Source organism: Leptospira wolffii serovar Khorat str. Khorat-H2 (genome assembly GCF_000306115.2).
Classification (GTDB): domain Bacteria; phylum Spirochaetota; class Leptospiria; order Leptospirales; family Leptospiraceae; genus Leptospira_B; species Leptospira_B wolffii.
Map to the genome: position 1 here is coordinate 459,922 of NZ_AKWX02000007.1, position 57,202 is coordinate 517,123.

A 57,202-nucleotide genomic window follows, 5' to 3' on the forward strand; every position below is an offset into this window, starting at 1 on the left:
AGGACATGATTTTGATTCCTTCTCGGATGGAAGAAGCGGTACCGCTTACTTGGTAAGTTCCGTCGGATTCGATCTCCGCCTTGAGTCCGGAACGAACCAAGGCGTGATCGTCGATGAGGAATATTTTTTTGGAATTCCGAGGAGCCATCGTCGAACTAGACTCCCGCTTATCCGAGGATTCGGCAACCACAAATGGATTCCTAATCGGCTTGCTTTAAGTGCATTAAGCCTTTCTTATTAAGTCTTAATTGTCTTCGAAGATCGCGTCGGCATGGTTGTAAGAACCGAACCCCGGAACATAGCAGGTTTGCGCCGCGTAGTAGGTGCTATAGCCGAATGCATAGTAATTTCTGGTCGTTAGTCCTCCCTCGGAAGGATACGTGCAACGTCCTACTCTCGCACCACTCGGATTGGATGCATTCTGGATCGCACAACCGTTTCCGCTGGCCACGCTACCTCTTCCCTGAAAATCATAACAGAGTATCCAGGCAGGATCTGTGACATGGTTGTCGGTGCCGGAAGCGGTAATTTGTCCGTTGGAAATATTCATTTTGAAGTAAGTGATGATCCCTCCTACGTGTCTGACTCGGACGATGTATGTATTTCCCGAAGTTAGGGTGACCTTCTTGAATACGAAGGAAGTGCCCCCCGCGGCGGCGAAGGTATCCGATGCGTTGGCGGAAGTAAGGTAAGAAAGATTCAGATTAGCGCCGTTATATCCGAATGCGTTGATGATATGATTTCCCGAATCGTCGTTGGCCCCTGCTGCCGGGAAATCTGTTTGGACATTACCCAGCTGCGAGGAAACAGTGTGAGTGCCCGCGGTAAATTGGAAGAATACCGAATTGTCTCCTGCACTGATTCTTTCGTAATAGGCGTTGGGCTGCCCGAGAGTAATGCTTAATAGAGGACGATATCGAACCGTTTTGAATATGTAATCTACTCCTTGCTTCTGGATGATCATGGGAACCGTAGTATTTCCAGTGATTCCGGAAAGGCTAGGCATAGTAAATTGCAGGCTAGTAGAATCCGGCAAACTGATCCCTGTCGCGGATGTTCCGTTGATCGTAACCGTATAATCTCCGGAGACCCCCGGAAAATCGAAACCGGCAACTACGTTATTGGATCCTGGAAATCCTTTATCGAAGACGATATCGGCTACCGGCGGTTCATAGAATAAGTAGGCGAGAATTAAGCCTGTGCTATCATCCTTACCTCCTTTGTTGCAGGCGGAGAGAAAAAGAACGAGTGAGAATAGAAGGATTCTTGTGATTTTCGAATAATTTAACATATAAACGGACCTACCCATAATTGTCTCATTGGAAACGAATTACGGGTATCCGTACTTATACGTAGTTTTTTCTCCCTCTACGGAAGTATAAATAACGCTACAGAATTTCCTTATAGAGAGAGTTTATAGCTCGTTCGCATCCACTAATAAAAAATTAGGCGTTACGTTTTTCAGTTTTCTTAAAGAATACTTGCCTTTATCGGAGATCGCTTTCCTTTTCCAAACTTCTCCTAACGGAGAATTTTTAGTGGAGAGAACCGAATCGTAGAATTGTCTTGCGGAAGCTTTTTTTCCTAGAGCGGATTGGGTTCTTGCCAGCCAAAGACCCGCTTGTTGTTTGCGGAAAGGCGAACCTTCCAGTCGATACGTCTCTTCTAACAGCTCTTCCGCGGAACGTAGTCTTCCGCTTTCCATTTGGAGGACTGCTTGTAGGAAGAGTAGGGAAGGATCTCCTTTCTCGGATTCGCTTGCAAAACGAAGTTCTTTCAGGATATCTTCAGTTCCTCCCAGCGTGGGATCGTCGTTTATAAGCATTGCATTTTTATAATGCGATATGGAGCTGGAAGAGGAGGTCATATTCTTCTTTTGTTTGGATTTTTTCTTTTCGGTTTCCAGTATTTTGTATCCGGGAGGTCCCCAAGTCATAGGTATTTCCAAGTAGGGACCGCTTCCCGTAGGAGCCGTGCCCACCGAAACATAGATCTTTTTAGCTTCCGGACTCATTACCACCGATTTTACGGAAGTGATCTGGCGGATCGTGGATCCCATCGTTTTCTTCTGTCCGCCGTCCGCATCCGCAGTATCGTCCAGGATTTGTTGGAGGTCCTTCACATCGGTTCCTTTCTTTCTTTGGGAATCCAATAGACCTTGGGCTCTCTCGTATCTTGCCAAGCAATGGTGGTAAAAGACCGGCGCCGCTAGTATTTCCCCTTGTCTCAATCGATCGCTTTGGTAATGATTCGTGTTGATAATGGAGTCCTTCTCCGGACGGGAATACGTCACGTCTATGTCTCCGTAGTTGGTCTCTATGATCGCCGCTTTCGGTCCCTTCTCCTTATAGTTCGTTACGATTGCTCCCCAGGTGGAATTGATCTTGTAACGACGGGCTAGATCCACTGCATCCCGGATGCTCCTCGCCTCCGAGATGATCTTATGCCCGAAATCGATTACTCCTAGTCCGTCGAATCCCACTTTCTTATGGAAGCGCGTATGGAAAGCGAGGGTAAGACCGGCTTCGTTGAAGGACGTGATGCCGGGCACGTCGGCGCCTCTACAAGCCACATATCCGTACTTCATTCCTTTTTCCGGAGTACAGAAGACTACGATAGGCCGGACGTCCCATACTCCCACTCCAGGAAAATCGAAATTACGGGCATGGTATAATTTCCCGTCTCTACTCTGATTTCCCCAGACTCCTACGCTTGTGCAGGCCGCAATCTGAGGTAGGTTCTCTCTTCCTACAAATTTGCTTAGTTCGGGAAGTACATGTAGCATTCCCAAAATGCCGATCGAATTCTGAAAAGCGTCCATGGTGAATAGATCCTTCTCGATTTTTTCGGAACGTCCCGCTGCCTGCAAAGAGGCAAGGGTCCTTCGGGAGAATTCGTAAGGACGGGTCTTGCGCATCCGATTTTGAGCGGCTTTTACCAGAAAGGAAATGGTGGCCTTAGAAAGTGCGTTTCTTTTATTTCTGGGCAGACTACCCAAGAGTAAATTCTGCGCCATAACGGGATAGAAATCGAAGATAGGCTCGAATTGACCGATTTCCTGCATGATTTCTCCGAATTGGCGACCCATTTCTTCCTGGGTTCCTTTCAATTGAATGACTGCAAGCGGATGCGTTTTTGGATTCATGCACAGGATTCTAAACTAGAATCGCAACCGATCGACCTTTCCTATCGGGATAGACGTTCTATCTTATCGGATGGGAAGAATTATCGCCTAGAAGAGGGAAAAGGATTCCTAAAATTTGCAAAAAGAAATGGTAAAGAGGAAAAGATCGGGCTCTATGGACGGAACCTATGGATTGGATATTGGGTGGATTGGTGAGCTTCGTATTTTTCGGGGCCGGAATTTCCTTTTTATATTCTTTTCTGGAATCCATCCAGAAGCCTCCTAAAAATACCGTACTCGTTTTTATTCTGTTTCTCACCGGATCCATTCTACTCCGCTACGGATGGTATTTCGATCCAGGCAAATTCGATTTTCCTTATTTATTTTTGTTCCTACATACCAGCGTGACTCTTGTGGGGCCCTTGGTTTACGTCTATATCGGATCCAGATTGCAAAGAGAAGAGGAAGGGGGTGGAGGGATCCTAAAATTGATCCGGAGGTACTGGATCCATTTCATTCCCACTTTTTGTTTTGCAGTCGCAGAATTGGCCTATTTTTCGCAAAGCCCTTCCTCTTTGCGCGAGGCGATCCTGAAGGATTCCTCCGAATTTAGATGGGATTGGATCCATCTCGCCACTTTGGCCGCAACCGTGCAGGTCTCCGTCTATTCTCTTTTTTGCTTATATACCTATCATAAAGTGAGCCAAAAATACGAAATATACGAATTGAGATTAGTATGGGTACTTCTACTCTTACCCGTAATCGCCAACAGCCTGATCGGTCCCGCATACTTTCTGAAAAGCGATCTATTATTCGCTGTCGGAGCATGTTGCATCACAGGGATCGTGATCTTATTATTCGTATTAAAGGAAATACATCCCAATTTCTTTCATGAAATGTCGGAAGTGATCCAAAATGCAAAGTATCAGAATACGACTCTTTCCTCCGAGGAGATAAAAGCGGCTAACGCAAGGTTGAATCGTTTGATGGAGGAGGAGTCCTTTTTCAAGGATAGCGAATTGAGACTGGGAGATTTGGCCGTAGGATTGGGACTTACTTCCCACCAAACTTCCAGGTATCTGAACGAAATCCATGGAGAGACGTTTTACGAATTGGTAAACCGATATCGAATCGGAGAGGCGTGCAAACTTTTGCTTTCGGATCCTAAAAAACCGGTTTTGGAAATCGGATTCGAAGTGGGATTCAATTCCAAGTCCGCCTTCAACTCCCAATTCGTAAAGGTGACGGGATTCTCTCCCGCGCTATATAGAAAGAACGGAAAAACGGGAGAGTCCGAATCTAAGAATTAGGGATTTCGAATCGTTTCTAAAATTCTACGGATTTCTTTTTGGTCGTCTTTTTCCATAGCATCCTCGATCAGAAGGCTCTCCTTGTCTCTGTAGATGGTCGCGACCGCTAAAATCTTTCCCTCTAAAGTATAAGCTAATCCGCAATTTTTATCCTCTATACTTCCGAAGATTTCTATCTTGTCCCATTTTTCCGCGTGACCTACGTAAGAGATGGGCACCTCGTAATGGTCGCTCCAAAAAAACGGGACGTCCCGAAACTTTTCCTTTTTGCCGATGGCATTTCTTGCGGCCACTTGACCTTGTCTTTCGGCAACGGACCAATGCTCCACTCGGATAGGAAGGCCTGTATGAGGATCGGGCCAGCGAACTATATCTCCCGCCGCATAGATATTCTCGTCGGAAGTGCGAAGATATTCATCCACTAGAATTCCCTTATCCGTCTTCAATCCGATTTGTTCCGCAAGCGAAAGAATTGGCCTTACTCCTACGCCCGCAACCACTATATCTGCTTCTAAGACGGATCCGTCGTCCAATTGCACGGACCCTTCTTTTATAGAGGATAGAGTTCTGCCTAAATGGAAGATTGCTCCCTTCTTCTCATGAAGTTTACGTATGAAATCCCCTAGTTCGGGACCTAGGATTCTTTCTAAGGGACGACTTTCCGGAGCCACCAAATGCACTTCTATATTTCTTTGGATGAGAGAGGAGGCCACTTCTAGGGCGATAAAACTGGCTCCTACGAGAACCGCTTTTTTAGACGATTTAGTCTTTTCTAATATTGCATTGCTATCCCCAAGAGTTCTCATGTAGAATACGTGAGGCAAATCGGCGCCCGGCAAGGGAAGTCGGATCGGACTGGAACCCGTGGCAAGAATCAAGACGTCGTAGGATTCCTTTCTTCCGTCGGATAAAAGGACCGTTTTGCTTTTAGGATCTATTTCTTTGGCTTCGATACCTAGTCTGAGATCGATTTTATTTTCGGAATAGAAATCGAAAGAACGAAGAGGAATCCATTCGTCCGGGATCTTTCCTGCCAAGTAATCCTTGGAGAGATTGGGTCTGTCGGTGGGAAGAAATTTTTCCGCACCTAGGAGTATTACGGAACCTTGGTATCCTTCCTTGCGCAAGGTCTCTGCGGCCGCATTCCCTGCGGCTCCCGCTCCTACGATGACCACGGATTTGGGTTCGGTAATGACGGGTTTTTGGAGAGAAGGATTCGTTTTCTCCGAAACGAAAACGAGGTCTCCTCGAATCTCAGTGCGATAGCATGAGATAGGATTTAAGGCGGGAGGTCCGATCGCCTCTCCCGTTCTCAGATCGAAACGGGCATGGTGCCAGGGGCATCTGATTTCGGAACCGATTAGAATTCCGTCAGCTAAAGGAGCGGTATAGTGAGTGCAATTCGCGCCTACCGCAAAAAATGAATTATTACGTTTTATTAATAGAACGGATTCTCCGTCCACCTGACCTGGTATCGGCTCTCCTTCTTTGATTTGAGAGACCGGAAATCCTTTTTTAAAATCGGGTCCTGTCGGTTCCGTTCCTTCCTGTCCCATGGTTCACCTCTATTTTTAAGAATCGTAGGTTCCTTAGATCCGAAGAATGCTCTCCTTTTTTTTTAGTCCATCAATCAGAATTTGGAGGCGGTTCCTCGTTTTTGGGAAAAGGTTCTAAAATTTGGAATGTAGAAGATCCGGATGATGTCTTTCGGCGACGTCCGGATGGGAGCGTAGCCTACTTTTGAGTAAATTCTTACCGACCTGATAGAATAACGGATTGTCCGGATCTTGAGTGAGCCCTCGAATTCCTTTCCGTAAGTTCTCCGGCAATTCGAGTAAGGGAATATCCGCATCCAATCTTGCGCTATAGAAATAGCCGATGGAAATTCTATCCGTTCCTTCGGGAGGGACGATCGCCCTATGTACCGTGGCTCTTAAATAACCGTCCGAGGCCAGCTCCAATAATTCTCCGATATTGACCACGAAACTATCCCGAATCGGCGGGACTCGAATCCATTCCCCTCCGTGTTCCACTTCCAGCCCCTCTCTCTCATCCTGTAGAAGAATTGTGACGAATCCTCCGTCCTTATGGGCTCCCACTCCTTGGTGGCTTTCTGTTTTCTCCCTTCCGGGATAACGAATGACTTTCAGCAATTGGTGAGCGGATTCTCCTAAGATGGAATCGAAGACTTCCTCTTTCTGTCCTAATGCGGCGACGAAGGCTTTTATTAAGCGAACCGCTAAATCCGCGGCGGATTTTTGGTAGGAAGAAATGATTTTCCGAAATTCGGGAAAGGACTCGGGCCATTGGTTCGGACCTTGTAGTCTGGACCAGACCTCGGAGTTCCATTTTTCGGAATGAGAAGGACGCTCCGCACCGATATCCAACTGTTCTCGAAAATCAGGAAGGCCGAGGGTCCGCTCCGCACCTACACGATTATAACCTCGAAAATGGGGAGAATGTACCATTTCTATTTTCAGCTTCTCTTCGTCCGGAAGATCGAAGAATTTTCTGGATACATTAAGCGCTACTTGTATGCTTTCCGAAGGAATTCCATGTCCGATCAGATAGAAAAACCCTAGTTCATGTGCGATTTCCCTTAGATCTTCCTGAAACCTTTCTCTTTGTTGCGATGTTCCTCTTTCCCAAAGGGAAAGGTCTAAAATTGGAAGCGAATCCCATTTCTTCTCAAGATTTTCCACATACAAAGCCTGGCAAGATTTGGCATATCTGTCTATTGAAAATCTGCTATTGCAGATATTTATATCAAATTAGCAGAATTAAGCCGGAATCTACATTCCAGAGTGGGCATTTCTGCCCTTTTGGCTGGCAAGATACACATATTTTCTGGCACGCATCACGTCTCCCAAAGGACGATGCTCCCAGAGAGCTTCCCAAGGATCGAATACCGTCTCTTCGATTTTCCTTTGGAGAATTTTCCCTTCTTCCGAATCGGTATCCTGCATCGGAAGAATTAAATTCGCCAGAGTGATATAAGGGGCTTCCTTTTCGGGCCAATTCACGGAAGCGTCTTCGATCGGAGTGGTTTTCTCGTCCGTGAAGAATTGGAACTGCAAAAGATACGTTAGGCTTTCTTTTTTGAGCCTATCGGATATATCCTTTCCCCAATCCTGGGAGGCCTTTTGGTTTTGTATCTGTTCTTTCGGAGGCAATAGGCGGACCCGTCCCGCATAAGGACCGAAGGCAATCGGAGCCGCCGAGTGAAACGCTTCGGTTGCAAAACCGCTGAACGGCTTATTGAAGCTTGCGGAGGCTTTCTTGAGCCTTGCGAAAGCGCCTAAAAATCCGTACGTTCGTATTAGATATCCGAGGAGGGAAGCTCCTCCCTTGGAGGCTGCGGATACCAATCCCACGAATTCGTCGCTTTTCGGAGAGGAGAAAGCTTCCAGGTTGATGAGTAGAAAATCCTGATAGGAAGTGTTTCCGTTTTGTAGAGCGCTCGGACCTTTCACTCCTCCCACTTTCAATGCGAATCCTCGGATGTCTCCTATGGAATCGGATTGTAGCTTCATGCTTCCGCTGGAGAGTCGAATCCAGGTTTCCTTCTTTCCGGATTCGGAAAAGATACCTTGCCTTGCGTAATCCGGAAGATCCGACGGTATTTCTAACAAGGCTTTGCATCCTAAGAGTTGCTTTCTATGCAAGGTCCTTCCGTTTCCGAATTTTGAGGAGTTCTCTTTTTGTATGGCTTGAAATAGATTCGCGTACTCCGTGAATCTATTATCCTCGTCCGGACGTATGACTTCTTTCCAATCGGTTGCAATCGGTTTCATTTATGGTACCCTGTTAGAAAAATCTAAAATTCGACGGTTTAATAAAAACTATATTTCGAAGATCTAATTCTTCGCTTTTTTTAGCAAGCGATCCTGAGCGCCTCGTAATTCCGAATCGGTGATTCGGATGCTCCATTCGGGGAAATGTCGGAAAAGAAAATATTGGAGCCAGGAATCCCATCCGGTATATCCGATAAATTTCCGATTTGGGATCCATTTTAGGATTCCTTTTGCGACGCTTTCGACGGAATGCACCATGTTTAAGGCGGATCCCATTTCGATTTCCTTACTGATAAGAGGCTTATCCTCATTTTCCTTTGCGAGTCCCGGGGTGTCCGTGGTGGGAGGAAAGAATAATTTCACTTTTACGCCGTGGAGCATCATCTCTTGGCGGAAAGCTTGCGCGAATCCTGCGATCGCGAACTTGCTAGCCGAATACGCTCCATAGCCGTAAATGGAGAAGAAGGCGAGCGTAGAGGATAAAAATACGATATCTCCTGATCCCTGGCCGGTTAGATATTTATGAAATGCTAAAGCCGTATTCACATGTCCGAAATAATTCACATCCATCATTTTACGGTACTGCGATTCGCTCAGATCCTGGGCCTCCGCGGCCTGGGCGAAACCGCTATTGCATATTACGAGGTCCATTTTTCCTAAATTATCCAGCGCTTTTTGGGCCGCCTTCTCGATCTGTTCTTTATCGGAAACATCCGCCACTGCGTAACCGAATCTGGAATTAGGACCGATCGAGCGTAACTCTTCCGTTACGGACTTCAGGAGAGATTCGTTTCTGGCGCAGAGGAATACGTCGGCGCCTTCCTTCGCCAAAGCGATCGCGAGCCCTTTCCCTATACCGGACGAACCTCCAGTGATAAAAGCCTTCTTTCCTCGATAATAATTTTTGGACATTTGTTGGTTGTTCCCGATTTCCGAGTGGATTTAGTTCTCGGCAAGACTCTACGAACTCAAAAACGATACAATCGATTATTGTCGGCGACTCCCGAGATCGGCTCCCGAATCCGATTTTTTTGATAGTTCCAACGGATTAGAATGTTCTATTTGTTATGCGAATATAAGGGGAATCCAAGGGAAAAATACCCCCTATTCTTATGAATCCGTTCTTGTTAGGCGGAAAAACGAATTGAAACAAGAATATGATTGCGTTATTCTTTTTTTTCGAAACGAATCCATTTCGTTTCTCGATAAAGGCGGAAGGCGATCGTTATGCACACGTTTGCGCAGGAGCTTTATCCAATCAAGGACCGTAACGGAAGGCGTTCGGATATCGAGTCCGAAACGGAGGAACTTCTTCGTAAAATATCTCTTCTGAATCTTTTGCAACAGATCGCTACCGCCGCAAACGAAGCGGACGATACGGAAAATTTGTTGCGATTCGCTTTGGATCGGATTTGCGCCGTCGCGAAATGGGATTTGGGTAGGGTGTATCTTTGGTCGGATTCTGATAATAGATTGGAAGGAACTCCCATATGGTTCGTATCCGAAAAGGAGAATTTCAAGTCCCTCCGCGCCGAGTTGGAAAGGGGGGAGATTCCTAAGGAGTGGAATCCGGCTCTTCGCGTAGTCGAGGAAAGGACGGCGATCCGGCTTACGGATATTCCGCTTAACTTGCGGAAAAGCGCATGGAATGGGATATGTTCCGCCTACGCCACTCCTATTTGGGTAAAGGAAAGATTGGTGGGAGTGCTCGAATTTTTCTCCGACGCTACGGATTCGGACGCTTCTCTTTTGGAAGCGCTTTCCTATATAGGTTCCCAAATTTCTAGAGTCTTCGAAAGGAAAATCTCCGAGGAAAATCTGAAGAATTCCAGGGAAGAATTGAGGTCCTTATCCGCAAGATTGCAAAAAGCCAGGGAAGAAGAGAGATTATTGGTGGCTCGGGAAATACACGACGAACTCGGGCAACTTTTAACCGTTCTAAAGATAGATCTGACGCTTCTGCGTCAAAATCGAAATCTGATCCCGTCGACCCACACTCTTCTTCTCGAAGAATTGAATGAGATGTCACAACTAGCGGATACTGCGATCCAAGCGGTGCAAAGAATCGCTACGGAACTGAGGCCGTTGATTTTGGACGACCTGGGGCTTTTGGAGGGGATCGAATGGCATGCGAAGGATTTTCAGAAAAGGACCGGAATTTTTTGTAAAGTTACCCTACGGACCCAGTCCCTTTTTCCCGATCGGGATACTTCCATCGCTTTGTTTCGCATCTTCCAAGAAACCTTAACCAATGTGGCGCGTCATTCAAAGGCGGAAACGGTTTCCATTCGTATAGGAGAAAGGGACTCCTATTATTTCCTGTCCATAAGGGATAACGGAATCGGAATCCGTAAGGAAGAATTGTCCGATTCCCGGTCTTTGGGGCTGATCGGGATTCGCGAACGAGTCATAGAATTAGGAGGAAAGGCGAGAATAATCGGGCAAGAAGGAAAAGGAACATTAGTTTTAGTTAAAATACCGCGTAATAGCAAGGAGAACGTAAGCAAATGATCGATACGGTATTGGCGGACGACCATGTCCTGATCCGGGAAGGTTTGAAAAAGATCCTTTCCGTCGAGGAGGATATACGAATTATTCATGAGGCGGAAAACGGTCAGGAAGTATTGGACTTTTTGGAATCCAGATCGGCTTCCATTCTCATCTTAGATATCAATATGCCTTCCATGGGAGGGTTGGACGTACTCAAGCATATCCATAGGATTTCTCCGAACACAAGGGTCTTGGTGCTCAGTATGTATCCGGAGGACCGCTTCGCCGTAAGAGCCTTGAAAGCGGGAGCGGACGGTTATATCACGAAGGGAAGTGCGGCGGAAGAATTGATAGGCGCCATTCGAAAAGTAGTTTCGGGACAAAGATATGTGAGCCCCGACGCTACGGAAATTCTAGTAAGGGAATTGGCTAAACCCACGGATAGACTTCCCCATGAACTTCTTTCGGAAAGAGAATTTCAGATTATGCTTATGTTGGCCAAAGGCAAAAGCGTTCGATCCATCGCGGAGGAGCTGACGCTTAGCGTGAATACGGTGAATACATACCGAGCTAGAATTTTCGATAAAATGAATTTGAAGACTTCCCAGGAATTGGTCCGATACGCTTTCGACCAAAGACTCGTGGAATAAAAAGAATCCGTCGAAGTCCGTTCTTGCCTGTTGCGGTTCTCGAAGGTTCGGGAACTTGGGACCCCTTGTAGCATTTTTCACTACATATGAATATACCGTCTAACTAAAATAATACACCGAAAGAATATTCGATTTTTGTTGTGATTCTTTCAGTTTCATAGCATGATTACTCACTTAGGTGGTGCTTTTGGCCGATTGCACCTGGGTTGGTTCCGAATGGTGAGCACTAAGACAATAGCTTTCGTTGATAAGAACGAATTGGATTTGAGGGAGTTTGTGGAAGTTCTCTCTGCGTTGCGTAGAGGGGATCTTTCCAAAAGGATGTCTTTGGACAGAACCGGCCTCTCCGGTAAGATTGCGGATCTACTGAACGATATCATAGATCAGAACGATCGAATGGTAAAAGAATTCGAGAGGATCAGTAACGAAGTCGGCCAAGAAGGAAAGATTTCCCAAAGGATCAGCGCCCTTGCAACCAGCGGATCCTGGGCCGCCTGCATCAATTCGGTGAACTCCCTCATCGGAAATCTAGTACAACCGAATACCGAGGTCATGCGAGTAATCGGAGCCGTGGCGGGAGGAGACCTATCCCAGAACATGTCCTTGGAGATAGAAGGAAGGCCCTTGAAGGGAGAGTTCCTGCGAACTGCGAAGATCGTAAACACGATGGTGGACCAGTTAAACTCTTTCGCATCGGAGGTGACTCGTGTTGCCCGAGAGGTGGGAACGGAAGGAAAGCTTGGCGGTCAAGCGGATGTTCGGGGAGTAGCGGGAACCTGGAAGGACCTTACGGATAGTGTGAACTCCATGGCCTCGAACTTAACGGGCCAAGTGAGAGATATCGCCGAGGTCACGAAGGCGGTTGCAACAGGAGACCTTTCCAAGAAGATCACAGTGGATGTAAAGGGAGAGATCCTAGAACTGAAAGACACGATCAACACGATGGTGGACCAGTTGAACTCGTTTGCATCGGAGGTGACTCGTGTTGCCCGAGAGGTGGGAACGGAAGGAAAACTGGGAGGCCAGGCGGATGTTCGGGGAGTCGCTGGGACTTGGAAGGACCTTACGGATAGCGTGAATTTCATGGCGAACAACCTCACAACTCAGGTGAGGGGAATCGCTAAAGTGGTAACTTCCGTGGCGAACGGAGACTTAAAGAAAAAGTTATATTTGGAGGCCAAAGGAGAGATCGCAGAGCTTTCCGATACGATCAACGATATGATCGACACTCTGGGACTTTTCGGAGACCAGGTGACTACGGTCGCTAAGGAAGTGGGTATAGAAGGAAAACTGGGAGGCCAGGCGAGCGTCCCCGGTGCCGCTGGTCTCTGGAGAAACCTGACGGATAACGTGAACCAATTGGCGAGTAACTTGACGACTCAAGTAAGGGCGATCGCGGAAGTGGCAACGGGTGTGACCAAAGGGGATCTTTCCCGATCGGTGACGGTAAAGGCGGCGGGAGAAGTGGCGGCCCTGTCGGATAATATCAACGAGATGATCCGAAATTTAAGGGAGACGACCCGAATCAATACGGAACAGGACTGGCTAAAGACGAACCTTGCCAAGTTTACGAGGCTTTTGCAAGGACAGAGAAATTTGGTAAACGTAAGTAAGTTGATTCTTTCCGAATTGGCTCCTCTTGTTTCGGCTCAGAACGGTGCATTCTTCATTACGGAAAATAGCGAAGAAGAACCGAATCTCAAGTTGCTAATGAGCTACGCCTCCCAGAAACGCAATCAGGTTCAGGACCGCTTCCGGCCGGGAGAGGGCCTTGTAGGGCAATGTTATCTGGAAAAAGAGAGGATACTCGTCACACAGGTTCCTAAGGATTATATCAAGATCAACTCCGCATTGGGAGAGGCGACGCCTTTAAATATAGTCGTATTGCCTGTGTTATTCGAAGGAGAGGTGAAAGCAATCATAGAGCTCGCATCCTTCCAGAGTTTTACTCCCATCCATTTGAATTTCTTGGATCAATTGACGGAAAGTATCGGGATCGTTTTGAATACGATCGCCGCGAGTATGAGGACGGAAGAACTTCTAATACAGTCCCAAACCCTTACGGAAGAATTGCAAGGGCGCCAGGAAGAATTGACTAAAACCAACCAAAGATTGGAGGAACAGGCAAAATCCCTACAAGCCTCCGAGGAATTATTAAAAGAGCAAAGGGAAGAACTACAAGAGAAGAACGACGAATTGGAGGAAAAAGCCCGCCTTCTGGCAAGGAATAACGAGGAAGTGGAGAGAAAGAACATAGAGGTGGAGCAAGCCAGGCATTCCCTCGAAGAGAAGGCAAGGCAATTGGCGCTGACTTCCAGATATAAATCGGAGTTTCTTGCCAATATGTCCCACGAACTTAGGACTCCTCTCAATAATATGCTGATCCTTTCTAGGCTTCTATACGATGAGGAAAGCGCAAATCTTTCCTCTAAACAGATAGAATATGCGAGAACCATCCATAGTTCCGGTAACGACCTATTGCAGTTAATCAACGATATATTGGATCTTTCTAAAATAGAATCAGGTAAAATGAGCGTGGATTTGGATTCCGTTCTGTTCCGGGAACTTGCTGAATATTTGGATCGCTCCTTTAGAGAGACTGCCCGTAATAAGGAATTAGAGTTTCGGGTATTCTTGGGTGCAGAATTGCCTAGGAGTATGACCACCGACTTGCAAAGATTACAGCAGATTCTCAGGAATCTACTCTCGAATGCGTTCAAGTTCACGCATAAGGGAAGCGTTAGTCTGCAGATTCATAGGGCTAAGGGAGGATGGAGCGAGAACCATTTCATTCTGAATCATGCCAACTCGGTCGTTTCTTTTTCAGTGATCGATACCGGGATCGGAATTCCTCCGGAGAAACAGAGTCTGATCTTCGAGGCGTTCCGCCAAGCGGACGGAAGTACTAGCCGTAAATACGGAGGAACAGGACTCGGACTCTCTATCAGTAAGGAAATCACCCGATTATTGGGAGGGGAGCTGAAGCTCGAGAGCAAATCGGAGGAAGGAAGCATCTTCACTCTCTTTTTGCCCATGGAGTATGTTCCTACGGAAGAATTCGAATCCGAAGGATCGGTAATGGAATTCTCTCAGCCTCCTGTCATGGACGATAGAGGCGGGGCTTGGATACCCGGGGTGTTCTCATCTTATTCCGGAGGGAGCAGTCTCGCAGGCAATATTCTGGCGGAACCCTACGACCTAAGTTCTTCCGGTTCGGATGTGGAATTAGAAAATCATAAAGTTTTGATAGTGGACGACGATGTCAGAAACATATTCGCCCTTACGAGCGTATTGGAACTCCATAAAATGCGCGTATTCCATGCGGAAAGCGCATTGGAAGGAATCGAGATACTCAGGGGAACCCCGGACATGGAAATCGTTCTGATGGACGTGATGATGCCTAATATGGACGGATATGAAGCGATGCGAGCGATTCGGTCCATGGGAGGATTCGAGACCTTGCCGATAGTCGCACTGACCGCAAAGGCGATGAAAGGGGACCGGGAAAAATGTATAGATGCGGGGGCTACCGATTATATCGCGAAACCCGTGAGTGTGGATCAACTTCTTTCCCTTCTTAGGGTATTGTTGAGTAGATGAATATGGAACGGGATATCAAAGTCAAAGTCTTGGTAGTGGACGATAATCCGGACAATCTGAAAGTGATGGAGCATATTCTATCCGGTCCGGAGATCGAACTGGTTAAGGTAGGTTCCGGGCCGGAGGCCTTAAAAGCGTTACTCGAACCCGAGGATTTTGCGCTGATCTTCATGGATGTCAGAATGCCCGGGCTGGATGGATTCGATGTGGCTTCGATCATACGCCAAAGGGAAAAATGTGCCCAGATTCCTATCATCTTTTTAACCGCCTACGGAACGAACGAAACCGGGATGTTCAAAGGATACTCCTTGGGCGCCGTGGACTTTCTGGTAAAACCCGTCGCTCCCGAAATATTGAAGTCCAAGCTTTCCGTTTTCGTCGACCTATATAAGAAAAATAAGATATTGACTATCCAAGAGGAGATGCTTAGGAGAAGTCACGACGAGTTGGAGATAAGAGTCCAGGAGAGGACCTCCGAATTGCATCGGGTGAACCAGGAACTCATGGGGGAGATTGCGGAAAGATCCAGGGCCGAAGAAGCCTTGAAAGTGTCCCTCAGGGAAAAGGAAGTCTTATTGCGCGAGATCCATCACCGAGTGAAGAATAACCTTCAAATCGTATCCAGCATTCTCAATCTGCAGGGAAATTATATCACGGATCGCAAATCTTTGGAGATGTTCGCGGATTCCCAGTCCAGGATAAAATCCATAGCCTTGATTCACGAACTTCTCTACCAGAACGAGGACCTTGCCCAGACGAATTTTAGAGAATACTTATATAGCTTGGTTACGAATTTAATGCGTACATATAGAGTCAATTCCCAGATCAATTTCGATATCGATGCGGATCCGGTGCATCTTAGTTTGGATTCCGCGATCCATTGCGGTTTGATCGTAACTGAACTGGTAACGAATTCCCTGAAATACGGTTTTACAGGGCGGGAAGAAGGAACCATTTTTATATCCATAAAGGATCGAGGCGATCTATTCGTATTGAGCGTAGGAGACGACGGTGTTGGATTTCCGGAGGATTTCGATTATAGAAGATCTGAATCCTTAGGTTTGCAACTGGTCAATACTCTCTCCGAGCAGATAGGAGGAAAATTGGAATTGGAAGGAGGAGAAGGAACGAAATTCACTTTGGCCTTCAAGGAAAGGAGTAAGGTGAGAAAATGAGTTTCGAATCACCTAAGATTCTTATATTAGAAGACGAGAATATAGTCGCCCGGGACCTCTGCTTCCAGTTGGAAAGGATCGGCTACACCTCCGTTCGAGTCGTTAAAACCGGCGAGGAGGCATTGGTTCGCGTTTTGGAAGAAAGGCCGGACCTTCTGATTTTGGATATAACCCTTTCGAGGGGAGAATTGGACGGAATCGAAACCGGAGCGGAAATACATACTTTCTCGGATATTCCCATCATATATCTGACAGCTTACGCGAACGAATCCACTTGGACTCGCACCAAAGAGACCAAACCCTACGGATATATACTGAAGCCGTTCCAAATCCAGGAACTGAAGATAGCGATCGAGATGGCGTTGAATAAGAGCGCTTGGGAGAGAAAAAGGCACAAAGAAAGGGATATTCTTTCCTCCGTATTGGGAGATTCCGTTTTGTGGGAGGTCCAACACGATGCCGTACATCTAGGATCCGAAAAGGATAATGAGAATGAAGAAGATCGGAGTTCGAAAAATAGTCCGCTTTTCGGAAGGAAGCTTTTGAATGAGCTCGGCTAAAATACTCATCGTAGAGGACGAAGGCTTGGTGGCCCAGGATATCCGACATCGATTGGAACAAATGGGCTTTCCTTCTCCTGTGATCGCGTCTACGGGAGAGGACGCCGTGGATAAGGCGTCCCGACTTTCTCCGGATCTCATTCTTATGGACATCATTCTCTCAAGAGGTTATGTGGACGGTGTCGAGGCAGCGGAAAAGATACGGGCTTTCTTGGACGTTCCTATTATCTTTCTGACCGCTTCATCGGATGCGACCACCTTGGATCGTGCGAAACTTACGGAACCGGACGGATACATTCTGAAACCTTTTCAGACCAGGGAATTGCAGATCGCGATAGAGTTAACCCTTTATAAATACGAATTAGATCGGGAAATCTTAAGACAGGATCGACTGGTTTTAGCGACGCTAAGGGAAATGGAAGAAGGCGTCATTGCGACCGACGAGTCCAAACGAATATTCTTTCTGAACCCTGCCGCGGAGAAATTGACCGGTTGGATGGAGTCTGACGCAGTAGGTAAACCCGTTTCAGAGATAGTAAAGATTCATTCCTTGCAGACGGCCGGAAACGAGGAGTCGGAACATTTGCCTGCTTTCGATTCGGAGGTCCGAATACCTTCTCACGGAAATCTGGAATCTAAAAACGGTCTAAACACGGAGGTCATTACCGTGAATCGATCCGTGGTTCCTTCGGATAGGGAAGAATCTATCGGAAACGTATTGATTATTCGTAAATTCGGAAATCGTAAATAGAAATTTAATTTCTTTTTCCGGGCTTCTTTATCTTTTCGAAAAAAAGGAGCCTGACATCTTCCGGACGAAGATTTTTACCCGCCTGCGATTGGACCTGAATCGTCTTAATTTTCTTTCCGGATTTTTTCTCCACAAGCGCTTGGTCGATGGGGTCGTCTTGGAAAAGGAATTTCTCTCCCCATTGGCGAATGGCTACGAGTATGGGAAAGATTCCTTTTCCTTTTTCGGTTAAGGAATATTCCTGATATGCGCTTCCGTCCGATGCGGGGACGATTTCCAAAACGCCTTCCGAAACCAATTTTTGCAATCTAGAGCTAAGTACGTTCTTCGCTAAACCCAGACTTTTTTCTAATTCGGAGAATCTTCTTTTGCCTAAGAATACGTCCCTAAGGATGAGAAGGGACCACCATTCTCCTATAGTACTAAGGGACCGCGCGATAGGGCAAGAGTCTTGTTCTAGATTTTTGCGTTTCATACGGTCCCTCTATTGCTTGCGGAATTCCTAAGATAGGATTTTCTGCATTTAGTTATTTTCCAGCATAAATCGGAGCTCCGGCGGGCAGGCTTGTGGAGCCTCCATCCACGACGATCTCCGTTCCTTGAATGTAAGAAGAATCTTCCGAGGCCAGAAATAGCACCGCTTTCGCGATCTCTTCCGCTTCTCCTAATCTTCCCATGGGAATGGAGCGCGCGATCATGCTTAATCTGGCGTTGGTCGCATCTCCTTCCGGACCCCAGATAGGAGTGCGGGTGGCTCCCGGGACCACGACGTTTACACGAATTCCTTTCGGGCCCAATTCGTTCGCAAGCACCCTTGCCATAGCACGAACTCCGGCTTTACTTGCGGCGTAAGCCGAACTCCCCGCGGCTCCGAGCACGCTCATTATGGATCCGTTTAATACGATGGAGGACCCGTTCTTGAGAAAGGGAAGCGTCGATTGAATCGTGGAGAATACTCCTACCAGATTCACTTTCAGCACTTCTTCGAAATCCTTTTCGGAGCCAGAGCCTGCCGGAGTCTGTTTTACGATACCGGCGTTCGCGAACAATATATCCAATTCTCCGAATCGGTTTTGAATCGTATGTAAAAGATTTTTTCTTTCCTCCGGATCGGAAACGTCCGCTTTCACGACTATCGCCTTAGGCCCCAAGGACTCCTGCGCCGCTTCCAGGGTGGAGGAGTCTCTACCGGTAATGATGACTTCGGCTCCTTCTTCGATTAACATTCTTGCCGTAGTTAATCCGATTCCGCTATTTCCTCCCGTAACCAGGGCTTTTTTTCCTTCGAATCTCATAATATTTCTCCCAATAATCCAGTTTAATAGTAGGACTACTTTGGGTTAGACAATCTAGTTTAATAAAAAAACCAGAAAGTCTCAAAAAAAAAGACCCCGAAAGGAGTCTTTTTTGAAAATTATGGGATCGAAAGGAATCGGTAGGAACTTAAGTCGGATTCTCTTTTTTGCCGAGTAGTATCTCCGCCCTGGTTCGATTGCCGTTTTTCTGGTGAAGTTTTCCCAGATGTTCCCTGTTTTTGATATGATCCGGATCCCTGAGGAAAAGCACTTCTCCGAAGTTGATGGCCTGTTCATAATTTCCGAGTCTGGCTAAGGCATAGGAGACCCATAGATAAACCGAGCTGTCTTCGGGAAATTGTTCCAGATATCTTTGTCCTTCCGAGGCAACTAATAGATAATCCTTTTCTTCGATTCCGTTTCTAAGCGCCTTCTTTTGTTTGTTTCGGCCGGAATCTTCGGGGGATTTGGGTTCGGAATGGAAAGGATCATCCAGAATATCCTGGACGGACGGCAGATCCTCCTTATAACCGATTCGGATCAGACTTAAGTCGTCTATGATCTGTCCTCTTGCTCGAAGAAGAGACTCTACTTGCAATAATTCCGAATTCGCCTCTTCCACATCCTTTAAGAAGGCGTTTTCATCCTCGTTGATGATTTGGTTTCCGTCCTCGTTCGTCCCGAGTTGTAGATCGTCCCTTCCGTCCGAACCGATCAAAATCGCGTCGTTTGGCCTTAGGGAGAGAGTCTGTACTACGAATACTTCGGAAGGATCTTCCACTCCAACTTTGCGCAGCATTCCTCCCTCCGACACGAAGTCCGCCTTTCCGTCTCTATACAATACCACACGAGGATGTTCCGCGTTGATGAAATAAAGAAGTCCCGTGGCTTCGTCCACGATTCCCACCACCATGGAGATGAGCATTCTACCGTCGAAGGTTACGAACACGCTTTTGAGTTCCTGATAACATCTCTTCAGCCAATGCTCCGGAAATAGATCCTGCATTTCGCCGGTGCTTTGGGTGCGAGTGACTATGGTTTTGAATACGGTTCCCATGATCAAGGCGCCGCCGGCTCCCTGCATGGATTTTCCCATGGCGTCTCCATTAAAGAAAACTAAAACGGACCGACCCCTCAGCTTAAGAGAATATACGGCGCAGAGATCTCCTCCTAATTCGCCCTGCCAATTGCGAAACTGGAATCTTTTCTTCTGTCTGCATAGTATTTCCGCGCGAACCACGTCGCTATTCGCGTAGTTTCCCGCTAAAGGTTGCATAAGCTGGGAAGTCAGAAAATAATCCCCGTCCTGCTGGTGCTTGAGTTCCTTGATCTCGCTCAGACTTTTTTGGAGATCGTCGGTGCGTTTGCGTACTTTCTCTTCTAAGCTCGCGTTCAATTCCTCCACTTCGTTATGGACTCTTACGAATCGATTTGCGAGAATGAACGCTATTCCTAGGATGAACGCTAAGAACGTGTAGGGCATGATAAGAATGGAACGAATAACCCTTTGCTCGACCGCCAGATCGTGAATACCTCCGACTATGATAAGAGCCACTCCACCCAATAGTAATCTGGCGTCAGGATTGCCTCTCCACGCTTCTCTTCCCGTTACGAAAAGAATATACGGAAGGGTGAATAGCATCGAGATTTCCACGACCTGCAATAAGAATAGCCGAATATTATGACTCACGAATATATCCAGGAATGCGATTCCCAGATAGGCGGAAGCTACTCCTACGGCTAATTTGGAATGTTTGCCCAGGAAAAAACGCGATATGAATAGCAGAAGACTTCCGATGAACCCCATTAGGGAAACTTGATCCGCTACGGATTGTATGTTTTTATGGGAACCGTACAATATTTCCGCGGACGCGTTGTTGGTCATATGGAAGAAAGCGAAGAATAATGCGAAACATCCGAAATACAGATTGAATATATCGCTGGGACGACGAATGGAGAGGAGAAGGTGATATAGACCTACACTGATGTAAACCGCCGCTAAAAGAAACGCGACGCTCAATTCCAACGCGAAGCTTCTGAATATTGCTGCACTCGTTCCTACGGAGACTTCCGGTCCTCTCCAGAAAAATGGCCTTCCGGAAGCCGTGCAGATTTTCGAGTAGATATGATTCTCTTCTCCTAATAGGAAGGCGGAAGCGGGGAGAGCGGAAACGATTCTTCCGTCTTGTCCGGAACTATAAGGATCCCTGGAACCTATCTGTCCTATTTTTCCCTTTTTAGAGATTTCATTCAGATAGAATTCGGCGACATCGGAAGAATGTCCCGTATCGATTGCGACTCCTACTTGCTTGTTCATCCATGTTCTGGCTTTTTCAGGTAAGGAATGCTTCAGAAGAATACATCCATCAAAATCCTCGTACTTGGATTCGGAACTGAAATCGAAAGGAATTGTGACCTTCTCGCCTTTCTTTTTGATTTCAGGACCTTGAGAGGGTATCTCCGAGACGAGATCCCATTCTCCCCTTAGGGAGAGAATCTCTTCCGAATCGATCCATTCGGCGCGCCCGCATCCTAGAAGAAGGATAGAAGCGGACCATGCTATAAATCCGAAAAGATTCTTGGGTTTAAATTGGGATTCGTTCAGAGAAAAAAAATGCATCCTTGGACTCGGTAAAAAACCTGCTGAAGGTAAAATACCAGCGTAATCTGGCAAGAGCTAATTGCTAAGACGCGATAACTTGGGAATTTCTACGAAAGAGGGCAAAAGAAAGTAAATCCGGAAATATTTTTTAGCTAAGAAAGTTATCTATGAGGATGGACATGCGCTTGCGCAATACTTTGGTGGATGGAATATCGGCGGACATCCCTTCCATAGCCAAGAAGAAGACTTCCGCCTTTTCCTTATCGCCTAGAACCGATTGCAGATTCTTGACGACCCGATGCTCATAACGCTCTACACTTTCCGGCGATAATTTAGAACAAGTTTCATAAAACTCTCGGCTTTTCGGATGCCCTTCGACTTTAGTCCAAGGTTCCAATAGTAGGATCTCGCAGATTCGAGAGAGTTTTTCTTTGGGGCTCAACTTCTCTTTCAGAGTCTCTTCGGCTTTAGGATAACATCCTTCCATAAGATGTTCGAAGATTCCCTGGAATAAATCCTCTTTGTTTTTGAATTTCAGATACAGAAGCGGACGGGAAAGTTCCGCCTGCTTGGCGATATCGTCCATGGAAGTTTTGGAATATCCGAATTGTAGAAAGCAATGCAAGGCCGCGTCCAGGATTTCCTTTCTTCTTTCTTCGTCCGGTTCCCTCTTCGGGATTTTTTCCTTTTTACCGCTCATATCTATTTCGATTCCAAAATACGGATCTTATTCTGACAAAAAAAAGAAAAAATGTCAACTTTTACGCGGGTGCGCGGTCTTACAAATTGACAATTATCGTAAATTTGTCAAAAAAGAAGGCGACTAGAATTGGAACAATCATCCTTAGCGCTCGAAATGTGAGATAATTTTAAAGGCGGGGATTCCTTCATGAAACCGATTCATAATAAATACGTTCGGAGCAGCAAAGACCTTCCTACCTTGGTGGCCGGATCTTCCGTGGAAAACCGGAGAAGAGGATCCTATCGTATCCGGACAATTGGACTAATTTAGAAAATAAGGAATTTCCAATATGAAAGTGATTATAACGGGAGCGACCGGAATGGTCGGAGAGGGAGTCTTGCAGGAATGCCTGGAGGACCCTAAGATAACCGAGATACTGATAGTAAATCGTAAGCCGAGCGGTAAGAGCCATCCGAAATTGAAAGAGATCGTGCACTCCGATTTTTACGATCTTTCTCCCATACAGGACCGACTGAAAGGTTACGACGCTTGTTTTTTCTGTCTTGGGGTTTCCTCCATCGGCTTAAGCGAAGAGGTTTATCATAAACTGACTCATACGCTTACTCTGGGATTCGCTTCGGTACTCGCCAAAGCGAATCCCAAAATGAGTTTCTGCTATATCTCCGGAGCCGGTACGGACAGCACGGAAAAAGGAAAAACGATGTGGGCGAGAGTGAAAGGAAAAACGGAAAACGATCTAACCTGTTTACCTTTTGCGAAGGTGTATCTATTTCGTCCCGGTTATATGCATCCTACACCCGGCTTGAAAAATACTCTCCCCGCCTATAAATATATTACCTGGGCGTATCCGATTCTGAAAACGATTTTCCCCAATCGAGTCTCTACCTTAAAAGAACTGGGTCTTGCCATGATCGCCGCCGTTTCGAAAGGGTACGATAAAAATATCATAGAAGTCTCGGACATTCATATTTTAGCGGAGGAATGAATCCTTCGGGGCCCCGGGTTTGGGTGCGGACTATTTACGAGACTCCCCCTGTCGGAAGAGGGAAGTCTTGGCAATCTTTGAATAGGGTTCGGGAGGAATGATAAAAATATTTTTCGCAGAATAAAACGTTTCTTGCGAGTCTCTACGAGCGTACTTTCTTAGGAGAATAGATATGAGTGAAAAGAAAGACCCCTTAGACTCGCTTGCATTCTTTTGGAGTCTTTCTCCGGAAGAATGCCTTACTAGATTGGAATCGCAAAAAGACGGTATTACGGACGAAGAAGCCCGGTCCAGGTTGACTCGATTCGGCAGGAATCGTTTGCATACCAAGCAGGAAAGAACCGGCTTCTCCTTATTTTTATCCCAATTTCGCAGTCCGATCATTCTTCTGCTACTAGCGGCATCCGTCCTTTCGTTCATAGTTCACGCTTCCACCGATGCAATCATCATTCTAAGCATCGTATTTGCGAGCGGGCTACTCGGTTTTTGGCAGGAAAGAGGAGCCATCGGGGCGGTAGCCAAGCTACTCGGAATCGTACAGGTAAAATCTCTAGTAAAGAGAGAAGGCGTCGATCGCGAAATCCCTCTGGAGGAGGTGGTGCCCGGCGATATACTCGTTTTGAACGCGGGCAATATCATTCCTTCGGATTGCCTTCTTTTGGAATCCAAGGATCTATTCGTGGACGAGGCTGCGATGACGGGAGAAACTTTTCCCGCGGAAAAATCCTGCGAATCCGTTTCCAAGGAGGCGGCTCTTTCCAAAAGAAGCAATTCGTTATGGATGGGAACCCATGTCATCAGCGGAGAGGCAAAGGCATTGGCGGTTCATACCGGGACTCACACGGAATTCGGACGGATTTCGGAAAGATTACGACTGAGACCTTTGGAAAACGAATTCGAATCCGGAGTCCGAAAATTCGGATTCTTCCTTCTTCATATAACCTTAATGCTCGTTCTTTCTATTTTCTTAATTAACGTTTTCTTACATAGGTCCGTTCTGGAATCCTTCATGTTTTCCCTTGCGTTGGCCGTGGGGCTTACTCCCCAGCTTTTGCCCGCGATCATTAGCGTAAATCTTTCCCACGGTGCCAGAAGAATGGCGGAAAAAAAGGTGATCGTAAAGAGGCTCACCGCGATCGAGAATTTCGGAAATATGAATATTATCTGTTCGGATAAGACCGGAACATTGACGGAAGGCACCGTGCGTTTGGATTCCGCGACAGGTATCGATGGAAAACCCAGCGAAGATACGGCTTTAAACGCTTTTCTGAACGCTAGCTTCGAAACGGGGTTTTTGAATCCGATCGACGAATCGATTCGTAAGGATCTGAGTTTCGATATTTCTTCCTACAAAAAGGCGGATGAGATTCCCTACGATTTCTTAAGAAAGCGTCTGAGCATTCTCGTTTCCCAAGATTCCAAATATAGAATGATCACTAAGGGAGCCTTGTCCGAAATTCTTTCCGTTTGCAATTCCGCAAAAGGAGGAAGCGAAGGAGAAGAGGGTTGGGAAGAGGATAAGAAGAATATTCTAAATCGCTTCCAAGAATTGAGCGCTCGCGGCTTTCGGGTCTTAGGGATCTCCATAAAAGATATGGGAGAAGTCTCTCGGATCCAAAAATCGGACGAGCAAGGAATGGTGTTTCTAGGAATGCTTTCCTTTTTCGATCCTCCAAAACCGAACGTATCCAAAACGGTTTCTTCCCTAAAGGATTTGGGGGTTTCCTTAAAGGTAATTACGGGGGATAATCGTTATGTTGCGGCGAGTCTTTGTTCCCAAATAGGTATGCATTCTCCCAACACACTTACCGGTTCGGAACTGAATCGCCTCAGCGACGAGGCATTGGTACGTCTTGCTGGAAACGTGGACGTATTCGCGGAGATAGAACCGAATAGTAAGGAAAGAATCATCATCGCATTAAAAAAAGCGGGTAATGTCGTGGGATACATAGGCGACGGAATCAACGACGCGTCCGCGCTTCATTCCTCTGATGTGGGCATTTCTGTGGAATCCGCAGTCGACGTCGCGAAGAACGCCGCGGATATCGTTCTTCTGGAAAGGGATTTGGGAGTTCTTGTGGACGGTGTGAAAGAAGGAAGAGTCACTTTCGCAAATACTCTAAAATACGTTTTCATGGCCACCAGTGCTAATTTCGGAAATATGTTCAGTATGGCGGGAGCCTCCTTGTTTCTTCCTTTTTTGCCACTTCTTCCTAAGCAGATTCTTCTCACGAATTTTCTGACGGATTTTCCGGAAATGACTATTGCCTCGGATTCCGTGGACCCAGAAATGATTTCTTCTCCGAAACATTGGGATATCGCGGCGATTCGTAAGTTTATGATCGTTTTCGGTTTCTTGAGTTCTCTTTTCGATTATACCACTTTCGGGGTCCTACAATGGGTCTTGCAGGTGGATAACGAACAATTTCGCACAGGTTGGTTCATAGAATCCGTGATTTCGGCGGCTCTGATCGTTTTAGTGATTCGGACTAGAAACCCGTTTTTCCGGAGTCGCCCTGCCAATCCGTTGGTATTCGCTACTCTGGGCGTTTTGGCAATTACTTTAGCTTTCCCTTATACTCCTTTCGCTTCCGTTTTCGATCTCGTTCCCTTGCCGCCTAAGTTTCTCGCGATTTTGGGCGCAATCGTGGTTTTGTACGTTTTATTCGCGGAAATCGCAAAGAAGTTCTTTTATAAGAAAGTCTCGATCTAAATCGGAAGTCTTTTATGCAAGTGGATTCCTTCATCATTCGTAAAATCGCCAAGACTCTTATCGAGTATTCCGTAGTGATACTATTAGGCCTGTGTATCGTCTATCTGGATGAAAGCGAATTTTCGGGAATAGATATCAAGAATATCATCCTAGTTTGTGCTGGCTTCAAATCCGTGTATTTTTTCCGTAAGGGATTTCGAAAAATCGCGGAACTTACGCTAAGGGACGTCGAGTACTACGAGTTCCTGCTTTTTATCGCGTTTAATATAGGTGTGATTATCGTATCTTTCGGAGTCGATTATTTCTGTCTGTATAGGGCCGATCCGAAATCTTTCTCCGGGTTGGAGGAAGGAATGGGAGCCGGTGCCCTTGCTTTTAAGTTTTTTTATTTCAGTCTGATGATCTTCACTAATATTGGAATCGTGAAGGTCATTCCCGAAAGTACGGAGGCGGAAATCCTTTTGATACTCGAAGCAGCGATATCGTTCATAACGATTATCTTCGTTCTATCCGATTTTTTAAGTTTAAAGGAGTCTTTGTCCAGGATTTCTTCCGGCAATAGCGTAGGCGAGGGAGAAAAGAATGGGAGAAGATAAGGACAAGGACCTGCCGCATGCGCGTTCCTCCGCTTTCTCGTCGGAAATATTCTTAGGAGTCTATAAGGAAGAGATTTCCTTAAAGGAAGGGTTTTCTAAGATCCTATCCCAATTATATCCGGAATCCAAAGCCATTGCGGGTGAAATCTGGATTTTAGATCCGTCCGGAAAAATTCTGAAATCGGCGTCTAGAGTATTCGGATCCAAGGTCGATTCGGAGGAAAGGGAAATTCCAGTCTCCGATTTGATGCTTAGTGTTCTCGAAGCAAAATCCGAACAAATCGTAATTTACTCGGATCTAGAGGATTCGGATAGGGAATCTTTTTCAGGTTATTCGGAAAACGTCGGCTCTATATATGTCTCCCCCTTTTCGGACGAGGATAATGTCCTAGGCATATTCGTATTTTATTATGAAGGAAAGGAGCCCGAAGGCTCCGAAAAATTCCTACATTCTCTCCGAATCGTTTCCCGTTGTATAGGGAGCTTGGTCGCCTCCAAGATGAAGACCGCGTCCCTCGCGGAAAGCGAGGCCAAGATGAGAAACGTCCTGGAGAATATGCCGATCATGTTCTTAGCGGTGGACGATTCCTTTGAATTCGTTGCCTGGAATCTCGAGAGTGAAAGGGTTTTGGGTTATTCCAAAGAAGAGGTCCTAGGGACCAAAAACTTCCTACACGAGAGATTATTGAAACAGGAAGAAATGGAAACTTCCTATTCGGTCGATACTGGTTTATTCGATTCCGATTTTAAGAATTGGGAATTGGAATTGCTCGCCAAGGACGGAAAGCCTAGAACGATTTCCTTATCCAATATTTCCTCGGAATACCCCTTGCCTGGATGGGGAAAATGGTTCGTAGGGGTGGATATCACCCGTACCAAGGAAGTGGAAAGGGACCTAAAGAGTTCCCTAAAGGAATTATCCGATTTTCAAACTGCGTTGAACGCAGTGTCTATCGTGGCCATCACGGACAGGGCGGGCACGATCATCTATGTGAACCAGAACTTCTGCAATATCAGCGGATATTCTCGGGACGAGCTTCTGGGACAAAACCATCGTATCATCAACTCCGGATACCATACCAAGGAATTCTTCAAGGAACTCTGGAAGAAAATTGCCAAGGAATTCTTCAAGGAACTCTGGAAGAAAATTGCCAAGGGAGAAATTTGGAAGGGGGAGATCAAGAACCAGGCCAAGGACGGAAGATTCTACTGGGTCGATACGACGATTTCTCCGATTCTGGACGAGAAGGGAAAGCCCTACCAATACCTTGCGATTCGTAACGATATTACGGAGAGAAAGGAAACGGAAGAGAAGGCGAGGCACGCCGAGAATAATTTGAAGACTCTCCAGGATCGGATGAGTCCGCATTTTCTATTCAATACATTGAGTATCATTCATTCTTATTTACAGACGAATCCTGAACTGGCCGATTCCGCGATTCTAATGCTTGCGGACAATTATAGATTTCTCACCGATCACGCAAATAAGCAGCTAGTCCCTTTCGATATCGAATGGGAATTCATGGAGAATTATCTCAAATTGCTCAAGCTTCGCTTTTCCGATTTCTTGGACATAGAAGTGGAGAAGAAGGGGGATTTTCGCAAATGCCAATTGCCTCCTCTTACTTTACAGCCGCTTGTAGAGAATTCCTATATCCATGGTTTGAGGGACAAAAAAGGAAAGGGAAAGATCTCCGTAAAAGCGTTCATGGAAGGAACCAAGACCCATATTGTCGTTCGAGACGACGGGGTCGGATTGAAGAACCAAAAACTGCAATCTAGAACCCTTTCCAACATATCGGAGAGGCTGAAATTTTATCTTTACGAATCGGAAGTGAAAATCGAAAATCATCCCGAGGGTGGTGCCGTCGTTACTGTCACCTTCGATAATCCTAAAAACGAAGAATTGGCCGGCCTGATCCGATTATGACCGTAAGCAATAGAGAATGGAAGACCATCATCGTAGAAGACGAGGCTCCCACTCGAGAATTGCTGGTAAACTACTGCCTCTCCCGTTCCGAACTCAAACTTTCCAAAGTAGCCAAAGACGGAGAAGAAGCGTTGGAATTCCTACAGTCCGAGGATTTCGATCTGGCGTTTTTGGACATCAACCTTCCTATTCTTTCCGGTTTGGAAATTCTGGAGAAGCTGGAAAATCCTCCGTACGTGATCTTCATTACCGCCTTGAGAGACAAGGCTATCGATGCTTTCGAGTTGGGAGCCATCGATTATCTACTCAAGCCGTTTTCCAAGGAAAGATTTTTCAAGGCGGTGGATCGTTCCATTCAGTTTTTAGAGAAGAAGGAAAAGACTTCCGGAAACGTGTTCAACGAACACGGACTCTTCATTTTGGAAAAGGAAAATCATTTTTTGATTCCCTACAAGGATATCAATTTCATTTCGTCCCGAGATAATTTCAGCGTCGTGCATACCGAAGAGAGGGAATACGTCACCTATAAGTCCCTCAAAAGCCTTGAGGCAAAACTCCCTCCTTCCAAATTCCTTAGGATATACAAACAGTACATTATAAATTTGGAAAAATTATCCCACTTACAGAGCGATAACATGGGGAACTATTCCGTTTTCCTAAAGGATGAGGACGAGACTCAACTTCCCGTCGGCCGAAAGTATATCTCTAAGATAAAAGAACTCCTTTAAAATCCTGTTTTTAGGACCGTTTTTTCCCTTCAATTCGATTTTGTTTCATTGATCTCTATCAATTGGAATATACATTTTTAGCAATTCCTAGATTCTTAGGAAATCGGATACGGAAGGAAGAATGAGCCAGGAAAGTTCGAATACAGCCAGTTTACAATTCTTAGGGGGAGCCGGAACTGTCACGGGCTCCAAGTATCTTTTGGAAGCTTACGGTAAGAAGATTCTAGTCGACTGCGGTCTTTTCCAAGGAGAAAAGGAATTGCGACTTCTGAACTGGGAAGTTCCTCCTTTCGAATCCTATAGCATCGATACGGTACTTTTGACCCACGGGCATTTGGATCATTGCGGTTATCTACCAAGAATCGTAAAGGAAGGTTTCCAGGGTAAGATTTTAGGAACCGCTCCTTCTCTGGATATCGCAAGTATCGTCCTGAAAGACAGTGCGAGACTACAGGAAGAAGACGCTTCATATGCGAATTCGGGCGGATACTCCAAACACAAGCCCGCATTACCTCTCTACGATTCCAAGGACGCGGATAATGCAATCCAACTCTTTCATTCCGTAGAAATAGGGAGATGGACCTCTCTTCACGATAAAATTCGATTCCGTTTTAGATATGCAGGCCATATTTTGGGTGCCGCATTTATAGAATTGGAAGTGGGAGAAAAGACACTCCTCTTTTCCGGAGATTTAGGACGGAGCAAGGATCCTTTGCTGCTTCCCCTCGAAAAACCGGAGAAGGCGGATTTGATACTTATAGAATCCACATACGGAAACCGTTTGCATAGAGGAAATCCGGAGAAGCGACTCGTAGAGTTAGTGAACGAATTCGCAGACTCGGAAGGTTCCATTATCATTCCTAGTTTCGCGGTCGAAAGAGCCCAACTACTCATGTATCTGCTTTGGAAATTCAGGAAGGAGAAACGGATTCCTAATATTCCGATTTATCTGGATTCTCCCATGGGGCTTCATGTCTTCGAGGTATTCGAAAAATACGGACCGGAATGGCATAAGCTATCTCCGGAGGATTCCAGGAAGTTGAACCAGGACATCATCAAGGTCGTGGACGCAAAGGAGACCAAGAAACTCGCTTCCAAAAAAGGACCTCGTATCGTGATTGCAGGTAGCGGAATGGCGACCGGGGGTAGGGTGTTGAACTACTTACAACATTCTTTAGGAGATCCGAATTCTCTCGTATTACTTGCAGGATACCAGGCTGCGGGAACCCGGGGAAGGAAACTTCTGCAAGGAGATACGGAGATCAAGATTCGAGGACAATTTTATGAGGTTCTTTGCGAGGTGCAGAGTGTGGACGGTCTTTCCGCACATGCTGACCAAAAGGATCTATTGGAATGGCTCTCGGATTTGAAAGGTACTCCTGAAAGGGTCTGCATCGTCCATGGAGAAGGGGATGCGGCCCAGGCCCTCGGAACGAAGATACGAGGGCGATACGGTTGGAACTCCCACATTCCGGTCAGAAACGAGAAACTGGAATTCGAAGTCTAGAAAAACCCGGTATTTTCAGGACTTTTACCCTTCCGATCCGTCGAAAAACGGTCCAGTCCGCTGGTTCCCCCGTCCCCCATTGACCAATGTCAAAGCCTTGGCTATGATCAAAGTCAACTAATACAAAAGGACGAAAGCCAGGGATATGATGACCGCTACACAATTAACACCTGAATATACCGACCAAGCTTTACTGAATCCTAAGTTCGATACCAATAGAGTATCGAACCTCGACTTAAAGATTCGGTTAACCCGGAGAGAGATTTCTAAGAACGGAATTCTTTTCTCGGAAGGAGATACGGCCCACGGTTTTTATATCGTAGAAAGCGGTTCCTTCCGGTCGTTTCGTTCTTCTGCTTCCGCGGGCAAACAACAGACTTTTCAATTCTACGGGCCCGGAAATTGGATGGGGATCCGTGACGCGGTCTACGGAGGAAAATATCTCCATCACGCGATAGCGTTGGAAGATTCTTCGGTGTTCTTTATCGAAGAAGACGAGCTGAAAAGACTCCTACAATCGGATTCCGAATTCCAAAACTCGGTCTTCTACCAAGTCGCCAAGGATTCCGTAGAAGCGGAAAATAAGATCTATTCCTTAGGCACTCGCCAGGTTCACGCGAAACTTTCCGAGTTTCTCCTGCAGTTCATGGACGGACAAAGCGGAGAAGTGGATTTACCTTTTACCAGGGAAGTGATGGCTTCCGTGATCGGAGTCACCACCGAGACTTTAGTTCGGGCACTGACCGATCTAAAAAGTAGGAATTGGATCGATATAGATAAGAGAAAGATTTTCGTTAAAGACGAACTTGCACTTCGTAGATTATTGGATTGATTGTCACAAAGGAAAATATATCCGGCGTTGCCGGCGATCCTATGGGAGAGAAAATCCGAGAGAACGTTATTACGTTTCGGCTGAATCGGATTGAGCTATACGGGGATTTATGCGTCCCCGAGGGCGCCCAAATTTTGGTCCTTCTTCTCTTAGGAGAGAGGGAGGATCATTTTTTAGAGAGATTCTCCAAGCTGAAGCAGATTCTGAACTCGAATCGGATCGCTACTTGTCTTGTTCGAGGATTATTGACTCGTGACGAAAGGCAGATCTCAGCGAATCGATCCGACGAGACTCTTTTGGCGGATCGTCTTATCGCAGTTACTAAGCAATTGCGCACTTATTCTAACGTTAAAGATTTGAAATTAGCTTACGTCAGTCTTTCCTCGGTAGGGGGAAGTATGTTCCGCGCCAGTTCTTCGCTCAAGGACGAGATAGAAAGTCTAGTCTTGATCGGCAACGGGTTGCCTCCCTTGAATTTGGTATTCAGCCAAGTTCCCATCCTAAATATCATAGGAGCTTTGGACTTTAAGGGATTGGAATCCAATAAAATCAATTTATCTAAAATAGACGCCCCGATAAAAAGGTTTCATCTCATCCAAGGATCTCCTAGTCATTTCGAGGAAAGGCAGAAATGGTCTTTGGTTTCCGACGCTATCTTAAACTGGTTTTCTCATCCCGAAAATAGATCCCACGATTTCGCGGAATAAAGCGAAGCTTTCGCTTTTCGCGTAAACAATTCTTTCAAAACGCTACAGCTTTTATTAGGTAAAAAAAAGCTCCCCTGAGGGAGCCAAGACTTTGAGTTAGCATTTACCGGAAAGAGAACTGTCCCGGGATGGAAGGGATTACTTTTTTACAGGACAGCTGTTCCAACCGAATAATGAATACAATGGGCAATATCCCAAAAGTCCGGTGAGCAGAGGAACAAGACCGAATACTACCAAGCCGGTACCGATCGGACCCTGTAGAGAAACTCCGAACGCTATCAAACCGATACCTACAATAGTTCGGATCGTTCTGTCCAGATTACCTTCGTTCATTTTCATAGAAGCCTCCTAAGATCTGCTACAAGTACATCGTATCTTATACGACGTGATTGTAATGCAATTTCTTAGGAAAGCGGCGTCGCGGGCTCTATGATATATATCAAATTTTAATGATGGTGAGAATGATTATGAGTCGGTTCGGAATGTTCTTCATGATTTCCGTGCTGGTGTTGGAAACGGAAAAGTATGAGTAGAATGGACACTACTACGATGAATCCCCCTGCATATCTTGTGGCGTTTCCTCTTAATTTGGAGACCATGGACTTGAAACCGATTCCAAAAAGATAAAGCAAAGGAAAAGTCCCCAGGAAGAACGCGCTCATTATGATCGCTCCGTGTATAGGAGAGCCGCTTGCAAATGCGGTCACGAATGCGGGGTAGAGGATTCCACAGGGGAGTAGTCCGGTTAGCAGGCCGAAATAAAATCCTAATTTGCCGATCTTTCCAAGGCTTAGGGAGGATCCTTGCAATTCTCCTAATATAGGTTTCGCGAATTTAGAGATTAGTTTGGATAATCTCTGGTTGCTTGTGGGAACTTTTCCGAATAATAGGAAAATTCCCAAAATTCCTAGAGCGAATACGCCGATCCAAGCCGCCGCTTCCTGCAAAGGAAGTAGTTTAGCTAGGGTAGCGTTCGTACCTTCTCCTGCAAAACCCAGTAAAAGCCCGATAAGCGAATAGGAAAAGAATCTTCCTAAATTGTAGGCGAGTTGTAGAAACACATTGGAGGATTTTTTATCTGAGGACACGAAGAAGGAAAGAGTTCCCGCCAGAGGGCCGCACATCCCGGCGCAATGGATGGATCCTGCGAGTCCGCTTAAAAACGCGGATACAACCAGGGCAGAAAGCATTTCCATCTTATCCTCTCTCCTTCTTGGATTCCGGGCTTTCCTCGTCGAAGAGCATTCTGTATTTCGGGCCTTCTATATCCTCGTACTGACCGGCTTTGAAACTTAGGTAGAAGGTATAAAAAGCTCCGAAGGCGATCACCAGCGCCACCGGCACCATCAGATACAATGCGTTCATTCGGATAACCTCCTCGTCATGGAAACTGAATTTAGGACAACTGTAATGGAACTCAACGTCATGAAACCGGCACAAATCACCGGTAGCATGAATCCGAAAGCGGCGAGAGGAATCATGATCGTATTATAAACTAATGATAGGCATACGTTTTGAAGAATGATACTTCTTGTTTTTCGCGAGATCTTGATGGATTTAGGCAGGGAATCCAACCGGTTCTGCACGAGTACCACATCCGATTTGTCTAAGGAAAGATCGGAGCCCATACCCATGGAAACTCCAAGGTCCGCTTGTGCGATACAGGCGGAGTCGTTGATCCCGTCTCCCACCATCACCACAACTTCTCCGGATTCCTGGGCCTTACGTATCCGTTCCCTTTTCTCGACGGGAGAAAGATCGGAGGAGAATTCGTTGATCCCGAGTTCTTTGGACAATCGATCCACTTTTTCGTAGGAATCTCCGGAGAGGATTTCCAACTTTGGAATCAATGTCTTGATCTTGGCTATACTTTCCTTTGCCTCGGGTCTCGCCTTGTCTCCGAATTCCCAGGCGGCCAAAGGACGACCGTCGGAACTTAGATAGACCCAGCCGTCGTTTTTGTGCTCTGAAGGAACGGCGAATTTTCTGCTGCCGATTCTATACAGATGTTTCTTTCCGTTTTTCGCCTCGATTCCCTGGCCGACGAATTCTCTTACGGAGCTCCAATGGAATTCCTTCTTTTCATTATCGGAAGAGAGCGCTTGCACAAGAGAACGTGCTACTGGATGCGTGGAATGTGTCTCCAGATCCGAGGCCATATTCTTCAGGTGTTTGCGGTCCCATTCTTCCGTGAAATATCTTTCGGATTTGAACTCTAATTTTCCGGTAGTGAGTGTGCCCGTTTTATCGAAGAAAATGCGATCCGCCTTGGCAAGAATTTCAGCCGTCTCCGGATTCTTGATGAGAACTCCCGCCTTGGATTGCATCCAATGACCTACCACTAATGCCGCGGGAACGCTTAAGCCCAGGGCGCAAGGGCAGGCTACGATTAGAACGCTGATCGTATTCAGGATCGCTTCTTCCAAAGAGCCGAAATACCACCAATAGGAGAATGTGCCGACGGCGACGGCCAAAACCACTTTTATGAATATGGAGGAAAGCTTATCCGTGATTCTTTGAATTTTCGGTTTTGTTAAAATAGAATCCTCTAATAATCTTCCGATCTGAGCTAGGGAGCTTTCTTTTGCCGTTCCGGATGCGAGGATCAGAATATTGCTGGAAAGACAGATGGAGCCCGCTTTTACGGATTCTCCTTTGGATTTCAGGACCGGATTACTTTCTCCCGTTATAACGGATTCATCGAAGAACGCTTCGGTCGTCGACGTCAGAATTCCGTCAACGGGACTACGACTTCCGTGCCTTAAACGGATCGAATCTCCTTTGATCACCGAAGAAGTGGGAATCTGGCTCCAATTTCCGTCTCTCTCCACCTCGTATTCTTCGGGTAGAAGCGACAGTAATTCTCCAATCTTAGCTCCGGCCTTATAGCGAATCATCGCCTCCAGGTATTTTCCCAGAAGAATGAAGAAATAGATGGTGCAGACGGAGTCGAAATAGACCTCTCCTTTTTCGGTGAGGGTCACATAGACGCTATAGAAATAGGCCATGCTTACACCCGCGAAGAGTAGGGTATCCATGGAGAGGATTCTGCGTTTCCAGGATTCGTAAGCTCCCTTCCAGAAAGGATATCCGGAATAAAAGTAAACCGGTGTTGCAAGGATCCAGGAAATATAATGGAATAGATTCTTAATATTCAGTTCCATCCCTTCGAAGTAACCCGCGTATAGACTTGCAGAGAATAGCATGATGTTTCCCCAGCAGAATCCCGCCGCGGTCATTCTATATGCCAAATCTTGGAAAGGCTTGGCGACCTTGGATTCTGCTTTTAACGGGGAATAAAGAGACGGCTTATATCCCAATTTTCTAATGGATCCGAAGATTTTGGCTAGAGTCGCCTTCTTGGGGTCGAAAACGAGCTTTAACCTTCCCGTTCCGAAATTGATCCTTGCCTCGTCCACTCCTTCTGTTCTGGACATTGCGGTTTCCACTAACCATACGCATGCAGAGCAATGGATTCCTCCTATAGTAATGAAAACGGAGGAATTTTCGGGAGATACGTTTTCCAAATATTCGGAATAAACGGACTGGTTGTCCAAAAGGGAATCGGAACCGGCCTCCGATTTTTCCGAGGCCGGCTCCAATAATTGGCTGCCTCGGATTTCATAGAAACGGTCTAACCCGTTTTCCAGAAGGATCCCGGAAAGAGTGGCGCAACCGTTGCAGCAGTATTCCCTTTTTATTCCATTATAAACTCCGAATACGGGTTCGGATTCTATCTTCGAATTGCAGTGGAAGCAGAGTGCCTCGGTTGCGGTTTCTCTCATTTTAATACTTCGATCTGCCTCGTTTTTTCCATGATCTGGTCGCCGAGTTTCGCGCTGATCACGGCTCTCCAAGAACCGGAAAAGGGAACTTCGGTTTCTCCTTCGTAGATTCCGGAGGATGTTTCCTTAAGTTCGATCTTTTTATTGAAGGCGTCCGTCGCACTTCTTTCCAATCTGATTTCCAGTTTTGCTCCGGAAACGGATTTGCTATTCTTTACGAATTTTACTTGGAGTTTTTGTTTTCCCGGATGCAAACCGCTTTGTTTTTGGAACCAATCCGCTTCCAGATCGTATCCGTTTGCGGACATCTCCCTTTGGGCAAAAACCGTCTGGTCGTATTTCAGACCTTTTTCGTAATAATTGGCATCGACCGGGGGGGTGTGTCCTGCCAGCGCGATTTTCACCGTGAAGAATGTGGCTACGAACATTCCTAGAAAACTCGCGCCGACCACAAAGAACGCTCTTTTAAGGCTTTTGTGCATTTGTAATCCTCCAATCCGATGCTTTCTCGTTTTTTGCCAGCCCCAAGGGAAGTAGGAAGGGGACGACATTGGATTTCTGGAATCCGGGATTTTTCAAATCATGAACTTTTAAAGTGATTTCGTGGCTCTTCTTATTCAGATCTTCCGGAGTGGGTTCCAGATCGATGAATAAACGGTATCTTCTATCCGAATTAGCCGGCAACTCTACTGTACCTTCTTCGGTTCCGCCCACAAGAATCTTTTTAACGCCTTTTAGATCGGTGCTATCGATTTCGAATTTTAGAACCTTGTCCTCTTGGGTAAGGTTCTGCATCTGCACTTCGTAGAAATTGCGGACGTTCCCTTGGCCTAAGGATAAGGGTTGTATATTGCGATCCGGTAAGACGGAAAGATACAAAGGAACTCTCTGCCATAGAAGTAGACTTAAGACGGAGAGAACCAGAATGAGTCCGGTGGCGTAAACGATAGTGCGGGTCCGGATCCATCGGATCGGACTTCCTTTTTGCACGATCTGATTTTCCGACCAATAACCGATCAGAGTCTTCTTTCCTTCCTTCGCCATGGTTTGGGTGCAGGCGTCGGAACATTTTCCGCAGGCGATACAGCCCACGTTCGTGCCCTCCCGTATATCGATGCCTGTGGGGCAGACTACTAAGCAAAGATTACAAGCGGTGCAATCTCCGATTTTTACCTTACCTTGTCTTCTAGGTTCCCCGCGATTGAAGTCGTAAGTGATATTGACGGAGTGACTGTCCATCATCACCGTTTGGAATCTCGCATAAGGACAAGCATATTTGCAGAATTGCTCCCGTATGAACGCTATGTCTGCATACATCGCGAATGTGAAGAAGCCCAAGAATCCGGTCCAAAGCGGAATCGTTCCCGTTACCGGGAAACTGCGGATCGCTTCCACCATTAGGTATGGATCCGCAAAATAGGCGATCCAGGCTGCGGATGCAAGTCCGCTCGTTAGGATCCATACGATATGAGTTATGATTTTGGGAACGGTGGGGGCGTCCTTCTTGCCATACTTGGAACCTTGGATCCTTCTTCCTATCCAATCGAAGATATCCGTGTAGATGGTTTGGGGGCAGGCCCAACCGCACCAGACTCGTCCGATAAGCGTTGTAAAGAAGAATAGGGTGAGGCCCATTCCGATCAGGAATAGATGTAGGAAATATCCTTCTTGAGGGGTGAAGATATTCCCGAAGAGAAAGAACTTTCTCTCCGGGATATCCAAGCGTATGAGCGGGAGTCCGCCCCAACGGAACCAAGGTGTGACGAAGAACAGCGAGACCAGAAAGGACTGCACATAATACCTCGCCGTCCTGATTTTTCCCGAAATGGGTCTGGATACGATCATCTTTACCTCCGTTTTATAGCGAACGACCTCTCATTTTCATTTATTAGCTTTTAGCTCCGGATTCCTAGACGCCAACCAGGCTAAGACCTGATAGACTTTCTCGGATCCTAAACTCATTTCGTGGGGAGGCATAGGCCCTTTTCCCAGTTTGGTTTTTTCTACGGGAACTCCCTTCATAACGGTTTCATAAAGTTCTTTGTCCGTATTTCCGTGGAGCCATTCCTTATCCATCAGGTTCGGTCCGACTAAACCTTCTCCCGTGGGTCCATGACAGGCCACGCAATAGGTCTGGAAGGTCGTCTGACCCGCGGCGATAGCTTCCGCATTTCCGCGCATCGGGTTGGATCCGTCCTGTGCCGTTTCCACTACTCGGTTCTTATTAGGAAACAATTCCTTGTATTCCTCGGCTTGAGCCGCGTAGTATTCCGTGGTTCCCCAGTTGGAATATCCGTGGAAATATATGGAATAGACTACCGCTACCACGATACAGCCTAAGAAAACCCATTTCCACCATTCTGGAAGAGGGTTGTCCGCCTGCCGTATTCCGTCGAATTCTTTGTTCGGGTCGCTCATTGAATCAATCCTCCTCTAACATCCTAAATTTTGGGCTTTCCATCCTGTCTTTTCTCGAACGGCGATATACGTAGAGGATGATTATCGATATCGCGATTACCATTACGGGAAGCCGTAAGGATTTATAAATTTGTAAAGCGTCCAAGTCCATGGGTCCTTACCTCATTGAAGGCTCTTAGAGAGCTCCGCCCCGTCTTTTCCTAACTTAAGTAGATAGGCGATGAGAGCGTCCCCCTCCGTTTTTCCGGAGACTAGGCTTGCGGCCGCTTCTATATCCGCGTCGGTATAAGGAACTCCTACCTTGCGCAAGCCTCTCATATGGTCCGCAACTTTAGCGGGGTCCAACTTGGCTGATTCTTCGAATAGCCAAGGATAAGAAGGCATCACGGAACCCTTAGCGGTGTCCCGAGGGTTCATCAAGTGAGTCTTATGCCATTCCGCAGAAGGCTGGATCTGGGATTCGTGAGCCAGGTCCGGACCGGTTCTTTTGGAACCCCAAAGGAAGGGGTGATCGTAAACGAACTCGCCCGCCTTGGAATAACCGTCTTTACCGTAGGCTTGTTGCGGATCAAAACGATCCACTTCCCATTTGAAAGGACGAATCATTTGGGTATGGCAGTTATTACAGCCTTCCTTCTGATAAACGTCTCTTCCCGCCAGTTCTAAAGCGTTATAAGGTTTGATCCCGCTAATCGGCTCCGCCGTTTTGGAAAGGAAGAAGGGAGGAACCAATTCGAAGATTCCCCCGATCAAAATCGCGACCATCGTATAGAGGGTGAATTTGATTCCGTTCTTTTCCCATTGGTCCGTGAAACCGGAAAACCAATCTAATAATTTGTCGAACCAATTCATATTCAGTTTGCCTCCTTCAGGCCTACTCTTAGGTCGATTTCTTTGAAACCGGATCCCGCGGTCAGCATGGTCTTGACGAGATTGTAGATCATCACGAGTAATCCGAGTAGATAGAGACTTCCACCGATACCGCGGAACAATCTGTAAGGCTTCAAGGTTTCGGTGATCTGAACCCAGTTAGGGAATTTTAGAGCACCCGTTTCGTCTATCGCTCTCCACATAGATCCCTCGGTGATTCCGGAAACCCACATAGAAACGATATAGAGTAGAATTCCCAGAGTCGCGATCCAGAAATGGAAGTTAGCGAGTCTTTCGGAATAAAGGTTGGTATTCCAGATTCTTGGAACGAGATAATATAGAACCGCGAAGGACATCATTCCCACCCAGCCTAAGGTTCCACCGTGAACGTGTCCGATGATCCAGTCGGTGTTATGGCCGAGTCCGCTCACTGAGCGAATGGAAAGCAAAGGACCTTCGAAGGTGGACATACCGTAGAAAGTAATCCCTACGAGTAACATCTTCAGTGTGGCGTCGGTCTTGATCTTTTCCTTAGCTTGTGTAAGCGTCAAGAATCCGTTCAGCATTCCTCCCCAAGAAGGCATCCAAAGCATGATACTGAATACCATCCCGGTGGTTTGCAACCAGTCAGGAAGAGGTGAGTATAGAAGGTGGTGAGGACCTGCCCAAATATAAAGGAAGATCAAGCTCCAAAAATGGATGATGGATAATCTATGGCTATAGATCGGCTGCTTGACGTGCTTAGGGAGATAGTAATACATCAAACCCAAGAAAGGTGTCGTAAGAACGAATGCCACCGCATTGTGTCCGTACCACCATTGGATATTCGCATCGTAAACTCCGGAATACACCGAGTAGGATTTGAGCCAACTTACGGGAATGGAAAGGTTATTTACGATGAATAGTATCGGGATCGTCACCCAAGAAGCGATGTAAAACCAGATAGCGGAATATAATTGCTTTTCCTGTCTGGTGAAGATCGTTCCAAAATAGTTGATGATGAAGATCACGAACCAGATTACGATCAACAAGTCCAAGGGCCATTCCAATTCCGCATATTCTTTGGATTGGCTGAGTCCCAAGGGAAGAGTGATCGCGGCGAGTGCGATCGTAAGATTATAAAGAACGAAATGGAGTTTCGCAAGCTTATCGCTCCAGATTCTAACTCTACATAACCTTTGAACGGTATGGTAAGCCGTCGCGAAAATGATGCTTAACGCAAATCCGAATATGGCTGCGTTGGTGTGGAGAGGACGTAGTCTACCAAAGGTGAAATAAGGCCCGAAGTTTAACTCGGGATACACCATCTGGAAGGCGATCCAGACACCGACAAGCATCGAGGCGACGCCCCACACTAAGGCGGAGAGCAGAAACGCTTTCACGATTCCGTCGTTGTACTTTTGTTCTGATTGGCTCATTCTAGATTTCTCCGGTTTTTCCGTGAGGAATATTTTCCATTCTTCTTATTAGAACGCGGGAAGGCAACTAATCCGACCATCAATCCGACTCGGACCCGTTTGATATATATCAATAGCTTCTAAGGGATTGGAAGGTTTGTCAACAATATTAAAAATTAATAATGCTATTCGAAATTTTGGGGGTTTCATATTCCGAATTCCTTAAATCTTTCGGCAGCGCTTTTTGAGAGTGAGTCTCGATGCGAAGGGTGAGCGAGTTCTATCAGGGCCTTAGCTCTCTGTCTTAGATTTTTTCCGTAGAGGTTCACGGCTCCGTATTCCGTAACCACATAGTGCACATGCGCACGGGTCGTGGTCACGCTGGCTCCTGGTTTTAAGACGGGGACGATTCTGGACTCGCCTTTGGAGGTTGTGGACGGGAGTGCGATGATAGGCTTTCCTCCTTCGGAAAGAGAAGCGCCTCGAATGAAATCCATTTGTCCCCCTACGCCGGAATATTGCCTAGTTCCGATGGAATCCGCACAAATCTGACCGGTAAGATCCACTTCGATTGCGGAATTGATCGCGGTCACTTTCGGGTTTTTGCGGATATTATCAGTATCGTTAATATAGCCTATGTCAAGAAAAATCGTCTCCGGATTATCGTTAACGAAATCGTAAAGTTTTCTGGTTCCCATTACAAAACCTGTCACGATTTTGCCCGGATGGCTATGCTTTAAGGAACCGTTTACGATTCCTTTTTCCGCGAGGGGGATAACGCCGTCCGAAAACATTTCGGTATGAATTCCCAGGTTCTTATGGTTTCCGAGACAGGAAAGGACCGCATTCGGAATGGCTCCGATTCCCATTTGTAAAGTGGCTCCGTCCTCCACGAGGCTCGCGATATGCTCTCCTATCCTTTGTTCGATAGGATCTATGTCGAAGGAAGGAGTCTCTAAGAGGGGAATATGGCCTTCCACAAAATGAGCGATTTTACTCATATGGATCATTCCGTCTCCGTGGGTTCTCGGCATAAAACGATTCACTTGTGCGATTACCATTTTAGCGGAATCCACGGCCGCCTTGCTTATTTCCACGGAAACTCCCAAGGAACAAAATCCGTGGGAATCGGGAGGAGATACTGAAATGAGTGCGACATCTATCGGAAGAATTCCTTTTCTGAACAGAGAAGGACATTCGGAAAGAAAGATGGGAAGGTAATCCGCTCTTCCTTCTTCCACTGCCTTTCTCATATTCGCTCCCACGAAAAGAGCGTTGGTTCTAAAAGATTTTTCCATTCCTTCCGAAGCGTAAGGGACTTCTCCTTCGGTATGAATATGTACTATTTCTATATCTTTCAGCTCGGAAGCTCGACTGCCTAAAGCTCGGACTAAGAGTGGAGGCGCGGCATAAACGCTATGTATAAAAATTCTTTGTCCGTTTTTTACGTCTTTTAAGGCCTCTTCGGCGGAAATAAAATGGAGTCCCATCGTAGGATCTCTCCTTTTTGAGTTTTTAATTCGGATCCGACACTCGCATTGTCTACGGTCAAGGGCGAAGCTTGACCGATCCGATTGATATTCTTCCGACGTATGGCGAGTCATGGCAAGAAGGAAAGAGAGCTTCCTCCCTCGAACGAGTGGTTTTTCGGTTTTCGGTCGGTCTCCAAGATACTCCGGACTTTCTTACGAAATTTCGCGTAAAAAGGTTTATTATTTTTGAATGTAATTTAGAAAAGGGGTATGTCGGATTTTCCCCGGAACTTTGGAATAGGGATCGCTTTTTCGATTCTGTTCGTCGTCGGTTGCTCCGGGACTTTCTCCGTAAACAAACCTCCGTCGGTACAGAACGGAGTTCTGGAATTAAGGAACTGGGACTTTTCAAGCTTGGGAGCTTTGAGTCTGGACGGGAATTGGGAATTTTTCTGGGAAAAATTGTATTCGGATCTTGCGGACGCGAAGGGGAGAAAAATCGTTTCCCCTACCGGATTCGAGGCCCTGCCGGACGCATGGAGCAATTATTACTCCGGAGAAAAATATCCGGGCTTCGGTTACGCGACTTACAGGATGACTTTGGATCTGGATCGTCCCGAGTCGGAGATGGGATTGAAAATGCTGGAGGCTTCGACTTCCTACGTTTTGTACGTCAACGGTACCAAGGTGATTTCTAACGGAATCGTGGGCAGAACAGCCGAAACGAGCTTTCCATCCTATCGCCCCGATGTGAGCATTCCGTTTACATTACAAAAAACGAATGAAATTGCGATCGAAGTCTCCAACTTCTCCCATTCCAAAGGTGGACCTTGGGCTAAAATTTATCTGGGAAAACATAAGGAACTCGTAGCAATCCGTCAAAAGAATATCTCCCTGGATCTTTTCATGGGCGGCGGTTTATTCATCATGGGGATCTATCACCTGAGTCTTTTCGCTTTCTTGAGGAGAGAACAGGCCAATTTGTTTTTCGGACTTTTGAGCGTTTTTATTACGGTTAGAATGATGATGACGGGGGAGCGATTTTTCTTTACCGTCTTTCCCGATTTCGGATTCCAATGGGCCTATCGATTGGAGATAATCAGCACTTATCTGAGCGCTCTCGTATTTGCTCTTTTTCTAAAGGCGATGTATCCGAGCGAATTCGGGAAGAATATGCTCTCTTTCTTGGTTTTAGCATTTTTTTCCCTTTCCGTGTTCGTCGTCCTCACACCTCTGGTTGAGTTTTCCCGAACACTTCCATACTTCGGCCTTCTTGTCGGCTTGGAAGGTTTCTATTCCATCTACGTTCTTATTAGAGCGATTAAGGTCAGAAGATTAGGATCCTGGGTGGGGTTGATGCTTTCCCTGTGCTTATTCGGAGTAGTCATCAACGACCTACTTTACGGAAATATGGTCATCAATTCCACATATTTCGCTTCGTACGGGGTCGCCTTCTTCTTTATCACTCAGGCGTTTATGGTTTCCCAAAGATTTTCGAGCGCTTATGATCTTTCTGAAAAATTGGGAAGAGAATTGCAGGAATCCAATCAGAGATTGATTTCCTTGGACAGATTAAAGGATGAATTCTTGGCGAGTACTTCCCATGAACTTAGGACTCCTCTGCAAGGAATCATAGGGATTGCGGATTCGTTAAATCGGGGAGTGGGCGGGGTTCCTTCTCCTTTCGTGGCGAAACAACTCGAAATGATCGTAAAGAGCGGACAAAGACTTTCAAGTCTCGTAAATGATATTCTGGATTTTTCCAAGCTCAAGCATAAGGATTTAAATTTGAATTTGCGCTCGGTGGATCTATACCAAGCGGTGAATTTTACGATAGAGTTGAATAAGAACTCCGTAGACGAGAGCCGTCTGAGATTGACCAACGGAATCTTCTCCGAATTTCCGGACGTACTCGCCGACGAGAATAGACTGCAACAGATCCTACAGAATTTGGTCGGAAACGCGATAAAGTTTACCGAAAGAGGGGAAATATCCGTAACCGCAAAGATTAAGTCTCTGGGATTTGCCGAAATGAGCGTAACGGATACCGGTATAGGGATAGCGCCAAGCGAACAACAGAAAGTCTTCGAATTTTTCGAACAGGCGGATCGCGGAGACGCTAAGAATGCGGGAGGTGCAGGTCTGGGACTTGCAATCAGTCGAGCCTTGGTTTCCTTACATGGAGGAGAGATCGGCGTGGAATCCGAACTCGGAAAGGGTTCCCGCTTTTATTTTACGATCCCTTTGGTTCCGGGTAAAATTCCCAAGTCCTCGCAGGATTGGGAGAATATGGGGACCTCCAACAAGGGGAAGCAGGTCCATCCGCTTTTGAACGAAAAAGTGGATTTTGTTTCCGACAAGAATGCGAGAATTCTAGTCGTGGACGACGAACCGGTCAATTTGCAAGTGATAGAAAATTATCTTTCCTTAAAGAATATGACCTGTCTTACCACGAAGAGCGGCGTCGAGGCCTTGGGTATTCTAAAAAAAGACTCCGAATTCGATGCGGTCATTTTGGACGTGATGATGCCTAAGATGTCCGGTTTGGAAGTGGCAAGAGAGATCCGAAAGACCTTTACCACCTTGGAGTTACCGATTCTGATGCTTACTGCCCGTAACCAAGACAAGGACCTCATGGCGGCGTTGAATAACGGGGCCAACGATTATCTACTCAAGCCGTTCGAATACGACGAGCTGATGATGCGAGTGAATAATCTTTTGGACCTTTCCAGAGGTCATAAAAGCAAGCTGGAGCTGGAAAGCGAGAAAAGAATCGCCGTAAATAACGTTAGGCAGCGTATCAATATAGATTTACACGATCATTTGGGCGGAAAGCTTACGGACTTAAAATTCCTTTCGGAAGAATTGATGCATTCTATACGATCCGAAAAGGACATTCCTCAAAAAATTCACGAGACGGTGAACCAATCCATAGAAATTCTAAGGGAACAAATGCTTAAGATAGAGGACTTAGGACTTTTATCGGAGAATTTCATCACTGGGATCAATTTGGTCCTCTTGCGTAGGTATTCCCACGCTGAAAGGGACCTGGAGTTTCATTGCGAAGAGGATCTTCGTATTTTCTTCGAGGGAGAGAGAAACGAAAACAGCGTCGTGGAACTTTATAGTATCGTGAACGAGATCACGAACAATGATCTTAAATACGGAAAAGAAGTAACGAAATGGGATTTTAAGTTGGAAGACCGGGAAATCGTTACCGATATGCGGGCCAAATCCGTTTATCATCTCAAAAAACATAGAACCGGTAGGGGAACCGAGAACCTAATCCATAGAATTTCCGGATTGGAAGGTAAAATGGAAATGGGGCTCGTAGGCGACGAATACAGGATCCTGATAAGAATCCCGTTAGAAAAATTCAAAGTGGTGTAAGGATGAGCTTGGAAGCAAATACGGCGGAAACTAAGAAAACCAGAATCGGAATCGTCGAGAACGACGAGAATTTTCGGATACAAATCATTAAGACCCTGGAGACGCTTCCGGAAGTCGGTGGAATCCTCTCCTGGGATTCCGCGGAATCCTATTGGAAAGACGAGGGAGGACGGGACTTGGATATCCTATTTTTGGATATCGTTCTGACGGGAATGAACGGAGTGGAATTGGCCGGAAGAATATCCGGAAGGGACCCCGAAATCAATAAGATTATGCTCACCAATATGAATTCGGACGAATTGATCTACGAATCTCTTCGTAACGGAGCGATAGGGTATATTCTGAAATCCGAATTGAAAGATATAGGAGAAGTGATAGACACCGTTTTAAAAGGAGGAGCGATCATTACCCCTACGATCGCTTTTCGTGTACTCAACACTTTTAAACAGAAGGATAGTTCAAGTGTCGCTAAGCTCACTCCTAAGGAAAGGCAGATTCTGGACGAGATGGTAAAAGGAAAAACCATCGGAAGAGTCGCGGAGTTTTTAGGCGTAAGTAAGTATACGGTGCAACATCACGTTAAGAATATATACAAAAAATTGAATGTTCATAATCGAGCCGAATTGGTCAGAAAAGCCAGCGATATAGGGCTGCTTCCTTGATTCGCAAATAGGACTTTATTACGAATCGAATACGGTATCCCCTCCCTAAGTGATGTGTGTCGGAGGTCGTTTTGGCGTCGCACAACGTGGAAATTTTTTTCCGTAACGGTTTTTTCCTTAAAAATTCCGGGATTATGTGTGGGTTTTTTCGTCTATTTTTCCAATTACTTTTGTTCGGTTTTAAGCTAGGGAGGAAAATCGATGCAAGGCAGAATCGCTGGGATTAACGAGAGAGACAGCAAAATGATCATTCTTACCGATCACGGTTATACGTTCGGATTCGGAAACGTGGAATACATGAAGATCAACCAGGTTGTGGATGGCGATTTGAGAAGTAACGGGACTGAAATCCTGACTAACTTAAGTTCGGGAGATGATTTCATTCTGGATATCGAAGCTTACGATTGCAACCAGGAAACCGCTTTTCTACTCTTGAACGAATCTTGATCATTCGAAAAACGAAAAGGCGGATTTTCTTCCGCCTGAACGTTTTCCTTATATTCTTAAAAACATATTTCTCCATTCTATGAATCCGATCCTTCTTTAGGTCTTTTCGGATCCCTTCCCCATTCATTCCAAGAGCCGTCGTATAAGGGAACGTCTTCTCTTCCCAAAAGGGATAACGCAGTGAGAACTACCGTAGCCGAGGCTCCACCGTTGCAATAGCTGATGATTTTTTCCGGAAGTCTGTCCGGATCCAGACCCGCCGATCGAAAGGACTCTTTTAGCTCTTTCAAGGGAAGATATTTTCCCGTTTTCGAATCGGTTAACGTAGGGTGGGGAAGATTGATCGCTCCTGGGATATGGCCTTTCGCGAATACTTCTGGCCTTCTCGCATCGATGAGCAAGGTATCGGTGGAACGAAATTGCACATCGTCCGCGGAGCGTTTCAGTTCGGGGTGGGGTTCCGCTTGGAATGCGGTCTTTGCAAAGCGAGGGATTTCCGAGCTTACCGGCTTTCCTTCTCTTTTCCAATTTTGGAAACCTCCATCCAAGATTGCGGCTTTGCTATGGCCGTAATATCTAAGAGCCCAAACGAGTCTTCCCGCGAACATGGTATTATGATCGTCGTAGGCTACCACAAATGTATCATTATCGATTCCTAATGTTTCCATTAGATCGGAGAATTTTCGGATACCTGCGATATTGACCGGGACCGGATCCTCCAGATCCACGATATCCTTAGTCCAATCCACGAAAACCGCCCCCGGGATATGCTCTAAGGCGTATAGTTCCGGTTCGGCATGGTATCTGGGTTCCGTGGCTTCCACTCTTCCTCGGATATCCACGATCCGAACTTTAGGATCGTCTAAATGGGAAAGTAGCCAGTCCGAATCGACGATCATACAGCTTCCAATTTCGGAAGAAGGACTTCTTTTCCCCAGGCGGATACGGTCGTGCTTGTCGTAGTTTCCGGCTTTCTTTCTCCTTCCACTTCTCTGGGAAGATGCATGGATCTATAGATATCCGTATAACCTTCCGCGGCGGCCTCGCTCACTCCTCGGGAGACCAGTCCGTTTTGGAAATCCTCCAGAGTTATATAATCGTATTTTAATACGCGACCCACAGATTCGCTCAAACGTTTTAAGGCTTCCGAGAACGTTAGATCTTCTCCTCCATGGAGAACGTGAATCCGTTTGCCTTTCCAATTTTTGAGAAGAAGGTATTCTGCAGCGACTTCCGCGATATCCTTGGTGGCGATAAACGCCACGGGACGGTCGGGCGGTATAGGGAAGGTGATTGTGCTACGAGACCGTAGATCTTCCAATTGAGCCAAGAGATTTTCCAGAAAGAATCCGGGACGTAGGTGAACCACATTGGCGTCCGTTTCGTTCAGATATTCCTCTACATGGACGATTCCGTCTGCGACTCCCGCCTCCACGACTTCCGGAATGATGGTAGAAATATTCACCACGAAAGGAATCCGATTCTTTTGCACGGCACCCGCCACGCTCTTTCCGTATAATTTATACCAAGCATGGACGTCCGTTGCGGATTTATTTCCCGGGTTCAACCAATATAACGCTTCCGTATCTTTGGTGGCATTCTGGACGAAGTCCTGATCTTCTAATGCTCCCACTTCGATTCGGATCTTATCCTTAAGAGAAGGATCCAATTTGTGAGGGCTCCTCGTGAGTACGGTCACTTTTTCTCCCGCGGAAAGAAGTTTGGGAAGAAGATACTTTGCTATATTCCCCGTAGGAACCGCTACGGTGATACTCATGCGGAAAGATTCGATATTTGGTCTAAGAACGCCACGGCGAAGCTTCCCGTTCCTTGGGATTGTTCCGCGGCTCGCAGACCTGCGATCCCGAATACCGCGGAAGCGGAAACGGCTGCGCGTAACGGATCCTTTTGTACTCCTAAGAAAGCCGCGATCAACGCTCCTAAAGAGCAACCCACTCCCGTGACCTTGGTCATAAGCACATGTCCGCCGGGAACTGCGATCGTCTCTTTTCCGTTTGTGATATAATCTATCTCACCGCTGATTGCGACTACTGCACCCGTTCTTTCCGCAAGCCCTAGGGCAGGAGCCAAAGCCTCTCCCGATTGGGCGGTAGAATCCACACCCTTTCCTCCGCCTACTGCTCCAGCTAATGCAAGAATTTCCGACGCGTTTCCTCGGATCACTGTGGGTTTATATTCCAAAAGTTCCTTCGCAAAATCGGTTCGGAATTTAAGAGCGCCTGCGGCAACCGGATCCAGAACCCAAGGTGTTCCCGCTTTTTGGGCGCTTTTTGCTGCGACTCTCTGTGCCTTGGCATCTATGCTGGAAATGGTTCCTACATTGATCAGCAATCCGGACGCGATTGCGGCGAAGTCGCCCGCTTCTTCTTCCGCGATGACCATGGCAGGGGAGGCTCCTGCCGCTAATAATACGTTAGCGGTCCAATTCGTGACGACTATATTCGTTAAAACGTGGGTAAGAGGGGCCTTGTTTCTTACTTCGGATAAATCCTCCACGATCTCGGGTGAAGGCCAGACTTTCTCTTTAGTTGCGGTTGCTGACATGCTTTTTCTCCTATTGTATCATAATGAAAGAATATTCTTAATCTTTAATGAAACTCAATGCGAGAAGGCTCGGAAGTTTTTCCGGTCCTCCTTCCGATATTCTTACCAATCGGAACCCCGCCTCTAAAAATAGATTCAGTACTTCGGCCAAAGGTCTATGCCAGGCTCCGACTTTACTCCGGACCGAACCCTTTAAGGTTTCCGGTTCCAGATACTGAGTTCCATTATAACCCACTTTTTGCAAAATGCCTCCTTCCGGAAGCGCTTCCGAAAAACCTCCGTAGAAGCAAGGATGGACGCCCACGTCTATATACCTTCCTCCGGAAGAAAGAACCCGGTAGATTTCCCTGGCGGAACGGGCCAAATCGTCCCAATCCGTGGTGGTAAAAGTGCTATAGGCCAGTTTGACGGAATCGCTTGCGATCGGAAGTTCGGCCGAGTCTCCGAGTACCACAGGCAATCGGGCAGAAGCCACTCTGAGCTGATCTGCGGAAAGATCCACACCGATCGGGTCGTAACCCAAGTCCTTAGCGAATCTTGCCGAAAGACCGGTGCCGCATCCTATATCCAAAGCGATTCCTTCTCCTTTTCCTGCGAGAGAAGAGAGTAATTCGTAGGCGGAGCGAGCCAATTCTCCTCGATTGGAATCGTCCTGCATAATGGTATCGTAGTATTCCGCGAATCCTTCATAACGGGCGATTCGAGTCTCGGGGTCTTCGTGAGATGTTTTTGTAGGATCTCCTTCCTGCAAGGGGACAGTCCCATAAAGAAAGCCCAGGTGCTCCTCTTCATTTTTTGCGGGAGAGGCCTCGTTCTTATGGAGTCTCGGAAAACCGTTCCGGAAAGGGTATCTCAATCGAAGCCTTGGATTATAAGCTAGTCCTTGTGCCTCGTCCCAGAGAAGATTTCCCTTATCAGAAGGATCGACTAATATATTTGTCAATATATCTATCATATTAAATTAATATATGCTATAACAGAACTTCCTCGAATGAGGAAAAGGGTCAATGAATTTTTAGAGGGGAACGAAAAAGCGAGAATGTAGTACCTTCTACCGAAAGAAGAAGGGTCCGCGACAAAGAAGGAACTCCCTGCCGCGGGGAAGAATTATCTGCCGTATTTTACAGTGAGTTTGCCTTCCGCAAGTTTTAAGGAATTCAGATAGAATCCTACTAATGCTCCGGATGCCTCTTGGTCTAAGGGAACCTTATCCTTCAGTGCGAATACTTTGAAAATATATCGGTGGGGCTTGTCGCCTTTAGGAGGGCAGGCACCGCCGAATCCGGGTTTTCCGAAATCGGTTCTACCTTGGACTGCACCTGCAGGAAGCGGTCCCTTTTCGTTACCTGATTTGGAAGCTAGACTAGTAACATCCGCAGGGATATTGAATACGGTCCAATGCCACCATCCGCTACCGGTAGGAGCATCCGGATCGTAAACGGTGACTGCGAAGAATTTAGTATCCTTGGGAGCTCCCGTCCATTTTAGATCGGGAGAAATATTCTCACCGCTACAACCGAATCCGGCGAATACCTGAGTGTTGGTCAAGGTGCCCCCCTCTTTGATCGTGTCACTTGTCACTTTCAAATCGGCTGCGTACGCTGAACTTACGAATAGAAAACTTAAGAGCGCCGCCAAGCCTCTTTTTGCAGAAGAAAATCGCATAAAAACCTCCCAGTTCTTATGCGGGATAGCTTACACAAAGAATCTTGGATCCGCATTTCTAATTTGGAAAAAAAGATCCCTTATATACCGACTCGCTCAAAGACTGTGCCGTTTCGCTTAAATAGCACCGTTTCCTTCCGTAAAACATTGGGAGAATGACCGAAACGGTCTCTGAATCTTATTGCGAACCGGGAAGGGGACTCGTAACCCACTTCCTTTGCGATTTCCCCGATGGAGAGTTCCGTAGACTGCAATAAGGAAAGAGCATAGGACATTCTCACGTCGATAAGAAGTTCCGTGAAGGAAATGTTCTCGCCGGAAAGTTTTCTTCTGAGAGTGGCCTCGCTGATTTCCAATCGATTCGCTACACCTCCCGCAGACCAGTCCTCAGAAGGATTTGCGTTCAGGAGGGAACGGATCCTTTGACTCAACTTCTGAGAGGAAGATACCGGGAATCTTTTTCCGAATTCTCCCAGCCATAAAAGAACTTCACCTACTCTATGTATGGCGATATGATCGGGAATCTGTTTACTTGTGGTGATCGTATCTCTCGCGGTTTGAAAGGCTTCTTGGAATCCGGATTTGAGTTCTCTGATGGGGAACGCGGTTTCGATGACGGAGTTCTCCGTTCTCGTAAACGAAAAGTTCTGTACTATAGCGGAAGGGAAGGCGATCCATGCCGCCTCGAAATCTTGCCCGTTAGGACGATTGATCACATCGAAGGATTGTCCGCCGGCGATCGCAACAGCTTCTCCTTCTCGGATTTCTAATTCAGAAGAACCCCTTCTTAGAGTCTTTGTGCCTTCTTTTACGAATACGATGGTGGGAAGTTCGTTAAAGACCTGAGACAAATATAATTCCTGTTTTTGGATTACGGAGGCGGTGATACCGACTCCTTCCCTGGATGCAATGACTCGCTTCATAGGCCCGCCGATTGAGGACATTTTACTTTAGATTGTCATTTTCCGTCGGCTTGGCAAGATTTTTGGGATTCGAAACGGACCCGGATCGGGTTTCTTTCTCCGATATTTCTGCGGAAATCGCTCTCGGAAAGGCGGAGCGAATTCAAAAAAATGCCCAATATATTGGACGGAGAAATAAGAAAGCCGTCTATCGGACAAATAAAAACGGCCTAAATCCCATCCATTCCCCGTTCCGAGAGCAATCCGCATATGAGTCCCGGGGGCCTATTTATACCCTTTGGAAAACCGTTTCATTTATTGGACGTATCCTTACTTCCTTGAAAGAACGAAGTAAAAAAGGGTTTCCTTTTTTATAAATAAAATCTAATACGAATTCGAATCTGCATACGTTCTTCGCTTTTGGAACCGTCAAATAGAAGAATTGCTTAATATACTGCCGGATGTTCCAGTATATTGCGCATGATGAGGAACGATAGCTTGTCCTTCTATCGATGAGTTCGTAGCGAAAGGCGGATTCTTAAGGAGAAAATATACATGGCTGAAACCGGCCCCATCCAACATGCTCTAAGCGACAGGTCCGCTCGGAAACTCGCAAATACCACTAAAACCGCACCTCAATTCGGAGCGATCACTCCCCGTTGGTTAGTGCGCCTTCTCGATTGGAAACCGTTGGAATCGGGAACCCTGAGAGTGAATCGAGTCAGGGACAATAGCAAAGTGGACGTACTCTGCGGCCAAAAGGACGAGCAACCTCTACCCGAGACGTTCGTGGATTACGAGGAAAACCCAAGAGAGTATACGTTAAGCGCAATATCTACCGTTTTGGACGTTCATACAAGGGTCTCCGACTTATTCAGCACCCCTCACGATCAAATCAAAGAACAACTCCGACTGACCATCGAGAGCGTGAAGGAAAGACAGGAAAACGAACTCATCAATAACGACGATTACGGTTTATTGAAGAATGTCCCTAAAAACCAAAGAATCCAAACGAGAAAAGGACCTCCGACTCCAGACGATCTGGATGAATTGATCTCGAAAGTTTGGAAGGAGCCGTCCTTCTTCTTAGCGCATCCTCTCGCTATCGCCGCATTCGGAAGAGAATGCACCAGAAGGGGAGTTCCTCCGGCTACCGTTTCCCTTTTCGGAGCACAATTCCTGACCTGGAGAGGATTACCGATCATTCCTACGGACAAGTTGCTTGTGGGAGGAGAATCCGTTCCTAAGGTTCCCGGTGGAACTACGAATATTCTTTTATTAAGAGTGGGAGAGAAAAAGCAAGGGGTCGTGGGATTATACCAACCCGGATTACCTGGCGAGCAAACCCCCGGACTTTCCGTTCGATTCATGGGAATCAATCGCTCCGCGATCGGTTCTTATCTCATCTCTTTATATTGCTCGGCTGCGGTACTCACTGACGACGCGATCGGAGCATTAGAAAATGTGGATGTAGGCAATTACTATGAGTATAAATGATTCCTTTCCTAACGGCCCGGAAGATTTTACGTTTCCGGGTTTTCAGGAAACGCAGGCTCCGATCGATCCCGCACGGATCGCGGATCTTGCCAGGGAATTTTTCGGTCCTCTACCTTCCGGTTCTAGCGTAGAAGAATTGTTACTTACCCAGTCCCAGGTTCCTTCCAAGCCTCCCGAGCCTATCTCTTCTTCACCGGCAGAGATAGCTTCTTCCGGGATCGGGATCGACGGACCTTGGAATATTTCTGGTACGGACTATTTGAGATCTCCGGATGAGTTCCTTTCGGGATCCGGGCTGCCCGGTTATCCGGGAGGACTCAATCCTTCTTCTCGTCCCGAAAGCGCTTTCTCAACCGCTTTCGGTTTCTTAGAGGGAAGCAGATCCTTTCCGCAAACGGGTTCCGGAATCCAAATCTCCGACCCTTTCAGTTTTTCCCCCAGCCTCATTCCGTCGGTGAGTCTTTCTTCAGGAAATTTAGAGATCGATTCTGTAAGAAGGGATTTTCCTATCCTGAAAGAAAAGGTGAACGGAAGGGATCTTGTTTGGCTGGATAACGCCGCAACCACGCATAAGCCGAAAGCGGTTATAGATCGCTTATCCTATTTCTATGAACACGAGAATTCGAACATCCATAGGGGAGCACATACGCTTGCGGCAAGAGCGACTGACGCATACGAAGCCGCCAGAGAGAAGGTGAAACAATTCCTAAATTCCTCTTCTTCGGAGGAGATCGTATTCGCCCGGGGTGCGACGGAAGCGATCAATCTAATCGCGAACACTTGGGGCAGGAAGAATATAGGAAAAGACGACGAGATACTGATCACCTGGTTGGAACATCACGCCAATATCGTTCCTTGGCAGATGCTTTGTGCGGAAAAAGGAGCAAAGTTGAAAGTGGTTCCCGTGGATGAAACGGGCCAGTTAATTCTTGCGGAATACGAAAGACTATTAAGCCCTCGTACCAAGATCGTTTCCTTTACGCAGGTTTCGAATGCGTTAGGAACGGTTACCCCCGTACAGAGCATGACGGAACTCGCTCATAGATACGGGGCAAAGGTTCTCGTAGACGGAGCGCAAGCCGTTTCACATATGCAGGTGGATGTTCAGGCGATAGATTGCGATTTTTATGTCTTCTCCGGACATAAGGTATTCGCTCCTACGGGAATCGGAGTACTGTACGGAAAAAAAGAGGTCTTAGACTCCATGCCTCCTTGGCAAGGCGGCGGGAATATGATCCAAGACGTAACCTTCGAAAAAACAGTATACCAACAGGCTCCTTTCCGATTCGAAGCGGGAACCGGTAATATCGCCGACGCCGTGGGACTAGGCGCCGCCATAGATTATCTGAATCGTATAGGCATGAATCGGATTGCGGAATACGAGCATTCTCTGTTGGAATACGGAACTGCACAGCTTTCCAGAGTCCCCGGCTTAAAAATGATCGGAACCGCAAAGGAGAAAGCGGGAGTTCTTTCCTTCGTTCTGGAAGGCTTCAAGACCGAGGATGTGGGAAGATATCTGGCCCAGGAAGGAATCGCAGTCCGATCCGGTCACCATTGTGCCCAGCCCATACTCCGTAGATTCGGTTTGGAAAGTACCGTCAGACCTTCTTTAGCGGTTTATAATACTTGCGAGGATTTGGACGCTCTTGTCTCCGCTCTTTTGGATCTGAGAGGAGAAAGAACTTCCGGACCTCTTTAAGTGGGAAGGCGGGGGAAGTGTGCGAAATTTATCAGATAGAGAAGTCGATTACGTTATCCAATTCCTTGGAGCTACGGACCCGCACTTCGTTTTTCTGATAAACGATGGAGAAGGGAGGAACGCTTTGGGTCAACCAGGCGTTTCCTCCTATGATGCTATTCCTTCCGATTACGGTGTCTCCGCCGAGTATCGTAGCTCCTGCATAGATGATTACATTCTCCTCGATTGTGGGATGTCTTTTGACGCTCGCAAGACTCTTACTCACCGAAAGCGCTCCCAAGGTTACGCCCTGGTAGATTTTGACGTTATCCGCAATGATCGAGGTGCCTCCGATTACGATTCCGGTCCCATGGTCCATAAAGAAGGAGCGTCCTATTTTTGCACCGGGGTGGATATCGATTCCCGTTTTTTCATGCGCGTATTCGCTTAACATTCTTGGAAAAATGGGGACTTGCAGATTATGTAATGCGTGAGCGACTCTATGCACCGCTATCGCATAAAATCCGGAATAGGCGAGTATGACTTCCTTCACGCTTTCCGCCGCAGGGTCCCCTTCGTAGGCGGCGATCGCGTCCTCCCAAATCAGCTCATAAAGGGAAGGAAGCGCATCCTGAAAATTCCTCAAAACATCGTTTATATCTTTCGAAGAAGAATCGGAAGTTTGCTGCAAATACGGCTCCAACTTCTTTTTTGCATCCAAAAGGAAGCGGGAGATACCGTCCTCCACCTGGGTTCTATCTCTAAAGCTCAGGTCGGAAAAGAAACCCGCGAATAAAATATCGAATAATTCCCGGATAAAGTTTCCGGCAACCTGACGTCCTCCGTAACGATGCGGATCCTCGTTCTGCTTACGGAAAATCGAGTCGATGAAACGCTCATACCCATCTCCGGTCTGAAAATTTTCCTGTAGATCCCGGTTTGCGTCGAACTGTCTAGCCAATCTTCCTCTTTCGAAACGCGTTCGATATATTCGATAATAATTTCGCTATAGCGAAAACGATCAAACGATATTCTAAAAATCGGGAAAATAATTCGGATCAATATATTACTCATTCGTTTAATGATAAGAATATGAGGTTTTAAGGGGTCGCCTCGGAAGAAGGGTCAGATTATAATATTAAAATTATTTAAAATATTGGGATAAAAAAGCCGGACGAACTGGCCCGGCTTAATATACGGAATCCTAGGTTCCGCGCTTATCTTCTGATCGCCAACGAGAGCCTATCGGATAGACCTTCTTTCCCAACGAATCCTTTTTCGGTCAGTAAACTAGATGTTTTAATTCTTGGAATACCGATCCCGAATGGGCTCGTAGATACAGCGCATAGCCGCTGGTGCAAAGACTTACGACCAACGGTAACATCCTGAAAAACTTATTCTTCGTGAACGAAAATAGAATGAAAGCCGGAAATACTCCGACGATCGGTATAATCGATCCGATGAATAGAATCAGATAAAACAGCCAAAAAGAGGCGATTTGCTCTTCTTTTTGGACCGGTTGTTTCTTTGTTTTTACAGGCTTATGCGGTTCCGATCTCGCATAACTATGTGGATGCGGGTCTACGATCGTTGTTTGCAGCCGAGTATGATACTTGGGATCTGCTTTCATCGTTTTCACCATACTTATAGCTTAGTTCTTTTTAGAGAAAGGGCAATCCACAAAGGGATTTTTTTAGCCAAGCTGACAGGCATAGCCTTTTTCCTTTCATTGAAAATTCCTTAAATCGCAAGAGAATGATCGAAATTTACAGATATATAAAGAAGGCTCATCGAAACGTCGGAGAAGATCGAATTTCGTTTAAAATCGTGAAGTTTTGTGTTTATGGCTTTTCGGAGGCGACCGACTCGGAAGGGATTTCTATCGTGAATTTGCTTCCGAAATCCGGTTTACTTTCCGCAAAAATTCTTCCACCCAAGGATTCCACCTGGGTTTTAGTCAGAAAAAGTCCGACTCCTCTCGCTTCCGGGTGTCTATGAAAGGTCTTATGCAAACCGAATAGCTTGCCTCGATTTTTATTCAGATCGATTCCGAGTCCGTTATCCTCCACGTTCAAATAATATTTGCCCTGGGATATTTCGGTGAAGATTCTAATTTTAGGTTTTCGATCGGGGGATCTATACTTAATGGAATTCGAAATCAGATTCAATAGGATACTTTCCAAATAGGAACGATTGTATTCCCATTCATCGAATGCGGAAAAGTCGGAGTCTATTTCCGTTTCGGTTTCCAGAATTTTTCCCTCGAGTATCTTTCTGATTTTTTCCAATATGGGGGGCGCTTTTATAAGTTCGAGTTCCCGATTGGCGAATTCCTGTATTCTCAACACCTCAACCAAGCTGTCTAAAGTTTCCCGTAGATATTCCACAGAGATCTTGAA

51 protein-coding genes (2 of these 51 running past the window's edge) are annotated in these 57,202 nt (G+C 46.5%); 20 read left to right on the forward strand and 31 right to left on the reverse strand.

All coding sequences use genetic code 11. The features are described from left to right. From LEP1GSC061_RS06415 to LEP1GSC061_RS06425, 3 genes are all read right to left on the reverse strand, one after another. A protein-coding gene (locus tag LEP1GSC061_RS06415; RefSeq protein WP_016544762.1) for a response regulator crosses the window boundary here: on the reverse strand, nt 1-148 show its 5' portion. Its footprint begins 506 nt before the window's first position; only the first 148 of its 654 coding nucleotides appear in the window; its start codon is at nt 146-148; the stop codon falls past the left edge of the window. 96 nt (nt 149-244) lie between these two features. Continuing rightward, a complete protein-coding gene (locus LEP1GSC061_RS06420) occupies nt 245-1,291 on the reverse strand; it encodes a hypothetical protein (RefSeq protein WP_016544794.1) in 1,047 nt (348 codons plus the stop codon). A 123-nt stretch (nt 1,292-1,414) separates the two neighbouring features. After that, a complete protein-coding gene (locus tag LEP1GSC061_RS06425; RefSeq protein WP_016544224.1) occupies nt 1,415-3,145 on the reverse strand; it encodes a C45 family autoproteolytic acyltransferase/hydolase in 1,731 nt (576 codons plus the stop codon). A gap of 167 nt (nt 3,146-3,312) precedes the next feature. Between LEP1GSC061_RS06425 and LEP1GSC061_RS06435 the strand changes: the two genes are divergently transcribed. Further along, nucleotides 3,313-4,434, forward strand: coding sequence for a helix-turn-helix domain-containing protein (locus LEP1GSC061_RS06435; protein WP_016544526.1), 1,122 nt, complete (start codon nt 3,313-3,315; stop codon nt 4,432-4,434). On the opposite strand, the gene LEP1GSC061_RS06440 is transcribed toward LEP1GSC061_RS06435, so the two are convergent. From LEP1GSC061_RS06440 to LEP1GSC061_RS06455, 4 genes are all read right to left on the reverse strand, one after another. Beyond that, the gene (locus LEP1GSC061_RS06440) at nt 4,431-5,990 is read right to left on the reverse strand and encodes an FAD-dependent oxidoreductase (RefSeq protein ID WP_016544639.1); all 1,560 of its coding nucleotides are present in this window, start codon (nt 5,988-5,990) and stop codon (nt 4,431-4,433) included. The genes LEP1GSC061_RS06435 and LEP1GSC061_RS06440 overlap by 4 nt on opposite strands. A gap of 114 nt (nt 5,991-6,104) precedes the next feature. After that, complete coding sequence (locus LEP1GSC061_RS06445) at nt 6,105-7,136, reverse strand: isopenicillin N synthase family dioxygenase (RefSeq protein ID WP_016544844.1); 1,032 nt, start codon at nt 7,134-7,136, stop codon at nt 6,105-6,107. 90 nt (nt 7,137-7,226) lie between these two features. Further along, nucleotides 7,227-8,228: a catalase family protein gene (locus tag LEP1GSC061_RS06450; RefSeq protein ID WP_016544925.1), complete on the reverse strand. Its 1,002-nt coding sequence runs from the start codon at nt 8,226-8,228 to the stop codon at nt 7,227-7,229. A gap of 63 nt (nt 8,229-8,291) precedes the next feature. Then, entirely contained in the window at nt 8,292-9,140 is an 849-nt protein-coding gene (locus LEP1GSC061_RS06455) for an SDR family oxidoreductase (protein ID WP_016544556.1), read from the reverse strand. Between the two features lie 315 nt (nt 9,141-9,455). On the opposite strand from LEP1GSC061_RS06455, the gene LEP1GSC061_RS06460 reads away from it, so the two are divergent. The 6 genes from LEP1GSC061_RS06460 (at nt 9,456) to LEP1GSC061_RS06485 (ending at nt 17,454) form a co-directional block, all read left to right on the forward strand. After that, nucleotides 9,456-10,739, forward strand: coding sequence for a GAF domain-containing sensor histidine kinase (locus LEP1GSC061_RS06460; protein ID WP_016544492.1), 1,284 nt, complete (start codon nt 9,456-9,458; stop codon nt 10,737-10,739). Continuing rightward, nucleotides 10,736-11,368, forward strand: coding sequence for a response regulator (locus LEP1GSC061_RS06465; protein ID WP_016544259.1), 633 nt, complete (start codon nt 10,736-10,738; stop codon nt 11,366-11,368). The genes LEP1GSC061_RS06460 and LEP1GSC061_RS06465 overlap by 4 nt, the downstream gene beginning before the upstream one ends. A 216-nt stretch (nt 11,369-11,584) precedes the next feature. After that, on the forward strand, nt 11,585-14,968 hold the full coding sequence (locus tag LEP1GSC061_RS06470) for a HAMP domain-containing protein (protein ID WP_016544379.1): 3,384 nt from the start codon (nt 11,585-11,587) through the stop codon (nt 14,966-14,968). A gap of 2 nt (nt 14,969-14,970) precedes the next feature. After that, nucleotides 14,971-16,143 carry a histidine kinase dimerization/phosphoacceptor domain -containing protein gene (locus tag LEP1GSC061_RS06475; protein ID WP_198014242.1) on the forward strand — a complete coding sequence of 391 codons (1,173 nt, stop codon included), beginning with the start codon at nt 14,971-14,973 and terminating at the stop codon, nt 16,141-16,143. Then, a complete protein-coding gene (locus LEP1GSC061_RS06480; RefSeq protein WP_016544834.1) occupies nt 16,140-16,703 on the forward strand; it encodes a response regulator in 564 nt (187 codons plus the stop codon). Before LEP1GSC061_RS06475 ends, LEP1GSC061_RS06480 begins: the two co-directional genes overlap by 4 nt. Then, entirely contained in the window at nt 16,690-17,454 is a 765-nt protein-coding gene (locus LEP1GSC061_RS06485) for a response regulator (RefSeq protein WP_016544702.1), read from the forward strand. The genes LEP1GSC061_RS06480 and LEP1GSC061_RS06485 overlap by 14 nt, the downstream gene beginning before the upstream one ends. A gap of 4 nt (nt 17,455-17,458) precedes the next feature. Here LEP1GSC061_RS06485 and LEP1GSC061_RS06490 read toward each other — a convergent pair whose 3' ends face one another. The 4 genes from LEP1GSC061_RS06490 to LEP1GSC061_RS06505 all read right to left on the reverse strand — a co-directional run bounded on the left by LEP1GSC061_RS06490 (nt 17,459) and on the right by LEP1GSC061_RS06505 (nt 22,051). Continuing rightward, the gene (locus LEP1GSC061_RS06490; protein ID WP_016544595.1) at nt 17,459-17,929 is read right to left on the reverse strand and encodes a winged helix-turn-helix transcriptional regulator; all 471 of its coding nucleotides are present in this window, start codon (nt 17,927-17,929) and stop codon (nt 17,459-17,461) included. 52 nt (nt 17,930-17,981) lie between these two features. Continuing rightward, nucleotides 17,982-18,749: a glucose 1-dehydrogenase gene (locus tag LEP1GSC061_RS06495; protein WP_016544448.1), complete on the reverse strand. Its 768-nt coding sequence runs from the start codon at nt 18,747-18,749 to the stop codon at nt 17,982-17,984. Nucleotides 18,750-18,897: 148 nt separating this feature from the next. Further along, nucleotides 18,898-21,369, reverse strand: a complete 2,472-nt coding sequence (locus LEP1GSC061_RS06500; RefSeq protein ID WP_016544335.1) for a SpoIIE family protein phosphatase — start codon at nt 21,367-21,369, stop codon at nt 18,898-18,900. A gap of 130 nt (nt 21,370-21,499) precedes the next feature. Next, nucleotides 21,500-22,051, reverse strand: coding sequence for a TetR/AcrR family transcriptional regulator (locus LEP1GSC061_RS06505; RefSeq protein WP_016544186.1), 552 nt, complete (start codon nt 22,049-22,051; stop codon nt 21,500-21,502). 331 nt (nt 22,052-22,382) lie between these two features. Here LEP1GSC061_RS06505 and LEP1GSC061_RS06510 point away from each other — a divergent pair, with 331 nt between their 5' ends. The 8 genes from LEP1GSC061_RS06510 (at nt 22,383) to LEP1GSC061_RS06545 (ending at nt 32,052) form a co-directional block, all read left to right on the forward strand. Continuing rightward, the gene (locus LEP1GSC061_RS06510) at nt 22,383-23,039 is read left to right on the forward strand and encodes an NAD-dependent epimerase/dehydratase family protein (RefSeq protein WP_016544229.1); all 657 of its coding nucleotides are present in this window, start codon (nt 22,383-22,385) and stop codon (nt 23,037-23,039) included. A 172-nt stretch (nt 23,040-23,211) separates the two neighbouring features. Then, a complete protein-coding gene (gene mgtA / locus LEP1GSC061_RS06515) occupies nt 23,212-25,752 on the forward strand; it encodes a magnesium-translocating P-type ATPase (protein ID WP_016544605.1) in 2,541 nt (846 codons plus the stop codon). A 14-nt stretch (nt 25,753-25,766) separates the two neighbouring features. Then, on the forward strand, nt 25,767-26,348 hold the full coding sequence (locus LEP1GSC061_RS06520) for a hypothetical protein (RefSeq protein WP_016544510.1): 582 nt from the start codon (nt 25,767-25,769) through the stop codon (nt 26,346-26,348). Further along, nucleotides 26,335-28,278 (forward strand): PAS domain S-box protein, encoded by a 1,944-nt coding sequence (locus LEP1GSC061_RS06525; RefSeq protein WP_016544805.1) that lies wholly within the window; start codon nt 26,335-26,337, stop codon nt 28,276-28,278. The genes LEP1GSC061_RS06520 and LEP1GSC061_RS06525 overlap by 14 nt, the downstream gene beginning before the upstream one ends. Next, a complete protein-coding gene (locus LEP1GSC061_RS06530) occupies nt 28,275-29,006 on the forward strand; it encodes a LytR/AlgR family response regulator transcription factor (protein WP_016545051.1) in 732 nt (243 codons plus the stop codon). The genes LEP1GSC061_RS06525 and LEP1GSC061_RS06530 overlap by 4 nt, the downstream gene beginning before the upstream one ends. 121 nt (nt 29,007-29,127) lie before the next feature. After that, nucleotides 29,128-30,513 (forward strand): MBL fold metallo-hydrolase RNA specificity domain-containing protein, encoded by a 1,386-nt coding sequence (locus LEP1GSC061_RS06535; protein ID WP_016544972.1) that lies wholly within the window; start codon nt 29,128-29,130, stop codon nt 30,511-30,513. A gap of 145 nt (nt 30,514-30,658) precedes the next feature. After that, nucleotides 30,659-31,345, forward strand: coding sequence for a Crp/Fnr family transcriptional regulator (locus tag LEP1GSC061_RS06540; RefSeq protein WP_016544314.1), 687 nt, complete (start codon nt 30,659-30,661; stop codon nt 31,343-31,345). 41 nt (nt 31,346-31,386) lie between these two features. Next, a complete protein-coding gene (locus tag LEP1GSC061_RS06545; protein WP_016544271.1) occupies nt 31,387-32,052 on the forward strand; it encodes a hypothetical protein in 666 nt (221 codons plus the stop codon). A gap of 138 nt (nt 32,053-32,190) precedes the next feature. On the opposite strand, the gene LEP1GSC061_RS06550 is transcribed toward LEP1GSC061_RS06545, so the two are convergent. The 11 genes from LEP1GSC061_RS06550 to LEP1GSC061_RS06600 all read right to left on the reverse strand — a co-directional run bounded on the left by LEP1GSC061_RS06550 (nt 32,191) and on the right by LEP1GSC061_RS06600 (nt 42,012). Continuing rightward, nucleotides 32,191-32,391 (reverse strand): YgaP family membrane protein, encoded by a 201-nt coding sequence (locus LEP1GSC061_RS06550; protein ID WP_016544427.1) that lies wholly within the window; start codon nt 32,389-32,391, stop codon nt 32,191-32,193. Nucleotides 32,392-32,498: 107 nt separating this feature from the next. Continuing rightward, the gene (locus LEP1GSC061_RS06555) at nt 32,499-33,248 is read right to left on the reverse strand and encodes a sulfite exporter TauE/SafE family protein (RefSeq protein WP_016544571.1); all 750 of its coding nucleotides are present in this window, start codon (nt 33,246-33,248) and stop codon (nt 32,499-32,501) included. Between the two features lies 1 nt (nt 33,249). Continuing rightward, complete coding sequence (gene ccoS / locus LEP1GSC061_RS06560) at nt 33,250-33,417, reverse strand: cbb3-type cytochrome oxidase assembly protein CcoS (RefSeq protein ID WP_016544438.1); 168 nt, start codon at nt 33,415-33,417, stop codon at nt 33,250-33,252. After that, nucleotides 33,414-35,837, reverse strand: a complete 2,424-nt coding sequence (locus LEP1GSC061_RS06565; protein ID WP_016544420.1) for a heavy metal translocating P-type ATPase — start codon at nt 35,835-35,837, stop codon at nt 33,414-33,416. The genes ccoS and LEP1GSC061_RS06565 overlap by 4 nt, the downstream gene beginning before the upstream one ends. Next, nucleotides 35,834-36,319: a FixH family protein gene (locus LEP1GSC061_RS06570; protein WP_016544316.1), complete on the reverse strand. Its 486-nt coding sequence runs from the start codon at nt 36,317-36,319 to the stop codon at nt 35,834-35,836. Before LEP1GSC061_RS06570 ends, LEP1GSC061_RS06565 begins: the two co-directional genes overlap by 4 nt. Next, nucleotides 36,303-37,682, reverse strand: coding sequence for a cytochrome c oxidase accessory protein CcoG (gene ccoG / locus LEP1GSC061_RS06575; protein WP_016545100.1), 1,380 nt, complete (start codon nt 37,680-37,682; stop codon nt 36,303-36,305). Before ccoG ends, LEP1GSC061_RS06570 begins: the two co-directional genes overlap by 17 nt. 36 nt (nt 37,683-37,718) lie before the next feature. Continuing rightward, the gene (locus tag LEP1GSC061_RS06580; protein WP_016544337.1) at nt 37,719-38,255 is read right to left on the reverse strand and encodes a cbb3-type cytochrome c oxidase N-terminal domain-containing protein; all 537 of its coding nucleotides are present in this window, start codon (nt 38,253-38,255) and stop codon (nt 37,719-37,721) included. 4 nt (nt 38,256-38,259) lie between these two features. Next, a complete protein-coding gene (locus tag LEP1GSC061_RS06585; RefSeq protein ID WP_016544811.1) occupies nt 38,260-38,406 on the reverse strand; it encodes a cbb3-type cytochrome c oxidase subunit 3 in 147 nt (48 codons plus the stop codon). A gap of 11 nt (nt 38,407-38,417) precedes the next feature. After that, nucleotides 38,418-39,107 (reverse strand): cytochrome-c oxidase, cbb3-type subunit II, encoded by a 690-nt coding sequence (gene ccoO / locus LEP1GSC061_RS06590; protein ID WP_016544681.1) that lies wholly within the window; start codon nt 39,105-39,107, stop codon nt 38,418-38,420. A 2-nt stretch (nt 39,108-39,109) separates the two neighbouring features. Then, nucleotides 39,110-40,543, reverse strand: a complete 1,434-nt coding sequence (ccoN, locus tag LEP1GSC061_RS06595) for a cytochrome-c oxidase, cbb3-type subunit I (protein WP_016544532.1) — start codon at nt 40,541-40,543, stop codon at nt 39,110-39,112. Between the two features lie 185 nt (nt 40,544-40,728). Then, the gene (locus LEP1GSC061_RS06600; protein ID WP_016544803.1) at nt 40,729-42,012 is read right to left on the reverse strand and encodes an acetyl-CoA hydrolase/transferase family protein; all 1,284 of its coding nucleotides are present in this window, start codon (nt 42,010-42,012) and stop codon (nt 40,729-40,731) included. A 252-nt stretch (nt 42,013-42,264) separates the two neighbouring features. On the opposite strand from LEP1GSC061_RS06600, the gene LEP1GSC061_RS06605 reads away from it, so the two are divergent. The 3 genes from LEP1GSC061_RS06605 to LEP1GSC061_RS06615 all read left to right on the forward strand — a co-directional run bounded on the left by LEP1GSC061_RS06605 (nt 42,265) and on the right by LEP1GSC061_RS06615 (nt 46,493). Continuing rightward, nucleotides 42,265-45,384, forward strand: coding sequence for an ATP-binding protein (locus tag LEP1GSC061_RS06605; RefSeq protein ID WP_016544247.1), 3,120 nt, complete (start codon nt 42,265-42,267; stop codon nt 45,382-45,384). Between the two features lie 2 nt (nt 45,385-45,386). Then, complete coding sequence (locus LEP1GSC061_RS06610) at nt 45,387-46,046, forward strand: response regulator transcription factor (RefSeq protein WP_016544460.1); 660 nt, start codon at nt 45,387-45,389, stop codon at nt 46,044-46,046. Nucleotides 46,047-46,247: 201 nt separating this feature from the next. After that, the gene (locus tag LEP1GSC061_RS06615) at nt 46,248-46,493 is read left to right on the forward strand and encodes a hypothetical protein (protein WP_016544968.1); all 246 of its coding nucleotides are present in this window, start codon (nt 46,248-46,250) and stop codon (nt 46,491-46,493) included. A 77-nt stretch (nt 46,494-46,570) separates the two neighbouring features. On the opposite strand, the gene LEP1GSC061_RS06620 is transcribed toward LEP1GSC061_RS06615, so the two are convergent. From LEP1GSC061_RS06620 to LEP1GSC061_RS06645, 6 genes are all read right to left on the reverse strand, one after another. Further along, nucleotides 46,571-47,392: a sulfurtransferase gene (locus tag LEP1GSC061_RS06620; protein ID WP_016545070.1), complete on the reverse strand. Its 822-nt coding sequence runs from the start codon at nt 47,390-47,392 to the stop codon at nt 46,571-46,573. Next, entirely contained in the window at nt 47,389-48,270 is an 882-nt protein-coding gene (locus LEP1GSC061_RS06625; protein WP_016544515.1) for an NmrA family NAD(P)-binding protein, read from the reverse strand. Before LEP1GSC061_RS06625 ends, LEP1GSC061_RS06620 begins: the two co-directional genes overlap by 4 nt. Next, nucleotides 48,267-49,058 (reverse strand): hydroxyethylthiazole kinase, encoded by a 792-nt coding sequence (thiM, locus tag LEP1GSC061_RS06630; protein WP_016544407.1) that lies wholly within the window; start codon nt 49,056-49,058, stop codon nt 48,267-48,269. The genes LEP1GSC061_RS06625 and thiM overlap by 4 nt, the downstream gene beginning before the upstream one ends. 37 nt (nt 49,059-49,095) lie before the next feature. Next, entirely contained in the window at nt 49,096-50,013 is a 918-nt protein-coding gene (locus LEP1GSC061_RS06635; protein WP_016544835.1) for a methyltransferase domain-containing protein, read from the reverse strand. A gap of 152 nt (nt 50,014-50,165) precedes the next feature. Beyond that, the gene (locus LEP1GSC061_RS06640; protein WP_016544451.1) at nt 50,166-50,723 is read right to left on the reverse strand and encodes a YbhB/YbcL family Raf kinase inhibitor-like protein; all 558 of its coding nucleotides are present in this window, start codon (nt 50,721-50,723) and stop codon (nt 50,166-50,168) included. Nucleotides 50,724-50,803: 80 nt separating this feature from the next. Beyond that, nucleotides 50,804-51,646, reverse strand: coding sequence for an AraC family transcriptional regulator (locus LEP1GSC061_RS06645; RefSeq protein WP_016544518.1), 843 nt, complete (start codon nt 51,644-51,646; stop codon nt 50,804-50,806). Between the two features lie 534 nt (nt 51,647-52,180). Between LEP1GSC061_RS06645 and LEP1GSC061_RS06655 the strand changes: the two genes are divergently transcribed. Together LEP1GSC061_RS06655 and LEP1GSC061_RS06660 are read left to right on the forward strand one after the other, a co-directional pair. Beyond that, a complete protein-coding gene (locus tag LEP1GSC061_RS06655) occupies nt 52,181-53,122 on the forward strand; it encodes a family 2A encapsulin nanocompartment shell protein (RefSeq protein ID WP_016544669.1) in 942 nt (313 codons plus the stop codon). Then, nucleotides 53,109-54,824 (forward strand): family 2A encapsulin nanocompartment cargo protein cysteine desulfurase, encoded by a 1,716-nt coding sequence (locus LEP1GSC061_RS06660; protein ID WP_016544796.1) that lies wholly within the window; start codon nt 53,109-53,111, stop codon nt 54,822-54,824. Before LEP1GSC061_RS06655 ends, LEP1GSC061_RS06660 begins: the two co-directional genes overlap by 14 nt. Nucleotides 54,825-54,855: 31 nt before the next feature. On the opposite strand, the gene epsC is transcribed toward LEP1GSC061_RS06660, so the two are convergent. The 3 genes from epsC to LEP1GSC061_RS20800 all read right to left on the reverse strand — a co-directional run. Further along, entirely contained in the window at nt 54,856-55,764 is a 909-nt protein-coding gene (gene epsC / locus LEP1GSC061_RS06665) for a serine O-acetyltransferase EpsC (RefSeq protein ID WP_016544928.1), read from the reverse strand. A gap of 321 nt (nt 55,765-56,085) precedes the next feature. After that, nucleotides 56,086-56,433 (reverse strand): hypothetical protein, encoded by a 348-nt coding sequence (locus LEP1GSC061_RS06670; RefSeq protein ID WP_016544886.1) that lies wholly within the window; start codon nt 56,431-56,433, stop codon nt 56,086-56,088. Between the two features lie 211 nt (nt 56,434-56,644). Next, nucleotides 56,645-57,202, reverse strand: the final stretch of a protein-coding gene (locus LEP1GSC061_RS20800; RefSeq protein WP_016545046.1) for a sensor histidine kinase. 2,175 nt of this gene lie beyond the right edge of the window; the window shows 558 of its 2,733 coding nt (coding positions 2,176-2,733); its start codon lies off the right edge, out of view; its stop codon occupies nt 56,645-56,647.

What these genes read in the sequence shown, in the direction of transcription:
- ccoN (WP_016544532.1), bottom strand. Translation starts at nt 40,543, where the DNA reads ATGAGCCAATCAGAACAAAAGTACAACGACGGAATCGTGAAAGCGTTT.
- LEP1GSC061_RS06510 (WP_016544229.1), top strand. Translation starts at nt 22,383, where the DNA reads ATGAAAGTGATTATAACGGGAGCGACCGGAATGGTCGGAGAGGGAGTC.
- LEP1GSC061_RS06615 (WP_016544968.1), top strand. Translation starts at nt 46,248, where the DNA reads ATGCAAGGCAGAATCGCTGGGATTAACGAGAGAGACAGCAAAATGATC.
- LEP1GSC061_RS06655 (WP_016544669.1), top strand. Translation starts at nt 52,181, where the DNA reads ATGGCTGAAACCGGCCCCATCCAACATGCTCTAAGCGACAGGTCCGCT.
- LEP1GSC061_RS06605 (WP_016544247.1), top strand. Translation starts at nt 42,265, where the DNA reads ATGTCGGATTTTCCCCGGAACTTTGGAATAGGGATCGCTTTTTCGATT.
- LEP1GSC061_RS06570 (WP_016544316.1), bottom strand. Translation starts at nt 36,319, where the DNA reads ATGCACAAAAGCCTTAAAAGAGCGTTCTTTGTGGTCGGCGCGAGTTTT.
- LEP1GSC061_RS06480 (WP_016544834.1), top strand. Translation starts at nt 16,140, where the DNA reads ATGAGTTTCGAATCACCTAAGATTCTTATATTAGAAGACGAGAATATA.
- LEP1GSC061_RS06600 (WP_016544803.1), bottom strand. Translation starts at nt 42,012, where the DNA reads ATGGGACTCCATTTTATTTCCGCCGAAGAGGCCTTAAAAGACGTAAAA.
- mgtA (WP_016544605.1), top strand. Translation starts at nt 23,212, where the DNA reads ATGAGTGAAAAGAAAGACCCCTTAGACTCGCTTGCATTCTTTTGGAGT.
- LEP1GSC061_RS06505 (WP_016544186.1), bottom strand. Translation starts at nt 22,051, where the DNA reads ATGAGCGGTAAAAAGGAAAAAATCCCGAAGAGGGAACCGGACGAAGAA.
- LEP1GSC061_RS06495 (WP_016544448.1), bottom strand. Translation starts at nt 18,749, where the DNA reads ATGAGATTCGAAGGAAAAAAAGCCCTGGTTACGGGAGGAAATAGCGGA.
- LEP1GSC061_RS06530 (WP_016545051.1), top strand. Translation starts at nt 28,275, where the DNA reads ATGACCGTAAGCAATAGAGAATGGAAGACCATCATCGTAGAAGACGAG.
- LEP1GSC061_RS06460 (WP_016544492.1), top strand. Translation starts at nt 9,456, where the DNA reads ATGCACACGTTTGCGCAGGAGCTTTATCCAATCAAGGACCGTAACGGA.
- LEP1GSC061_RS06610 (WP_016544460.1), top strand. Translation starts at nt 45,387, where the DNA reads ATGAGCTTGGAAGCAAATACGGCGGAAACTAAGAAAACCAGAATCGGA.
- LEP1GSC061_RS06660 (WP_016544796.1), top strand. Translation starts at nt 53,109, where the DNA reads ATGAGTATAAATGATTCCTTTCCTAACGGCCCGGAAGATTTTACGTTT.
- LEP1GSC061_RS06540 (WP_016544314.1), top strand. Translation starts at nt 30,659, where the DNA reads ATGATGACCGCTACACAATTAACACCTGAATATACCGACCAAGCTTTA.
- LEP1GSC061_RS06620 (WP_016545070.1), bottom strand. Translation starts at nt 47,392, where the DNA reads ATGATCGTCGATTCGGACTGGCTACTTTCCCATTTAGACGATCCTAAA.
- ccoS (WP_016544438.1), bottom strand. Translation starts at nt 33,417, where the DNA reads ATGAACGCATTGTATCTGATGGTGCCGGTGGCGCTGGTGATCGCCTTC.
- LEP1GSC061_RS06535 (WP_016544972.1), top strand. Translation starts at nt 29,128, where the DNA reads ATGAGCCAGGAAAGTTCGAATACAGCCAGTTTACAATTCTTAGGGGGA.
- LEP1GSC061_RS06455 (WP_016544556.1), bottom strand. Translation starts at nt 9,140, where the DNA reads ATGTCCAAAAATTATTATCGAGGAAAGAAGGCTTTTATCACTGGAGGT.
- LEP1GSC061_RS06435 (WP_016544526.1), top strand. Translation starts at nt 3,313, where the DNA reads ATGGATTGGATATTGGGTGGATTGGTGAGCTTCGTATTTTTCGGGGCC.
- LEP1GSC061_RS06625 (WP_016544515.1), bottom strand. Translation starts at nt 48,270, where the DNA reads ATGAGTATCACCGTAGCGGTTCCTACGGGGAATATAGCAAAGTATCTT.
- LEP1GSC061_RS06580 (WP_016544337.1), bottom strand. Translation starts at nt 38,255, where the DNA reads ATGAGCGACCCGAACAAAGAATTCGACGGAATACGGCAGGCGGACAAC.
- LEP1GSC061_RS06450 (WP_016544925.1), bottom strand. Translation starts at nt 8,228, where the DNA reads ATGAAACCGATTGCAACCGATTGGAAAGAAGTCATACGTCCGGACGAG.
- LEP1GSC061_RS06545 (WP_016544271.1), top strand. Translation starts at nt 31,387, where the DNA reads ATGGGAGAGAAAATCCGAGAGAACGTTATTACGTTTCGGCTGAATCGG.
- thiM (WP_016544407.1), bottom strand. Translation starts at nt 49,058, where the DNA reads ATGTCAGCAACCGCAACTAAAGAGAAAGTCTGGCCTTCACCCGAGATC.
- LEP1GSC061_RS06565 (WP_016544420.1), bottom strand. Translation starts at nt 35,837, where the DNA reads ATGAGAGAAACCGCAACCGAGGCACTCTGCTTCCACTGCAATTCGAAG.
- LEP1GSC061_RS06465 (WP_016544259.1), top strand. Translation starts at nt 10,736, where the DNA reads ATGATCGATACGGTATTGGCGGACGACCATGTCCTGATCCGGGAAGGT.
- LEP1GSC061_RS06470 (WP_016544379.1), top strand. Translation starts at nt 11,585, where the DNA reads ATGGTGAGCACTAAGACAATAGCTTTCGTTGATAAGAACGAATTGGAT.
- LEP1GSC061_RS06500 (WP_016544335.1), bottom strand. Translation starts at nt 21,369, where the DNA reads ATGCATTTTTTTTCTCTGAACGAATCCCAATTTAAACCCAAGAATCTT.
- ccoG (WP_016545100.1), bottom strand. Translation starts at nt 37,682, where the DNA reads ATGATCGTATCCAGACCCATTTCGGGAAAAATCAGGACGGCGAGGTAT.
- LEP1GSC061_RS06555 (WP_016544571.1), bottom strand. Translation starts at nt 33,248, where the DNA reads ATGGAAATGCTTTCTGCCCTGGTTGTATCCGCGTTTTTAAGCGGACTC.
- LEP1GSC061_RS06585 (WP_016544811.1), bottom strand. Translation starts at nt 38,406, where the DNA reads ATGGACTTGGACGCTTTACAAATTTATAAATCCTTACGGCTTCCCGTA.
- LEP1GSC061_RS06420 (WP_016544794.1), bottom strand. Translation starts at nt 1,291, where the DNA reads ATGTTAAATTATTCGAAAATCACAAGAATCCTTCTATTCTCACTCGTT.
- LEP1GSC061_RS06520 (WP_016544510.1), top strand. Translation starts at nt 25,767, where the DNA reads ATGCAAGTGGATTCCTTCATCATTCGTAAAATCGCCAAGACTCTTATC.
- LEP1GSC061_RS06635 (WP_016544835.1), bottom strand. Translation starts at nt 50,013, where the DNA reads ATGATAGATATATTGACAAATATATTAGTCGATCCTTCTGATAAGGGA.
- LEP1GSC061_RS06525 (WP_016544805.1), top strand. Translation starts at nt 26,335, where the DNA reads ATGGGAGAAGATAAGGACAAGGACCTGCCGCATGCGCGTTCCTCCGCT.
- ccoO (WP_016544681.1), bottom strand. Translation starts at nt 39,107, where the DNA reads ATGAATTGGTTCGACAAATTATTAGATTGGTTTTCCGGTTTCACGGAC.
- LEP1GSC061_RS06490 (WP_016544595.1), bottom strand. Translation starts at nt 17,929, where the DNA reads ATGAAACGCAAAAATCTAGAACAAGACTCTTGCCCTATCGCGCGGTCC.
- LEP1GSC061_RS06640 (WP_016544451.1), bottom strand. Translation starts at nt 50,723, where the DNA reads ATGCGATTTTCTTCTGCAAAAAGAGGCTTGGCGGCGCTCTTAAGTTTT.
- LEP1GSC061_RS06550 (WP_016544427.1), bottom strand. Translation starts at nt 32,391, where the DNA reads ATGAAAATGAACGAAGGTAATCTGGACAGAACGATCCGAACTATTGTA.
- LEP1GSC061_RS06425 (WP_016544224.1), bottom strand. Translation starts at nt 3,145, where the DNA reads ATGAATCCAAAAACGCATCCGCTTGCAGTCATTCAATTGAAAGGAACC.
- LEP1GSC061_RS06670 (WP_016544886.1), bottom strand. Translation starts at nt 56,433, where the DNA reads ATGAAAGCAGATCCCAAGTATCATACTCGGCTGCAAACAACGATCGTA.
- LEP1GSC061_RS06475 (WP_198014242.1), top strand. Translation starts at nt 14,971, where the DNA reads ATGGAACGGGATATCAAAGTCAAAGTCTTGGTAGTGGACGATAATCCG.
- LEP1GSC061_RS06645 (WP_016544518.1), bottom strand. Translation starts at nt 51,646, where the DNA reads ATGAAGCGAGTCATTGCATCCAGGGAAGGAGTCGGTATCACCGCCTCC.
- LEP1GSC061_RS06485 (WP_016544702.1), top strand. Translation starts at nt 16,690, where the DNA reads ATGAGCTCGGCTAAAATACTCATCGTAGAGGACGAAGGCTTGGTGGCC.
- LEP1GSC061_RS06440 (WP_016544639.1), bottom strand. Translation starts at nt 5,990, where the DNA reads ATGGGACAGGAAGGAACGGAACCGACAGGACCCGATTTTAAAAAAGGA.